We start from the raw sequence: 57,671 nt of genomic DNA, 5'->3' as shown, positions 1-57,671 counted from the left end.
TAAATAAAAAAAGAACTGTCCATTAGACAGTTCTCAGCTATTTATAATTTGAAAAAATCGAGCCAACCTTTATGTTTGAACCAAGAAATCATTGAAACGGCGATGATAAACATGACACCGAGTACAATGAAATAACCCCAGTGCCAATGTAGCTCAGGCATGTTATCGAAATTCATGCCATATACTCCTGCAACGAAAGTCAATGGAATGAAGATGGTCGATACAATTGTTAAAGTCATCATAATACTATTCATACGTACAGCATTCATTGACATATGACTATCACGCATGTCAGCTGTCAATTCTCGGTTAGATTCAATCATTTCTGTCAGTTTTACGAGATGGTCATGAATATCGCCAAAGTATGCACGCTCGGCTCCAATTAAACCGAGGCGGCCAGAGTTCATGATGCGATACAATAGGTCGCGCATTGGGAGTACGATACGACGAATGTGTAATAAGTCACTACGTAAATCAAATACATCGGACATCGCCTTTGCATTGCGCTGGTAATTTAATTGATCTTCAATTTCATTTAAGCGGTCTTCAATGTTATAAACCATAGGGAAGTAGCTATCAACGAGTTTATCGACTACTTGATACATGGCGTAATAAGAACCGCGCTCCCAATCACCAGGTTGGTTTAGTACACGTTTACGCGCTGTTTCAATCTCAGGAACAGGCGTCTTGTGATATGTCACGATAAAGTTGCTAGCGATAAAAATATTTACTTCTTCTGCTTCTAATTCAATAGAATTCATTTTATGTACGACAAGGAAGTGGCAGTCGTCATAATAGTCGATTTTCGGACGTTGTAAACGCATTAATGAGTCCTCGATTGCTAATGGGTGAAAGTGAAATACCGTATCTAAGTACGTATTTTCCGTAGGTGTTGGTTGATCAAAATCTACCCAATACCAGTCGAAGTCGAATGTATGCAACTCATCCAATGGAAAATCGGCCACTACGTTATTGTCTTTTGTAAAACCTAAAGTTCGAATCATCGTAACGCCTCTTTTTCTCCGTAGTTATTAATATTGTCCCATATCCATACCCTAATGTCGACAAACGTAAAAGAAAATTAATCAAAACAAAAAGCCATGAAAATACATGGCTTTAACGGTCACTTGATAACCAAACAGCAATTTTTTCACCGCTATTTCCGTTCGATATCGAGTGTATATTTTTATGGTCAACAGAGTCGCTTGAATCATACGAGCTCTTTAAAAGGCAGTAGGGCATAACGAGTAAAACAGCGAGGCATAAAATAGTAATTCCTGCTGTAAGCAATGCTTTCTTCAAAAGAAACATCCCTTTCATCATGTGATATTAGAAAGGACGTCGACTGCTAAAAAATGTTTCCAAACGGTTTATAGCTAGAATGAAACTATTTTATAGCTTATCCCGTAGAATAACTACCACATAATAGAAAGGACTATTCAAATGAACGATAAAAACGTTGAATCTACTAAATGGTTAAAAGTGATTGTGCATGCAAGTCCATTTTTCGCACCATACCTTATCCCAGTTTTATTTTATTTATTTGTTGATGATGCTTCAGTTAAAAAAATATCGATTCAAGCCTTGCTATTCCAAATCTTGATGGGCGTGTTAATTTTCATTTCAGCGATATTCAGTGCACTTTTAATCGGTCTGCCATTCTTAGTTGTCTTCGTAGCAATGACCGTAATCGTGCCAATTGTAGGTATCGTAAAAGCAATACAGGACGACAACTGGGAATACCCAATTATTAAAAAATTCTTTTAATCGTAAAACCATGCTGCGGCATGGTTTTTTTATATCGAAATGAGAGAATAGGTTTTACACATTTTATGAGCCAAATATTTGTAATCGAATTTTGAATTGAATATAATATAGTCAAAGATAGTCAAAGTCAGTAAGGCAAGCGAGGTGAGGACAGCAAATGAGAAATATTTCCGACATTATTGAAGGATATTTGAAGGAAGTTATTGAATTAGAAGGAAATGGCTTAATTGAAATTAAACGTAGTGAGATCGCTGATAAATTTCAATGTGTACCATCGCAAATTAACTATGTTATTAATACCAGATTTACTGAGGAACGTGGGTATCAGGTACAAAGTAAACGTGGAGGCGGAGGGTATATTCGTATCGTTCGCGTTCAAATAACTTCGAGTGCTGATTTGATTGATGAAACCATTCAACAACTAGGGATTTCTGCACCACAACAAGTTGCAGAAGATATCATTTTCCGTCTTATTAATGAAGAAGTTATTTCAAAAAGAGAAGCGAAAATGATGTTGGCGGCTGTCGATCGACAAATATTAGCGCTCAACTTGCCATTACGTGATGAAGTACGCGCACGAATCTTACGCGCGATGCTAACGACATTAAAATACGATATTCCTAAGAGATAAGAGGTGTGTGAAGTGATCTGCGAAAATTGTAAGCAAAGACCTGCAACAATAACCTTAACGCAAGTGAAAAATGGTCAGCAAATCACAAAACATTATTGCGAGATTTGTAGCCAACAATTACATCAGCATGATCATTCTCAGAATGAACATGTACCATTGCAACAGCTTTTTGCAGACTGGTTTGGTATTCCTACATGGTCAGCAAATGCACCGAAAAGCCAGCAACAGGAGGAGCATTTAATTTGTCCGAATTGTGGTATGACATACAAGCAATTTCTACATGATGGTAAATTCAATTGTCCAACATGTTACGATGCATTTCGCGATGAACTTCCACAAGTGATGAAGCGTCTTCATAATGGGGCAACACGACACGTTGGAAAAATGCCTGGTGCAGTCAATGCAACCTATAAATTAAAGCAAGAAATTGAAGGGTTGCGTAATGACATGAAGAAGGCTGTAGAAGAGGAGCGTTTTGAAGACGCTGCTACACTACGCGACCAGGCAAGAAAGCTTGAAAAAGAATTGCATGGCGGTGATTTGAATGGATAAAAAAGATACTTTTTTTAATGCGACTGATGTGAGATGGATGGCGGGCGATGTAGAACATGGCGATATTGTTATGAGTACCCGAATTCGTCTAGCTCGTAATTTGAAAGATTACCGCTTTCCCCGAGCTTTTTCAGAAGATGAAGCATTTAAATTGGATCAAACCATTTCAAATGTGTTGCTTGATGCAGAAACACTTGATCAGCACTTCACGCATATTGATATCGCAACGACGCCGATTCTTCAAAAGAAGGTGCTCGTCGAAAAACATTTAATTAGCCCACAGTTAGCGCATAAAGACCGTTCTGCATCTGTTGTTATTTCAGATGATGAATCAGTGAGTGTTATGATTAATGAAGAAGATCATTTGCGTATTCAATGTATTGAGCCGGGACTAGATTTAGAAAAAGCCTATTTCAATGCCGATACACTTGATCGTTATTTAGAAGAGTATGTCCCGTATGCATTTGATGAAGAGTTTGGTTACTTAACAAGCTGTCCAACAAATACAGGAACGGGTATGCGTGCTTCGGTTATGATGCATTTACCAGCGTTAACAATGACTGATCAAATGGAACAAATTATTAGTATGATGCCTCGGCTTGGTATGGTCGTTCGTGGGATTTATGGCGAAGGAACAGAAGCTGTAGGTAATTATTATCAAATCTCAAATCAAGTAACACTAGGTAAATCAGAAGAAGAGATTTTGACAGACTTACAATCATTAGCAGAACAAATCGTACAACGAGAAACAGAGTCTAGAAAAGCCCTATTAGATCATGCGGAGACCATTATGAATGACCGAGTAAATCGTTCATTAGGAACATTACATTATGCCCGTATTTTAACGTCTGATGAAGCGGCAAATTGTTTATCTAACGTGCGATTGGGTATAGATTTAGGACTAATTGAAAACATTCCTACAAAGGTTTTAAATAAATGTATGTTGGTTATTCAACCAGGTTTTTTACAACAATACGTTGGCACTACATTAAAGCCAAATGAAAGAGATGTTTATCGTGCCACATTATTACGAGAGATATTAAATAATGTGAGACAGCGTGAAAAAGGAGACGATTCATATGATGTTTAACCACTTTACTCAGCGAGCTCAAAAGGTTCTACAATTAGCACAAGAGGAAGCAATTCGCATGAAACATGATGCGATCGGCACAGAACATATTCTACTTGGCCTTATTCGTGAAGGCGGCGGCATTGCAGCAAAAGCATTAGAAGCAATTGAAGTGACGCCTGAAGTAATTGAAGAAGGTATTGAAAAACTTGTAGGTGTCGGTACTAAAGATGTGGGTCCAGTCGTTCACTATACGCCACGTGCGAAAAAAGTGATCGAATTATCCGTCGATGAATCGCGTAAATTAGGTCACACATATATCGGTACAGAGCATATTTTATTAGCACTAATTCGTGAAGGTGAAGGTGTTGCAGCACGCGTATTAAACAATGCGGGTGTTAGCTTAAATAAAGCCCGTCAACAAGTGCTACAACTACTTGGTAATCATGATACAAATGCAGGTAGTAATGCTTCAGCTGCACCGACAGCAAATACACCTACATTAGATAGCTTAGCGCGTGATTTAACTCAAATCGCACGTGAAGGTAGCTTAGATCCAGTGATTGGACGTAGTAAAGAAATTACGCGTGTCATTGAAGTGTTATCACGTCGTACAAAAAATAACCCTGTCTTGATTGGTGAACCAGGTGTTGGTAAAACAGCGATTGCTGAAGGACTAGCACAACAAATTATTCACAATGAAGTACCAGAAATTTTACGCGACAAACGTGTTATGACTCTAGATATGGGTACAGTTGTAGCGGGTACAAAATACCGTGGTGAGTTTGAGGACCGTTTGAAAAAAGTAATGGATGAAATTCGCCAAGCTGGCAATGTCATCTTATTTATTGATGAGTTACACACATTAATTGGCGCTGGTGGTGCAGAGGGTGCAATTGATGCATCGAATATTTTAAAACCATCATTAGCTCGTGGAGAACTACAATGTATCGGTGCCACAACACTTGATGAATACCGTAAATATATTGAAAAAGATGCAGCACTTGAACGTCGTTTCCAACCGATTCAAGTTGATGAGCCTACTCCCGAAGAAGCTGTATTAATTATCCGTGGTCTGCGCGATCGTTATGAAGCGCATCACCGTGTGAAAATTACCGATGAAGCAGTAGAAGCAGCAGTTCAATTAAGTAATCGCTACATTTCAGACCGCTTCCTTCCAGATAAAGCAATTGACTTAATGGATGAAGCCGGTTCAAAAGTACGCTTACGTTCGTATACAACACCGCCTAATTTAAAAGAACTTGAACAAAAATTAGAGAGTGTAAAAGCTGAGAAAAATGCAGCAGTTCAAAGCCAAGAGTTTGAAAAAGCGGCGAACCTACGTGACTCTGAGCAAAAATTAAAAGATGAGTTAGAAGCAACGAAAAAAGAATGGAAAGAAAAACAAGGTCGTTCTGAATCAGAAGTAACAGTGAATGACATCGCCGAAGTTGTTGCAATGTGGACAGGTATTCCAGTAGCGAAAATCGCTCAAGAAGAATCTGAGAAATTGTTGAACTTAGAAGAAGAATTACACAAACGTGTAGTAGGGCAAAGTGAAGCGGTAAAAGCAATTTCTCGTGCTATCCGTCGTGCCCGTGCTGGATTAAAAGATCCAAAACGTCCAATCGGTTCATTTATCTTCCTTGGTCCAACAGGTGTTGGTAAAACAGAGCTTGGTCGTGCACTAGCAGAAGTTATGTTTGGTGATGAAGATTCGATGATTCGTATCGATATGTCTGAGTACATGGAGAAACATTCGACTTCACGTCTTGTTGGTTCACCTCCAGGTTATGTAGGTTACGATGAAGGTGGTCAATTGACTGAAAAAGTTCGTCGTAAACCTTACTCAGTTGTGTTACTAGATGAAATTGAAAAAGCGCATCCAGATGTGTTCAACATCTTGTTACAAGTTTTAGATGATGGTCGCTTAACAGATTCAAAAGGTCGCGTTGTTGATTTCCGTAACACAGTTGTCATCATGACATCAAATATTGGTGCAGAAGCATTGAAATATCGTAAGTCAGTTGGCTTTGGTGCCCAAGAAACAGCGAAAACAGAAGAAACTGCAAAAGGCGTTATGTTAGAAGAGCTGAAAAAAGCATTCCGCCCAGAATTTCTAAATCGTATTGATGAAACAATTGTCTTCCATGCACTTAAGAAAGAAGAGCTTGCAGAAATTGTTGGGAAAATGGCTGAACAGCTTACAAAACGTCTTGCGGAGCAACATATTGAGCTTGAATTAACACCGGCTGCACTAGATAAAATTGCAGAGGAAGGCTATGACCCAGAATACGGGGCACGACCTATCCGAAGAGCACTACAAAAACATGTTGAAGACCGCTTGTCAGAAGAGATTTTGAAAGGTGAAGTATTAACAGGTCAAGTTGTTGTGTTCGATGTTGATGCAGACGGAAAATTTATCGTTTCAACAAAAGAACCAGCCCCAGTAACTACTGAGAAATAATAAATTTAAAAATGGGAACGTCTGTACTATTAAGGCGTTCCTTTTTTGTTTTATAATAAACGTATAATCGTTTTACGGGAGGGTATTATGGCAAAGAAGAAATCAAAATTTGTTTGTAATGAATGTGGCTATGAAACAGCTAAGTGGATGGGGCGTTGTCCAGGCTGTGGTCAGTGGAATACGATGGTAGAGGAAGTAGAAGTTGTTGCGAAAGGCCCGCGTGGAGCATTTAAGCATTCTGAAATTGTGTCAGCTAAAGCAACACCCATTATTTCAGTAGAAACACAGGAAGAGCAGCGTGTTCCAACAGAATTAACTGAGTTTAACCGTGTGTTAGGTGGCGGTATTGTACCAGGCTCTCTTATTTTAATTGGTGGGGACCCGGGCATCGGGAAATCTACATTACTGCTACAAGTATCGGCATTATTATCGAATAAAAATCATCGGGTGCTTTATGTGTCAGGTGAAGAATCGATTCGCCAAACAAAATTACGTGCAGAGCGTTTAGGTGTTCAGTCACCAGAACTTTATATTTATGCTGAAACAAATCTTGAAATGATTAGTGAGACAATCGAGCAGACACAACCGAAGTTTGTCATTATTGACTCTATTCAAACGGTACATCACCCAGAAGTGACGTCAGCACCAGGTAGTGTATCACAGGTTCGAGAATGTACAGGGGAATTAATGCGTATTGCAAAAACAAAAAATATTGCCATCTTCTTAGTGGGACATGTAACGAAAGAGGGACAAATCGCGGGTCCACGTATTTTAGAGCATATGGTTGATACCGTACTGTACTTTGAAGGAGAGCGTCATCATAACCATCGTATTTTACGTAGCCAAAAAAACCGCTTCGGCTCAACGAATGAGATCGCGATTTTTGAAATGGTTCATGGAGGGCTAAAAGAAGTCTTAAATCCATCTGAAATGTTCCTTGAAGAACGTTCGCAAGGAGCACCGGGGTCAACAATTGTTGCATCGATGGAAGGAACTCGCCCAATTCTTGTAGAAATTCAAGCGCTTGTATCACCATCAAGTTTTAATTATCCAAAACGTATGGCGACAGGGTTAGATCAAAACCGTGTGTCATTATTAATGGCTGTTCTAGAAAAAAGGATGGGGTTTATGTTACAGGCACAAGATGCATTTATTAAAGTGGCTGGTGGTGTGAAGTTAGATGAGCCAGCTATTGATTTAGCTGTACTTGTTAGTATTGTTTCAAGTTTTAAAGATTTATCAGCTAATCCAACCGATTGTTTTGCAGGTGAAGTAGGGTTAACAGGTGAGGTACGTCGTGTTACACGTATCGAACAGCGTGTGAATGAAGCTGCTAAACTAGGGTTTAAACGTATCTTTATCCCAACTTCAAATATCGGAGGCTGGGATTTTCCAGCAGGAATCGAAGTCATTGGTGTTGAGCGTGTTGACCAAGCTTTAAAACAAGCATTCCGTGAACTGTAGTGCTAATTATTTCATTCTCGTTACAACAGGGCTGAATGAAGCGTAATTTAGGAATAATCTGTATAATAGTCAATTAAAGGGGAGGTGCATGTATGTTAAAACGAATTATTCAAGTCGTATTCCTGTTGATTGGAGGAACACTAGGGTTAGTCCTGTTACCGCCTTTATACAAGCTCATTCATTTATCCAATAATCCATGGATTAATAACCCGTATGTTTCTGTTTTAATAGGTGCGATTATTTTGTTTATTGTATCGTTCTTTATTGCAGACTATTTTGTAAAGTTTATTCGTTGGCTTGAGGAGAAATTATTAAAGGAGCCTAGTGGTGATTTACTATTTGGTACACTAGGTTTAATTATTGGGTTAATCGTTGCGTATCTTGTTGGTTTTGCGCTAGACAGCATTCGTATTCCAATAGTAACAACAGTATTACCGATTCTTTTATCAATTGTGCTCGGCTATTTAGGGTTTCAGGTTGGTTTTAAACGCCGTGAAGAATTAATGAGTGTATTTACATCACGTTCATCGAAGAAAAAAAGCGAGGATAGCAAAGAGGAATCTCTAGTATCGCCAGCCTCTTACAAATTATTAGATACAAGTGTCATTATTGATGGTCGTATCGCTGATATTTGTCGTACAGGCTTTGTTGAGGGGACACTTGTTATTCCACAGTTTGTCCTAACCGAGCTACAGCATATAGCAGATTCTTCGGATACTTTAAAGCGAACAAAGGGACGTCGAGGTCTTGATATTTTAAAATCACTTCAAGACGATCCGTTAACGACAGTTTTGTTAACAGAAGTGGATTTTGACGATGTACCAGAAGTGGATTTAAAATTAGTACGCCTTGCGAAGAAAATGGGTGGCGCGCAAATTGTGACAAATGATTTTAATTTGAATAAAGTATGTGAACTCCACAATGTTCAAGTATTAAATATTAACGAGTTAGCAAATGCTGTGAAACCAGTTGTTATTCCTGGCGAAGAAATGCATGTCGTCGTCATCAAAGAAGGGAAAGAACATCATCAAGGTGTTGCTTACCTAGATGATGGTACGATGATTGTCGTCGAGGATGGGAAATCGTATATCGGGGATGCGATTACTGTTATTGTAACAAGTGTGCTTCAAACATCTGCTGGTCGTATGATTTTTGCAAAACCGAAAAAATAATTGACAATGGTTGAAGCTATGCGCTTCAGCCATTTTTTTAATACAATAAAGCTAATGGAACGGTGAGGGAGTGTAATAAATGGTATATGATGTTATTTTACCGGCAGCTGGTAGTGGTAAACGAATGGGTGCTGGAAAAAACAAATTATTTCTGGAGTTGAAAGAAAAACCTATTTTAATTCATACATTAGAGGTATTTGAGAAAGATGAATGGTGTCGCGGTATCTATTTAGCAGTGAAAGATAGCGAGCGCGAGTTTATTCAAAATTTACTTAAGCACTACCACATTACAAAAGTAAAAGCGATGCCAACCGGAGGAGCTGAGCGCCAATATAGTGTGCAGTCATGTATGAAAGCTATCGGAAATGGTGACATCGTACTTGTTCATGATGCGGCACGTCCATTTATTTTAGAACCAACTATTCATAAATTGGTAGAAGCGGCACAACAAAAAGGTGCAGCAATCGCAGGTGTACGTGCAAAGGATACAATGAAACGTGTTGAAGAGGGGATTATTCAAGAAACAGTCGACCGTTCGACATTGTGGATGATTCAAACACCACAAGCATTTCGTTTTGAATTATTACAATACGCAGAAAATCATGCTGAGCAAGATGGATTTTTAGGAACAGATGAATCAATGCTTGTTGAGCGTGAGGGCGAATTTGTATATATGGTTGAGAGTAGCTATGAAAATGTTAAAATAACAACAAAAGAAGATTTGGTTTTTGGTGAAGCAATCTTAAACCAACGTATTGGAGGATAATTATATGTTTCGTGTAGGACAAGGTTTTGATGTACATGAGTTTGCAGAAGGACGCCCATTAATCATTGGCGGTATTGAGGTGCCAAGTGACAAAGGTTTACTAGGTCATTCAGATGCAGATGTATTATTACACACAGTAACAGATGCAGCATTAGGTGCGATTGGTGAGGGGGATATTGGTCATCATTTCCCTGATACAGATCCAGAATGGGAAGGTGCAGATTCTGCAAAACTCCTGTCATTCATTTGGGATAAGGTTGAAGCAAAAGGATATACGCTAGGAAATGTTGATTGCACGATTATGGCACAAGCACCAAAAATGGCCCCATATATTGAGCAAATGCGCAATCGTATCGCAGAACTTTTACATGCAGAGCCTTCACAAGTAAATGTAAAAGCGACAACTACAGAGAAATTAGGCTTTGTAGGACGTAAAGAAGGAATCGCTGCAATGGCAACAATTCTTCTAATTAAAAAGTAAGGCCGCTTTAAATTTCATATCACGAGTGGTAAAATTAAAAAAGTTGAATTTTTTCTCGACAAAATAGGAGGATTTTAATCATGACTAAAAAAGTTCGTGTACGTTATGCCCCAAGTCCAACTGGACATTTACACATTGGTGGCGCTCGTACAGCACTATTCAATTACTTATACGCAAAACATTACGACGGAGATTTTATCTTCCGTATTGAAGATACAGATATCGCTCGTAACATTGAAGGTGGCGAAGAATCACAACTTCATAACTTAGCTTGGATGGGGATTGAGCCTGTTGAATCACCTGCAATCGGTGGTCCATACGCTCCTTACCGTCAAATGGAACGTTTAGACACATACAAAGATGCTGCTCAAAAATTAATCGATATGGGCATGGCTTACAAATGTTTCTGTACTTCAGAAGAATTAGAAGCAGAACGCGAAGCGCAACGTGAAGCAGGCGTAGCGGCGCCAATGTACAAAGGTACTTGCCGTCATTTAACTGCTGAACAAGTTGCAGAAAAAGAAGCAGCAGGCGCACCTTACACAATCCGCTTCAAAGTTCCTGAAAACGAAACATATGTAGTAGATGATTTAATTCGTGGTGAAGTTACGTTCGAATCTAAAGATATTGGTGACTGGGTAATCGTTAAAGCAAACGGCATCCCAACTTACAACTTCGCGGTAGTATTAGATGACCACCTAATGGAAATGTCACACGTATTCCGTGGTGAAGAACATTTATCTAACACTCCAAAACAATTAATGGTATATAAAGCATTTGGCTGGGAAGCTCCTCGCTTCGGTCATATGACTCTAATCATTAACGAAAATCACAAAAAATTATCAAAACGTGATGAATCAATTATCCAATTTATCTCTCAATATAAAGACCTTGGTTACTTACCAGCTGCAATGATTAACTTCCTTGCGTTACTTGGATGGTCTCCAGAAGGCGAAGAAGAAATTTTCTCTATGGACGAATTAATCGAGCAATTTGATGAAAAACGTTTAACAAAATCTCCTTCTATGTATGACATGACAAAATTAAAATGGATGAATAACCAATACATGAAAAAATTAACTCATGAAGAAGTTGTGGCACTTTGCCTTCCATTCTTACAAAAAGCAGGTCGTGTTGCTGAAAATCCAACAGCTGAAGAAGCTGAATGGGCAGATAAATTAATCGGTCTTTACCATGAACAAATGAGCTTCGGTGCTGAAATCGTTGAGCTTTCTGAAATGTTCTTCCAAGATCACGTTGAATTAAACGACGAAGAAAAAGAAGTATTAGCTGGCGAACAAGTTCCTGAAGTGCTTGCAACATTTAAAAAGAATCTTCTTGAATTAGAAGAATTTGAAGCTCCAGCAATTAAAAAAGCGATCAAAGCTGTTCAAAAAGAAACAGGTCATAAAGGTAAAAACCTATTCATGCCAATCCGCGTAGCAACTACTGGCGAAATGCACGGTCCAGAACTTGCAGATGCAATTGAAATCTTAGGTAAAGATACAGTTGTAAAACGTTTAGACGCACAACTAGGCTAATCGTTTTAAATAAAAAGAAGGGATGTCGTATTAGACGACTCCCTCTTTTTTTGTTTTAGTTTTCAAAATTGAGGTTTCATTGTACAATAAATCTATCCAGTTCAAAACGTTGAAGAGGAAAAGTATGCGTTGTATGCTCTAAAGAGAGAGTCACCACTGGCTGAGAGTGACTTGAGTTGAGACATCGCAGAAATGCACCTCTGAGTGTTATGTTGAAATGTTAGTAGGCATGACCGGTTCGTCACCGTTAATAGACTACGAGTGGGAAAGTTTTTTCCAATCAGAGTGGAACCGCGCATACAGCGTCTCTGTCTATTTAGTAGATAGGGACGCTTTTTTTCGTGATTATGTTTTAATCGTAAGGGAATGAGAACAATACGATTATCGCTGGATCAACGTATAGAAACGATGTTTATTTAAAGGAGAGATGATCGCTCATGGCTATTCAAATTTTTAACTCATTAACTCGTGAAAAAGAAAACTTTGTGCCGATTGAAGAAGGAAAGGTACGCATGTATGTCTGCGGACCAACTGTTTATAACTACATTCACATTGGGAATGCACGTCCGGTAATCGTTTACGATACAGTACGTCGCTATTTAACTTACCGTGGATTTAAGGTTGATTATGTATCTAACTTCACAGATGTAGATGATAAAATTATTAAAGCAGCAAATGAACTAGGTGAGGAAGTACCGGAACTAACAGAACGTTTTATTAATGCGTACTTTGAAGACATTACAGCGTTAGGTTGCCAAAAAGCTGATTCGCATCCTCGTGTTACAGAACATATGGATGCTATTATTAACTTTATTGCTGTACTAGTAGAAAAAGGCTTTGCTTATGAATCACAAGGTGATGTCTATTACCGTACACGTAAATTTAAAGGCTACGGTAAATTATCTCATCAATCAGTAGATGATTTAAAAATTGGTGCTCGTATTGAAACAGGTGAGAAAAAAGAAGATGCACTTGATTTCGCATTATGGAAAGCTGCAAAACCAGGCGAGATTTTCTGGGAAAGCCCATGGGGAGAAGGTCGCCCGGGGTGGCATATTGAATGTTCTGTTATGGTTCATGAACATTTTGGTGATACAATCGATATTCATGCGGGTGGACAAGATTTAACTTTCCCACATCATGAAAATGAAATTGCGCAATCAGAAGCATATACAGAGAAACAATTTGCAAACTATTGGATGCATAATGGTTATATTAATATCGATAATGAAAAAATGTCAAAATCACTTGGTAACTTCATTCTTGTACATGATATTATTCAACAAATCGATCCACAAGTGTTACGTTTCTTCATGCTTTCTGTTCATTATCGTCACCCAATCAACTTTGCACAAGATTTAGTAGAAGCTGCACAAAATGGACTGGATCGTCTACGGACATCTCGTAAAAATTTAGTGCACCGTTTAGAAAGCACAGCAAATTTAGCAGAGAAAAATGAAGCGATATTTGAAACAATTGAGGCGGAACGTCAAAACTTTACATCAGCAATGGATGATGATTTTAATACAGCCAATGCTATCGCAACATTATTTGCATTATCAACAGCCGCAAATAAATATTTAAACGAAGATAATACAAACGAAGAAACGCTTAAAGCTTTAATCGATGTATTAGATGAGTTAGCAGGCGTATTGGGTATTATTTTAAATGTTAAAGAAGAATTATTAGACGAAGAAATTGATGCATTGATTGCGGAACGTCAACAAGCACGTAAAGATCGCAATTTCGCACGTTCTGATGAAATTCGTGACCAATTAAAAGATATGAATATTATCTTAGAAGATACACGCCAAGGCGTAAGATGGAAACGAGGTTAAGAGAAGTGGGAGAACTTCGAGATGCAGATGTTAAACAAATAAATGCACTAGCTTTAGCTTATATGGGAGATGCGGTTTTAGAAATCGCTATTCGTGAGCACTTATTACGCTCAGGTCGTGTGAAGCCAAAAGTGTTGCACCGTGAAGCAACGCATTATGTTTCTGCAAAAGCACAAGCAATGGTCGTTCTTAAAATGAAGGCTGAAAACTATTTTACGGAAGAGGAGCTTGCGGTGCTACGCCGTGGCCGCAATGCAAAATCTGGTTCCGTGCCAAAAAATACAGATGTACAAACTTACAACTATAGCTCCGCTTTTGAAGCAGTTATTGGTTATTTATATTTACTAGGTCAACAAGAACGCGTAGACAGTATTATTCAGTATGCAATCGACACAGTCGAAGAAAAAAATGAGGTGTCAAAATAATGAAATATGAACGAGATTATAAAAATGGCCGCAAACAGGACCGCGACGGACGTAGATATGACCGTGACCGCAGTCCTGCGCGTGAACAAAAAACAGAAAATGTACTAGAAGTAGAACAAGAAGTAGATCATTCAAAAGAAATGATTGCGGGTAAAAACCCCGTCTTGGAAGCACTTCGTTCAACACGCGATATCAATAAAATTTGGATTGCTGAAGGCGTTAAAAAGAACGGTATTAAAGAACTTTTAGATATGGCGAGTGAACGTCGTATTGTTGTTCAATTCGTACCGAAGCAAAAAATTGATAACTTATCTTCCGAAAATCATCAAGGTGTTGTTGCGTCAGTTGCAGCATATAACTATGCAGAATTAGATGATATATTCAAAATTGCTGAAGAGCGTGGCGAAGACCCGTTCATCATGATTTTAGATGAATTAGAAGACCCACATAACTTAGGTTCAATTATGCGTACAGCTGATGCAGTTGGAGCACACGGTATTATTATTCCGAGACGTCGTTCTGTATCATTAACTGCTGTTGTTGCAAAATCTTCAACAGGTGCAATTGAATACATTCCAACGGTACGTGTTAATAACTTATCGCAAACAGTTGATGAGTTAAAAGAACGAGGCGTTTGGATTGCGGGTACAGATGCGAAAGGTTCACAAGATTACCGTCGCATGGATGCTACATTACCATTAGCTGTTATTATTGGCAGTGAAGGTAAAGGTATGAGCCGCATTCTAAAAGAAAAATGTGATTTCCTTTATAATTTACCGATGGTTGGCCATGTTACATCTTTAAATGCATCTGTAGCGGCATCGCTTTTGATGTATGAAGTGTACCGTAAACGTCACGAACTATAAGTGAGGGATGCTTATGAAGGACATTTTGATCGTAGATGGCTATAACATGATCGGTGACTGGGGCGAATTGAAACAGTTAAAAGATAAGCATCAACTAATTGACGCACGCGATCGATTAATTGAGCTATTAGCTGAATATCAAGCGTATTCACAATATAAGATTATTGTTGTGTTTGATGCGTATCAAGTCCCAGGCGTTGCTACAAAAGAAAAACAACATGATGTAGAAATCATTTATACGCGTGTAAAAGAAACAGCAGATGAGTGTATTGAAGCGTTGACGATGGATAAAATCCAAAAATATGGTCGCTTAACACGCATTACTGTTGCAACTTCAGATATGGCAGAGCAAAGTGTTATTTTTGGGAATGGGGCACTACGCATGCCGGCTTCTGAATTGTTTACAGCAGTTCGGGAATCACAGCGGCAAATTACGCAAACAGTTAATAAAGACTATGCGCGTCAACGAAAGTTTTCAAATCGAGTTCAATTAGATGCTGAAACACAAAGTAAGCTAGAAAATATGCGTCGTGGCTTGAAATAGACGGACATTAATAGTTGGGGTGATTTTGTGATAACAAGTAAATTGCAGCACCAGTATAGTAGTATGACCGATGAAGAACTCGTTAGATTCACTAGGCAAGGCGATAGTGAAGCACTTGATTTTTTGATTACAAAATATAAGCCGCTCGTAAGAATTAAAGTGAAATCTTATTTTTTAATTGGCGCAGATAAAGAAGATATCATTCAAGAAGGAATGATTGGTTTATTTAAAGCTGTGCGTGACTTTAGTGATGTGCACCAAGCATCATTTAAAGCATTTGCAGAACTATGTATTACACGTCAAATTATTACAGCAATTAAAACAGCTACTCGACAAAAACATATTCCGTTAAATTCGTATGTATCACTTGATAAACCTGTAGGGGATGAAGATCAAGCAAGTACATTAATGGATTTATTACAAACAGATGCCAGTGAAGACCCAGCAAATTTTGTTGTACATCGAGAACAATTTTTAGATATGGAATCGCGTATCAACGAGTTATTAAGTCCTTTTGAACAAAAAGTCCTAGCGCTTTATATTGATGGATGTAGTTACCAAGAAATTTCTGAACAATTAAAGCGCCATGTGAAGTCAATTGACAACGCCTTACAACGAATTAAACGTAAACTTGAGCAACAATTGACTGCAAACTGACACAATGTGCTTTATTGACAGCTTATGGTATTAGATGATAGTCTGTATAAGGACAAATGCCTGAAAGGTGATTTTTATTATGGCAAACAAAGTTGTGCTATGCTGCGAAAAATGCGGCGCTCGTAATTATAATTTACCTGCCCCAAAGGATAGCTCAAAAAGAATGGAATTAAAGAAATATTGTTCGAACTGTAATGAACATACATTACACAAACAAACAAGATAAATTTCGTTAATCATAAAAGATTTTTATTTTTATTCGGAGGTTAGGTTGGATGGGAAAGCTTAAAAAATTTTTCAGCAATGTTTTTTCTGAAATGCGTAAAACTAGCTGGCCTAAACGTAAAGAGCTTAGCAAATACACACTAGTTGTACTTTCTACATTACTCTTTATGGCAGTGTTCTTTATGCTAGTCGATTTAGGAATATCAAAATTATTCCGCATGTACTTGGATTTATAAGCGAAAAAATGTTAATATTTTTGAAGGAGCCCGTAAAAGCGGGTTTTTTCATTTGCCTTTAAAAAAAGGAGGGAAAGGACAATTTAGTCCTGTTAATTATGGAAAAAAATTGGTATGTCGTTCATACTTACTCTGGTTATGAGAACAAAGTAAAGTTAAACCTAGAAAAACGTATTGAAACGATGGGTATGCAAGATAAAATTTTCCGTGTCATCGTTCCTGAAGAAGAAGAAACAGAAGTAAAAGATGGCCGTAAAAAAACATATATGCGTAAAACATTCCCTGGTTATGTATTAGTTGAACTAATCATGACAGATGATGCTTGGTACGTTGTACGTAATACACCAGGTGTTACAGGTTTCATTGGCTCTTCAGGTGGTGGGGTTAAACCAACTCCATTATTACCTGAAGAAGTAGAACATATTTTAACTAAAATGGCTGAAAGCGAGAAAAGTGTTGATCTTGATTTCGCTGTAGGTGATCTTGTTGAAGTATTAGAAGGACCATTCGCTCATTTCCAAGGGAAGGTAGAAGAAATCCTTGCTACTGAAGAAAAAATTAAAGTTACAGTAGATATGTTCGGACGCGAAACAACAATGGAATTAGCTTTCGATCAAGTACTAAAAGTTTAATTTGGTTTAATTATGCTTGCCTTGCATAATTAAAAGTGTTATTATTTTTTAGGTCAGACTATGACTAAGTTATAGTCGACTAACAGTAATTTTTAATGTTATCGGAAATAAGCCGACAGACAGATATTTGAGTGGGAGGGGCAACCCAATTACCACATCACGGACTTAAGGAGGTGTGTCTCGTGGCTAAAAAAGTTGTTAAAGTTGTAAAACTTCAAATTCAAGCTGGTAAAGCAAACCCAGCGCCACCAGTAGGTCCTGCATTAGGTCAAGCAGGTGTTAACATCATGGGATTCTGTAAAGAATTCAATGCTCGTACACAAGACCAAGCAGGTTTAATCATTCCAGTTGAGATTTCTGTATTTGAAGATCGTTCATTCACTTTCATTACAAAAACTCCACCAGCTGCAGTATTACTTAAAGTAGCAGCAGGTATTAAATCTGGTTCTGGTGAACCAAACAAGAAAAAAGTAGCTACAGTGAAACGTGACCAAGTTCGCGAAATCGCTGAAACTAAAATGCCAGACTTAAACGCAGGTTCTGTAGAAGCTGCTATGTTAATGGTAGAAGGTACTGCACGTAGCATGGGTATTGTCGTAGAAGACTAATACTCATTACTTGATAAAAGTATTGTTTTTGGAGGTTGCGAATGTTTCTTATAGCGATATTTGAAACACCCGCAACCTTTATTCGTGGGAGGGAAATCCCGCTATAACCACAATCAAGGAGGAAATTCAAAATGGCTAAACAAGGTAAAAAATTACAAGATGCCGCTAAATTAGTAGACAAAACTAAAGTTTATTCTGTAGCTGAAGCTGCTGAATTAGCTAAAAATACAAGCAAAGTAAACTTCGACGCAACTGTAGAAGTAGCTTTCAACCTAAACATCGATACTCGTAAAAACGACCAACAAATCCGTGGCGCAATCGTGCTTCCAAACGGTACTGGTAAAACTCAAAAAGTTTTAGTATTCGCTAAAGGTGAAAAACTTAAAGAAGCTCAAGCTGCTGGTGCAGACTACGCAGGTGATGCTGAATACATCCAAAAAATTAAAGATGGCTGGTTCGATTTCGACGTTATCGTTGCTACACCAGATATGATGGGTCAAGTTGGTCAACTTGGTCGTGTATTAGGTCCTAAAGGTTTAATGCCAAACCCTAAAACTGGTACAGTTACTTTCGATGTAACTAAAGCAGTTAACGAAATCAAAGCTGGTAAAGTTGAGTACCGTGCTGATAAAGCTGGTATCGTACACGCACCAGTAGGTAAAGCATCATTTGAAGCTGACAAATTAGCTGAAAACATCCAAACATTAGTTGATGTTATCGTTAAAGCTAAACCAGCTACTGCAAAAGGTGTTTACTTAAAATCAGTACACGTTACAACTACTATGGGACCATCAATTAAACTTGATACTCTAGCACTTGTAAAATAATTTAATGATTGACAAACTAAAACTCATCTGATAAGATGAGTTTTGTTGTGAATTATCCATTTGTACCAAAGACAGTAGGGGCGGCTTAGTACCGCTTAATTATCCTGCCGAGGGCAAAGGAATCATTCTCTATTTAGATGATGAATTTCTGCCTCTTGTCTGTCATTGATAAGGGGCTTTTCTTTTGTCGGTATAAATGACTCATTCTTATAGGAGGTGTCAATAATGGGCAAAGCAGTAGAAGCAAAACAAACTGTTGTTCAAGAAATCGCTGACAAGTTCAAAGCTGCAGCGTCAGTAGTAGTAGTAGACTACCGCGGCTTAACAGTTCAACAAGTAACTGAATTACGTAAACAATTACGTGAAGCTGGCGTTGAATTCAAAGTGTACAAAAATACTTTAGTTCGTCGTGCTGCTGAAGAAGTTGGTCACACTGAGATTAATGATGTACTTACTGGTCCAAACGCAATCGCATTCTCTAACGAAGATGTAGTTGCTCCAGCTCGTATTATCAATAACTTCGCTAAAGAAAACGAAGCTTTAGAAATTAAAGCAGGTTTAATCGAAGGCAACTTCGCAACTTTAGAAGAAGTAAAAGCACTAGCAGAACTTCCATCACGCGAAGGTTTACTATCAATGCTTTTATCAGTTCTACAAGCACCAATGCGCAACTTCGCGCTTGCAACAAAAGCTGTTGCAGAACAAAAAGAAGAACAAGGCGCTTAATCGCATCTTAATCTTCACCGCATCTTAAGATGCACAAAAATAAAAAATTAGATTCCATAATAGGAGGAACTCATAATGAACCAAGAACAAATCTTAGCTGCAATCAAAGAGATGACAGTTTTAGAATTAAATGATTTAGTAAAAGCAATCGAAGAAGAATTCGGCGTAACTGCTGCTGCTCCTGTAGCTGCAGCTGGTGCTGTTGCAGGCGCTGCTGAAGAAAAAACAGAATTTGACGTAGTATTAACATCTGCTGGCGATTCTAAAATCAAAGTAATCAAAGTGGTACGTGAAATCACTGGCTTAGGTCTTAAAGAAGCTAAAGAAGTAGTAGATAACGCTCCTAAAGCTCTTAAAGAAGGCGTAGCTGCAGCTGAAGCTGAAGAAATCAAAGCTAAACTTGAAGAAGTTGGCGCATCTGTAGAAGTTAAATAATTTCTGCTAACCTATTGGAAAAGCTCGTCAATTTTGACGAGCTTTTTCTTCATTTTACGTGATGGAGGGCATGCTAATGTCAGATCATTATTATTCAAAAAACCCTGAGGTTGAGAGTAAGCCACGTAGATGGGATTTTAGACTTCGAGGATTTTCCTTTACGTTTGAAACCGACGCAGGCGTTTTTAGTAAAAGCGAAGTAGATTTTGGCTCCCGTGTCTTAATCGATTGTTTTGAACTGCCGTCAGTTGAAGGAAATATTTTGGATGTGGGCTGTGGATATGGTCCAATTGGCTTATCAATCGCAAAAAGTTACCCCGAGCGTATTGTTCACATGATGGATGTAAATGATCGTGCATTAAACTTGGCTATTAAAAATGCTGAGCTTAACGGGGTTCAAAATGTACGAATTTATGAGAGTGATGCACTTTCATCTGTTGATACAGATCAAGTCGCTGCTGTTCTGACAAATCCTCCTATTCGTGCTGGTAAGCAAACAATCTTCCGCATTTATGATCAGGCTTATGAAGTCTTATCAGAAGACGGAGAGCTGTGGATTGTTATTCAAAAGAAACAGGGAGCACCATCTACAGTAGATCATTTACAAACACAGTTTAAGGACGTCACAGTCGTGCATAAAGAGAAAGGTTATTGGATTATTAGAGCTATAAAATAATTCATGCTATTTTCTGAAAAATAATTGTCAATATTTATAGATTGACTTGACAAAAACGCTGTGATATTATAAGAAAATGCAAAAATATTAATTTGAAGCCGTCTGCCTATTTGATGAAAATGTCAAGAGCTTTCGGTTTAAAATTATGTTTGAATAATCGAAAATGAGAATTATTGCTCGTTTTCTTTTTTGTCTTGTGAAAAATTGCAATTTCACAAGACCTAATATCGCTTTATTGAGGGGTGAATGAGTTGACAGGTCAACTAGTTCAGTACGGACAACACCGCCAGCGTAGAAGCTTCGCGCGTATTAAAGAGGTGCTAGAACTTCCGAATCTTATCGAGATTCAAACCGCTTCTAACGAGTGGTTTTTAGAGGAAGGCTTACGTGAAATGTTCCACGACATTTCACCGATTGAAGACTTCACAGGAAATCTTTCACTAGAATTCGTCGACTACAGTCTTGGAGAACCAAAATATGATGTCGATGAATGTAAACAACGTGACGTTACTTACGCAGCACCATTACGCGTAAAAGTACGTCTTCATAATAAGGAAACTGAAGAAGTAAAAGAACAAGAAGTCTTCATGGGTGATTTCCCACTCATGACAGAAACAGGTACTTTTGTTATCAACGGCGCAGAACGCGTTATCGTTTCCCAATTAGTTCGATCACCAAGTGTATACTATCACGATAAAACAGATAAAAATGGTAAAAAAGGCTTTGGCGCAACAGTTATTCCAAACCGCGGCGCATGGTTAGAATATGAAACAGACGCAAAAGACGTTGTCTACGTTCGTATCGACCGTACACGTAAATTACCTGCAACGGTATTATTACGTGCATTAGGGTTTGCATCTGACCAAGAAATTATCGAACTTGTCGGTGATAATGAATATTTACGTAATACTTTAGAAAAAGATAACACTGATAGCACTGAAAAAGCGTTATTAGAAATCTATGAACGTCTACGTCCGGGTGAACCACCTACAGTAGAGTCAGCTAAAAACTTACTATATTCTCGTTTCTTCGACCCAAAACGCTACGATTTAGCAGCTGTAGGTCGTTATAAAATGAATAAAAAACTTCATATCAAGAATCGCTTATTCAATCAAACATTGGCTGAAACGCTAGTAGATCCAAATACTGGAGAAATCTTAGCGGAAAGCGGAACTGTGATTGACCGTCGTGTATTAGACCGCATTACACCATTCTTAGAAGAAGGCGTAAACTTTAAAACACTTTCAAAAGTGGGCGGTATTATCGAAGGTGACATTCTTGTACAAGAAGTAAAAATCTTTGCACCAAATGATGAGTCTCAAAAAGAAATCAAAGTAATCAGTAACGCTTACATCGATGATGAAGTAAAACATCTTACTCCAGCAGATGTTGTAGCATCTGTTTCTTATTTCTTTAACTTATTACATGGTGTGGGCGATACTGATGACATCGACCACTTAGGTAACCGTCGTCTACGTTCAGTAGGTGAATTACTACAAAATCAATTCCGTATCGGTTTATCTCGTATGGAACGTGTTGTACGTGAACGTATGTCAATCAATGATACTGCTGCAATTGTTCCACAACAATTAATCAATATCCGTCCAGTAATTGCATCTATTAAAGAATTCTTTGGTAGTTCTCAATTATCACAATTTATGGACCAAACAAACCCTCTTGCAGAATTAACGCACAAACGTCGTCTTTCTGCATTAGGACCTGGTGGTTTAACACGTGAACGTGCTGGTTTCGAAGTACGTGATGTTCACTACTCTCACTATGGCCGTATGTGTCCAATCGAAACTCCAGAGGGTCCAAACATTGGTTTAATCAACTCTCTATCATCATATGCAAAAGTAAATAAATTTGGTTTCATTGAAACACCATATCGTCGTGTTGACCCTGAAACTGGTAAAATTACTGAACATATCGATTATCTAACAGCAGACGAAGAAGATAACTATGTTGTTGCTCAAGCAAACTCACCATTGAATGCAGATGGTACGTTTACTGAAGAAGAAGTAGTGGGTCGTTTCCGTGGCGATAACTCAGTGTTCAAACGTGACACTGTTGATTACATGGACGTATCTCCTAAACAAGTAGTATCTGCTGCGACAGCATGTATCCCATTCTTAGAAAACGATGACTCAAACCGTGCTCTTATGGGTGCCAACATGCAACGTCAAGCTGTTCCACTTCTTAACCCAGAAGCTCCTTTCGTAGGTACTGGTATGGAACATGTCAACGCTCGTGACTCTGGTGCTGCAATCGTAGCTAAATACCATGGTATCGTTGAGCATGTTGAAGCTCGTTACATTTCAGTTCGTACTATTGAAGAGGTAGATGGTAAAGAAGTAAAAGGTGATTTAGTTCGTTATAAATTACAAAAATTCACTCGTTCTAACCACGGGACATCAATTAACCAACGCCCATTAGTTAAAGAAGGTGACCGCGTGAAACCTCGTGATATCCTTGCTGACGGTCCGTCAATGGAAAATGGTGAACTTGCACTTGGCCGTAACGTAGTCGTGGCATTCATGACTTGGAATGGTTATAACTATGAAGATGCCGTAATCATGAACGAACGTTTAGTTAAAAATGATGTATACACTTCTGTTCATATTGAAGAATATGAATCAGAAGCTCGTGATACAAAACTTGGACCTGAAGAAATCACTCGCGATATTCCTAACGTTGGTGAAGAAGCACTTCGCAACTTAGACGAACGTGGTATTATCCGTATTGGTGCAGAAGTAAATGATGGTGATATCTTAGTAGGTAAAGTCACTCCTAAAGGTGTAACAGAGCTTACTGCAGAAGAACGTCTATTACATGCAATCTTCGGTGAAAAAGCGCGTGAAGTACGCGATACATCATTACGTGTTCCTCACGGTTCTGGTGGTATTGTACTTGACGTTAAAGTATTCCATCGCGAAGATGGCGACGAATTATCTCCTGGCGTAAACCAAATGGTACGCGTTTATATCGTTCAAAAACGTAAAATCCGTGTTGGGGATAAAATGGCCGGACGTCATGGTAACAAAGGGGTTATCTCTCGTATCTTACCAGAAGAGGATATGCCATTCTTACCAGACGGTACTCCAGTCGACATCATGCTTAACCCATTAGGTGTACCATCTCGTATGAATATCGGTCAAGTACTTGAATTACACTTAGGTATGGCCGCTCGTTACTTAGGCGTGCACATGGCTACACCTGTATTCGATGGTGCTTCAGATGAAGACGTATGGCGTACAATGGAAGAAGCAGGCATGAACCGTGATGGTAAAACAACACTTTATGATGGCCGTTCAGGTGAAGCATTCGATAACCGCGTATCAGTAGGGGTTATGTACATGATCAAACTTGCGCACATGGTTGATGATAAACTTCACGCTCGTTCAACTGGTCCTTACTCACTTGTTACACAACAACCATTGGGTGGTAAAGCTCAATTTGGTGGTCAACGTTTCGGTGAAATGGAAGTTTGGGCTCTTGAAGCATATGGTGCAGCGCACACACTTCAAGAAATCTTAACAGTTAAATCTGATGACGTTGTGGGCCGTGTGAAAACATACGAAGCAATCGTTAAAGGTGAACCTGTTCCAGAACCAGGCGTACCAGAATCATTCAAAGTATTAATTAAAGAACTTCAATCATTAGGTTTAGACGTGAAAATGTTAAACATTAATGATGAAGAAGTAGAACTACGCGATGACGAAGATGATGATGTTCCATCAGCAGACGCGTTAAACATCGCTTCTAAAAAAGAAGAAACTGACGAAGTATCTTCTGAAAATTAAGTTGTAATTTTTTTGGGACATGGACAGGACCTCTTATGGGCTTGTCCTAATTCCCTTTTATTTGCTAATAATCAATCGTCGAGCTAATTATTTATAAGTCGAAAAGACTTCATTAATAGAGGGAGGTAGGCTCCTTGATAGACGTTAATAATTTTGAATACATGAAAATTGGTCTTGCTTCACCAGATAAAATCCGTTCGTGGTCATATGGTGAGGTTAAAAAACCAGAAACTATCAACTACCGTACATTAAAACCAGAGAAAGATGGTTTATTCTGTGAACGCATCTTTGGTCCAACAAAAGACTGGGAGTGTCACTGTGGTAAATACAAACGCGTACGTTATAAAGGTGTAGTTTGTGACCGCTGTGGCGTTGAAGTAACACGTGCAAAAGTACGTCGTGAACGTATGGGACATATTGAGCTAGCTGCTCCTGTTTCTCACATTTGGTACTTCAAAGGTATTCCAAGCCGTATGGGACTTATCTTAGATATGTCTCCACGCGCACTTGAAGAAGTAATTTACTTCGCTTCTTACGTTGTAATTGAATCAGGCGATACTCCTTTAGAAAAGAAACAACTTCTTTCTGAAAAAGAATATCGTGCTTACCGTGAAAAATTCGGTAAAACATTCAAAGCATCTATGGGTGCAGAAGCAATCAAAGATTTATTGAAAGAAATCGATTTAGATAAAGAATCAATTGAACTTAAAGAAGAGCTTAAAACTGCACAAGGTCAACGCCGTACACGTGCAATTAAGCGTTTAGAAGTTGTTGAATCGTTCCACCACTCAGGCAACCGTCCTGAATGGATGATCTTAGATGTACTTCCTGTAATTCCACCAGAATTACGTCCAATGGTACAACTAGATGGTGGTCGTTTCGCAACATCTGATTTAAATGATTTATATCGTCGTGTTATCAACCGTAACAACCGTTTAAAACGTTTATTAGACCTTGGTGCTCCTGGCATCATCGTTCAAAATGAAAAACGTATGTTACAAGAAGCAGTTGATGCATTAATCGATAATGGTCGTCGTGGCCGTCCTGTTACAGGTCCGGGTAATCGTCCATTAAAATCTCTTTCTCATATGTTAAAAGGTAAACAAGGTCGTTTCCGTCAAAACTTACTTGGTAAACGTGTCGATTACTCTGGTCGTTCTGTAATCGTCGTTGGTCCATCTTTAAAAATGTTCCAATGTGGTCTACCAAAAGGTATGGCAATCGAACTATTCAAACCTTTCTTAATGAAAGAATTAGTTGAACGCGGTTTAGCTCATAATATTAAATCAGCTAAACGTAAAATTGAACGTCAACACGAAGAAGTATGGGATGTTTTAGAAGACATCATGCGCGAGCATCCAGTATTACTGAACCGTGCACCAACACTTCACCGTCTTGGTATCCAAGCGTTCGAGCCTACACTTATCGAAGGTAAAGCAATTCGCTTACACCCATTAGTATGTACTGCATACAATGCCGATTTCGATGGTGACCAAATGGCCGTCCACGTTCCTCTTTCTGCAGAAGCACAAGCTGAAGCACGTCTATTAATGCTTGCAGCGCAAAATATCTTAAACCCTAAAGATGGTAAACCAGTTGTTACACCATCTCAAGATATGGTATTAGGTAACTATTACCTAACTCTTGAGCGTAAAGGCGCTGTAGGTGAAGGTACTGTGTTCTCAGATCCTGAAGAATTAAATGTTGCTTACGCGAATAACGAAGTGCATTTACACACTCGTATTGCTATTCGTGCAGCCTCTTTAAATAACAACACATTCACTGAAGAACAAAATAAAAAATTGTTAGTTACTTCTGTTGGTAAAGTATTGTTTAACGAAATCTTATATGCTGATTTCCCATACATTAACGAGCCAACTATCGATAATTTACAAGTAGGTACATCAGATAAATTCTTCGTTTCAACTAATACAAATATTAAAGAATATTTAGCAGAGCAAGAGCCTTCTAAACCATTCACTAAAAAATATCTTGGTAATGTTATCGCAGAAGTATTTGATCGCTACCATATCACAGAAACTTCTAAAATGCTTGATGAATTGAAAAACCTTGGTTTCAAATATTCAACTAAAGCTGGTATCTCAATTGGTATCTCAGATATCATCGTATTGCCAGATAAACAAGAAATTTTACATGAAGCTCAAATTAAAGTAGATAAAGTACAAAAACAATTCCGTCGTGGTTTAATCACTGAAGAAGAACGTTACGATCGTGTAATTTCATTCTGGAGTGACGCGAAGGATGTTATCCAATCTAAACTGATGAAATCTCTTCCAGCGACTAACCCAATCTTCATGATGAGTGACTCTGGTGCGCGTGGTAACGCTTCTAACTTCACTCAACTTGCTGGTATGCGTGGTCTGATGGCCAACCCAGCTGGTCGTATCATCGAATTACCAATTAAATCTTCATTCCGTGAAGGCTTAACGGTATTAGAGTACTTTATCTCTACCCATGGTGCTCGTAAAGGTCTTGCCGATACAGCACTTAAAACAGCCGATTCAGGTTACCTTACTCGTCGTCTTGTTGATGTTGCACAAGATGTCATCATCCGCGAAGACGATTGTGGTACTGATAAAGGTCTTGAAATTTCAGCTCTTAAAGAAGGCAACGAATTAATCGAAGCCCTTGAAGAACGTGTTCTTGGTCGTTACGCTAAGAAAACTATTCGTCATCCTGAAACAAACGAAATTATCGTTAGTCCAAACGAATTAATCACAGCTGAATTAGCTCGTAAAATCTCAGAAGCAAATATCGAAACAGTTACAATTCGTTCTGCGTTTACATGTAATACTAAACATGGCGTATGTAAAAAATGTTACGGTATGAACTTAGCTACAGGTGACGAAGTTGAAGTGGGTGAAGCAGTTGGTATCATCGCTGCTCAATCTATCGGGGAACCAGGTACTCAGTTAACAATGCGTACTTTCCATACAGGTGGGGTTGCCGGTGCCGATATCACTCAAGGTTTACCTCGTATCCAAGAGATTTTCGAATCTCGTAATCCTAAAGGTCAAGCGCTTATTACAGAAATTTCAGGTACAATTGTTGAAATTGAAGAAATTCGCGAAGGTCTTAAAGAAATTACGGTTCAAAGCCCAATCGAATCTCGTAAATATACAGCTCCATACAATGCACGTCTAAAAGTCCAAGAGGGCGATCAAGTTTCTCATGGTCAATCATTAACTGAAGGTTCAATTGATCCAAAACAATTAATCAAAGTTACTGACGTGTCTACTGTAGAAGAGTATCTATTAAAAGAAGTTCAAAAAGTATACCGTATGCAAGGTGTAGAAATCGGTGATAAACACATCGAGGTTATGGTACGTCAAATGTTACGTAAGGTTCGTATTATCGAAGCTGGTGATACTGACTTACTACCAGGCTCATTAGTGGATATTCACCAATTCACTGCAGCAAACAGCAGTATCTTAATGTCAGGTAACAAAGCGCCAGCTACATGTCGTCCAGTTATCCTTGGTATTACAAAAGCTTCTCTTGAAACTGAATCATTCTTATCTGCAGCTTCATTCCAAGAAACAACTCGTGTGTTAACGGATGCAGCTATCAAAGGTAAACGTGATGAATTACTTGGTCTTAAAGAAAACGTTATTCTTGGTAAACTTGTGCCAGCTGGTACAGGTATGCAACGTTACCGTCAAATCGAAATTGCCGGTGCTGGTGCAGCTACAGAAACAACAACTTCAGCCGAATAATAGATTTTATATTAAATCCCAACGAATTTTCGTTGGGATTTTTTATATTTAGTTGACAACAAACTTCTGAGATGATAATATATTTTAGGTTGATAGTTCATTGTCTATCATTTCATGGGCTTAATGTCTAAGGGAAAAATTAAAACAATGCACGTTAATTACAAACAGTAACGACAAGCATTGCTGGTCGTGGAACAAAACGTTGTTACTCTAAGATGTAACAGGTGAATAAACCACGCATGCGGTGCGACGGCACAAATTTTGGTGTTCCCGTTGCATTAAATAACCAGGCAGACTCTTGGTAGAGATAATGACGTTGATGTAAAACGCCAACATAACTTGAAGTACTGCTTTAGTAGTTTTTACGCTGATCACGTAAAGACTTTTGTTTTTAACTCAAAATGAACCACCTGGATGTGTGGATTTAAAGAAAGCAATGAGAGGAGGACATATCGATGCCTACAATTAACCAATTAGTACGTAAGCCTCGTCAATCCAAAAGTAAGAAATCTAATTCACCAGCTTTAAACAAAGGCTATAACAGCTTTGCAAAAAGCTTAACTGATGTTAACTCACCACAAAAACGTGGTGTTTGTACTCGTGTTGGTACAATGACACCTAAAAAACCTAACTCAGCGTTACGTAAATACGCTCGTGTACGTTTAACTAACCAAATCGAAGTTAACGCTTATATTCCTGGTGAAGGCCATAACTTACAAGAACACAGTGTTGTTCTTATCCGTGGCGGACGTGTAAAAGATTTACCAGGGGTACGTTATCACGTAGTTCGTGGTGCTCTTGATACTGCAGCTGTACAAGGACGTATGCAATCACGTTCATTATACGGTGCTAAAAAACCAAAAGAAAAAAAATAATGTAATCTAATAAGTAGCTATACTTGAAAGGAGGAAAACACATGCCTCGTAAAGGTCCTGTTTCCAAACGTGACGTGTTACCAGATCCACTTTATAATTCAAAACTTGTAACTCGTTTAGTCAACAAATTAATGGTAGATGGTAAAAAAGGTACTTCTCAAAAAATCTTATACGGAGCTTTCGATTTAGTTAAAGAACGTTCTGGTAAAGATGCAGTAGAAGTATTCGAAGCTGCATTAGAAAACGTAATGCCAGTTCTTGAAGTACGTGCTCGCCGTGTCGGTGGTGCTAACTATCAAGTACCAGTAGAAGTTCGTCCAGAACGTCGTACTACTTTAGGTCTTCGTTACCTAGTAAACTACTCTCGTCTTCGCGGCGAAAAAACTATGGAAGAACGTCTTGCTAACGAAATTTTAGACGCTTCTAACAACACTGGTGCGTCAGTTAAAAAACGTGAAGATATGCATAAAATGGCTGAAGCCAACAAAGCATTCGCTCACTACCGCTGGTAAGATTTATCCTAAAATATACATCCATTATGGAAGGAGAAATTCCGCATGACTAGAGAATTCTCACTTGAGAACACTCGTAATATCGGAATCATGGCTCACATTGATGCTGGTAAAACAACAACAACTGAGCGTATCCTTTATTACACTGGTAAGATTCACAAAATCGGTGAAACTCACGAAGGCGCTTCTCAAATGGACTGGATGGAGCAAGAGCAAGAACGTGGTATTACTATCACTTCTGCTGCTACAACAGCCCAATGGAAAGGCAACCGTGTAAACATCATTGATACACCAGGACACGTAGACTTCACTGTAGAAGTTGAACGTTCTCTTCGTGTACTTGATGGTGCTGTTACTGTACTTGATGCTCAATCAGGTGTAGAACCACAAACTGAAACAGTATGGCGTCAAGCTACAACTTACGGCGTACCACGTATCGTATTCATTAACAAAATGGATAAAATCGGTGCGAACTTCTTATACTCTGTAGGAACTTTACATGAACGTTTAGAAGCAAACGCTCACCCAATTCAATTACCAATCGGTGCTGAAGATGAGTTCCACGCTATCATTGACTTAGTAGAAATGAACGCTACTTTCTACAAAGAAGGCGATGACGGTTCAAACGCAGAAGTTAAAGAAATTCCTGCTGAATACAAAGAACAAGCAGACGAATACCGCGAAAAACTTGTGGAAGCAGTTGCTGAATTAGATGAAGATCTAATGGAAAAATACTTCGCTGGTGAAGAAATCACTAAAGAAGAATTAAAAGCTGCTATCCGTAAAGCTACTTTATCAGTAGAATTCTACCCAGTAGTATGTGGTACTGCGTTCAAAAACAAAGGTGTTCAATTAATGCTTGATGCAGTAGTTGATTACCTACCAGCTCCAACAGATGTTGAATCTATTAAAGGTACATCTGTTGATGGCGACGAAGAAATCGTACGTCACTCTTCTGATGATGAACCATTTGCTGCACTTGCGTTCAAAGTTATGACTGACCCTTATGTTGGTAAATTAACTTTCTTCCGTGTGTACTCTGGTGTTCTTCAATCAGGTTCTTACGTACAAAACTCTTCTAAAGGCAAACGTGAACGTGTAGGTCGTATCCTACAAATGCACGCTAACAGCCGTGAAGAAATCTCTGAAGTTTACGCTGGCGACATTGCTGCTGCAGTAGGTCTTAAAGCTACAACTACTGGTGATACTCTTTGTGCAGAAGATAGCTTAGTTATCCTTGAATCAATGGAATTCCCAGAACCAGTTATTTCTCTATCTGTTGAGCCTAAATCAAAAGCTGACCAAGATAAAATGGGTCAAGCACTACAAAAACTTCAAGAAGAAGATCCAACTTTCCGCGCTCACACTGACGTTGAAACTGGTGAAACTATCATCTCAGGTATGGGTGAACTTCACTTAGATATCTTAGTTGACCGTATGAAACGTGAATTCCACGTTGAAGCTAACGTAGGTGCTCCTCAAGTATCTTATCGTGAAACTTTCCGCCAAGCGGCTAAAGTTCAAGGTAAATTCGCTCGCCAATCTGGTGGTCGTGGTCAATATGGTGACGTTCATATCGAATTCGAACCAAACGAAGAAGGAAAAGGCTTTGAGTTCGTTAACGCTATCGTTGGTGGTGTAGTTCCTCGTGAATACATCCCAGCTGTAGAAGCAGGACTTAAAGATTCATTAGCAAACGGTGTATTAGCAGGATTCCCTCTAATCGACGTTAAAGCTACATTAGTCGATGGTTCTTACCACGATGTCGATTCAAATGAAATGGCGTTTAAAGTAGCTGCATCTCTAGCAGTGAAAAAAGCTGCTCAAGCTTGTAACCCAGTTCTTTTAGAACCAGTTATGAAAGTAGAAGTAGTAATGCCAGAAGAATATCTTGGTGATATCATGGGTAACATCACTGCTCGTCGTGGACGTGTAGAAGGTATGGAAGCTCGCGGTAACGCTCAAGTTGTTCGTGCAATGGTTCCACTTGCTGAAATGTTTGGGTATGCAACAACTTTACGTTCATCTACTCAAGGTCGCGGTACATTCTCAATGGTGTTTGATCACTATGAAGAAGTTCCAAAATCAGTTTCAGAAGAAATCATCAAAAAACACCAAGGTTAATTTTAAATTGAATAATTTTTAATTGAAATTTCTTGGTATATCAAGTATAAATAACATGTAAGCTACATCTTAGCAGGAGAACAGGGCCCGTTCTTCTAAAAGATGTATCTATAAATCTTATTACTAATAAAACTTTTAAAACCCTAGGAGGCACATTTAAAATGGCTAAAGAAAAATTCGACCGTTCTAAAACGCATGCTAACATTGGTACAATCGGACACGTTGACCATGGTAAAACAACTTTAACTGCTGCAATCGCTACAGTTCTTGCTAAAAAACAAGGCGGGGAAGCTAAATCATACGCTGATATCGATAACGCTCCAGAAGAAAAAGAACGCGGTATCACTATCAACACTTCTCACATCGAATATGAAACTGACACTCGTCACTACGCTCACGTTGACTGCCCAGGACACGCCGATTACGTTAAAAACATGATCACTGGTGCTGCACAAATGGATGGCGCGATCTTAGTAGTATCTGCTGCTGATGGTCCAATGCCACAAACTCGTGAACACATCCTTTTATCTCGTAACGTAGGTGTACCTTACATCGTAGTATTCTTAAACAAATGCGATATGGTAGACGACGAAGAATTACTTGAATTAGTTGAAATGGAAGTACGTGACCTATTATCAGAATACGGCTTCCCTGGCGATGATGTTCCTGTAATCAAAGGTTCTGCTCTTAAAGCTTTAGAAGGCGAAGAAAAATGGGAAAATGCAATCGTTGAATTAATGGACGCTGTAGATTCTTACATTCCAACTCCAGAACGTCAAACTGACAAACCATTCATGATGCCAGTAGAGGATGTATTCTCTATCACTGGTCGTGGTACAGTAGCAACTGGCCGTGTTGAACGTGGTCAAGTTAAAGTCGGCGATGTTGTTGATATCGTTGGTATTACTGAAGAAACTGCTCAAACAACTGTAACAGGTGTTGAAATGTTCCGTAAATTATTAGATTACGCTGAAGCTGGCGATAACATCGGTGCTTTATTACGTGGTGTTGCTCGTGAAGATATCCAACGTGGTCAAGTACTTGCTAAACCAGGTACAATCACACCTCACACTAAATTCTCTGCTGAAGTTTACGTGTTATCAAAAGAAGAGGGTGGCCGTCATACTCCATTCTTCTCTAACTACCGTCCACAATTCTACTTCCGTACTACTGACGTAACTGGTGTAATCACGTTACCAGAAGGTACTGAAATGGTAATGCCTGGCGATAACACTAAAATGAACATCGAACTTATCCACCCAATCGCTATTGAAGACGGTACTCGTTTCTCAATCCGTGAAGGCGGCCGTACAGTTGGTTCAGGTGTTGTTTCTAACATCGAAAAAGCTTAATTCTTTCTTTAACTAGATTGATTTAATAAGCTTTCTTATAAAAAGCGTATGTAGCATTTGCTGCATATGCTTTTTTTTTTACAGAAAATTGACATGAAATCTTACGTTCATTATAATGGCGAATGAGTCAAAAAATTAGAAAGTAGGTGACATTGATGAACGCAGTCATTGTTGCTGTATTGGTTATGCTAATATTAAGTGTTCTTCGCATTAATGTGGTTTTCTCATTAGCGATTGGGGCACTTATTGGTGGCTTAACTTCAGGAATGTCATTAAGTAAAACATTAGAGGCATTTATAGGTGGTTTAGGCGATGGGGCAGAGGTAGCATTAAGTTATGCGATGCTTGGTGGTCTAGCTGTTGCAATTTCAAAAACCGGGATATCTGAATTGCTAGTATCAGCAATTTTAAAAGTAGTGAAACGAAGTGGAGATTCACAAAAATCAGCTCTAGTAAAGGCGCTTATCTTTATTGTTTTATTATTAATGGCTGTATCCTCACAAAATATCATTCCTATTCATATTGCATTTATTCCTTTGTTAATTCCCCCAATTATTAAAATTTTAAATATGTTGGAAATTGATCGTCGTTTGATTGCTTGTATTTTAGCATTTGGTTTAATTACACCATATATGAGTTTGCCATTTGGTTTTGGGCTTGTTTATCAAGGGATTGTAGCAGATAATATTTCATCAGCAGGATTAGATATTTCTCGCACTGATGTTTATGGACCGATGTTAATTCCAGCAATCGGCATGTTAATTGGATTGATCATTGCGTTTTTTGCGTTTCGTAAACCGCGTAAATATCGAGAAATTAATGTAGAAAGTGAACTTATCGTTAAAGTAAGTAGAAAAAATATTATTTCAACAGTTATTGCATTAGTTGCAACAGTGTTAGTACAAATTCCGGCATTAGTACCATTAGAGACAGGTCAAATGTTTTTAGGCGCATTAACTGGTGTATTGATTTTATATATTACTGGTGCTATTCGTTGGAAAGAAGCCGATAGTATTTTAACAGATGGCATGCGTTTAATGGCTTTTATCGGAATGGTCATGGTTGCATCAAGTGGTTTTGCAGCAGTTGTTACAGCTACAGGAGATGTCGACGGTTTAGTATCTGCTGCGGAAACAATGCTTGGTGATAATAAAGCTTTAGCTGTTTTACTAATGTTACTAATTGGATTTTTCATCGATATGGGAATTGGTTCTTCATTTGCGACTATTCCAATTATTGCATCTATTTTTGTACCAATAGCAGAAAGCTTTGGTTTAAGTGCTGCAGCAATTATTACATTGATAGGTACGGCAGGAGCATTAGGTGATGCTGGATCTCCAGCTTCTGATTCAACGTTGGGCCCCACAGCTGGATTAAATGTTGATGGTCAGCATGATCATATTCGCGATACCTGTATTCCGACTTTATTCATTTTCAATATTCCACTATTAATTTCTGGCTGGGTAGCAATTATGTTCTTTTCATAGGAACTATATTATATATAGAAGGAAAACCATTTTTTTGTGCTTGAATTGACAGAAAAATGGTTTTTCTTAATTTCGAAGGGTAAAAGGTTGCCTTCTACGCTAATTTTTTATATACTAGAAAACGTTAAAAAAGCAGACGTAAATTCAAATTCAAGAAAAGAACCACATAGAATAGCGTAAATAATTTTTTTAAAGAAAGTTATTGCGTTCGATACGTAGATTATGTATAATATAAATGTTGGTCTTTGACTGCGATGAAACGGGAGGTTACCGACACACCCGGCCGCATTGCCATGGCGCGTGGTTGGAAAATTTCCGTGGAGAATTGTCTAGGAAATAGGCGAAAAGGGAGGGAAAATAATGGCAAAACAAAAGATTCGTATTCGTTTAAAAGCATATGATCACAGAATTTTAGATCAATCTGCTGAAAAAATCGTTGAAACTGCAAAACGTTCAGGTGCTGGTGTATCAGGTCCGATTCCACTACCAACTGAAAGAACAGTTTACACAATCTTACGTGCGGTTCATAAATATAAAGACTCACGTGAGCAATTCGAAATGCGTACGCATAAACGTCTAATCGATATCGTTAACCCAACACCACAAACTGTTGACGCGTTAATGAAATTAGATTTACCATCAGGCGTTGATATCGAAATCAAACTATAATGCATGGTAAAAAATAAAATTAATTTTAAATATCTTCAGGAGGTGTGACACATGACCAAAGGAATCTTAGGTAGAAAAATCGGTATGACGCAAGTCTTCGCTGAGAACGGTGATTTAATCCCTGTAACTGTAATCGAAGCTACTCCAAACGTAGTTCTTCAAAAGAAAACAGTTGATACAGATGGTTACGAAGCTATCCAAATCGGTTTCGAAGATAAACGAGAAAAATTATCTAACAAACCTGAACAAGGACACGTAGCTAAAGCAAACACTGCTCCTAAGCGCTTCATTCGCGAAATTCGCAATGCTGACTTAGCTGAGTACGAGATTGGTCAAGAAGTCAAAGTTGAAATTTTCGCAGAAGGCGATGTAGTAGATGTAACAGGTGTTACTAAAGGTAAAGGTTTCCAAGGTGTTATTAAACGTCATGGTCAATCACGTGGTCCTATGGCCCACGGTTCTCGTTACCACCGTCGCCCTGGTTCAATGGGTCCAGTTGCTCCAAACCGCGTATTCAAACAAAAGAATTTACCTGGTCAAATGGGTGGCAACGTTGTAACTATCCAAAACTTAGAAATCGTAAAAGTTGATGCAGAACGCAACTTATTACTAGTTAAAGGTAATGTTCCTGGTTCTAAAAAAGCGTTAATCACAGTTAAATCTGGTATTAAAGCTAACTAATTTTCCGAAGAAAGGAGGAAACAGGAATGACAAAAGTAAATGTACTTAGTCAAACAGGTTCTTCTGTAGGTGAAATCGAATTAAACGATGCTATCTTCGGAATCGAACCAAACGAATCTGTACTTTTCGACGCAGTAATCGCTCAACGCGCTTCTCTACGTCAAGGTACACACAAAACTAAAGGTCGCTCAGAAGTTTCTGGTGGTGGTCGTAAACCATGGCGTCAAAAAGGTACTGGCCGTGCCCGTCAAGGTTCTATCCGTTCTCCACAATGGCGCGGTGGTGGTATCGTATTCGGTCCAACACCACGTAGCTATGCATACAAACTTCCTAAAAAAGTTCGTCGCTTAGCACTTAAATCAGCTCTTTCTAACAAAGTTGCTGAAACAAACTTCGTAGTTGTTGATGCTCTAACTCTAGATGCACCAAAAACTAAAGATTTCGTGAAAGTTCTTGCTGATTTATCAGTAGCAACTAAATCACTTATCGTTACTGCTGACGTGAATGAAAACGTAGCATTATCTGCTCGTAACATCCCAGGCGTAACTGTTCTAACAGCTGAAGGTATCAACGTTTTAGATCTAGTATCTGCAAACAAAGTTGTTATCACTAAAGATGCTGTAGCTAAAATTGAGGAGGTGCTTGGTTAATGGAAGCACGTGAAGTACTAAAACGTCCTGTCATCACTGAGCGCTCTTCAGAACAAATGGCAGAACAAAAATACACATTTGAAGTTGACACTCGTGCCAACAAAACAGAAGTTAAAGACGCTGTTGAATCTATCTTTGGTGTTAAAGTTGAGAAAGTCAACATCATGAACTACAAAGGTAAAAAGAAACGCGTTGGCCGTTATACTGGCTTAACTAACAAACGTCGCAAAGCTATCGTAACTTTAGCTGAAGGCGAAATTGAATTATTCGAAATGTAATATAGATTGCATTCTTAATTAATAAAGGAGGGAATACACATGGCGATTAAAAAGTACAAACCAACCACAAATGGCCGTCGTAACATGACGTCATCTGACTTTGCTGAAATCACAACTAATAAACCAGAAAAATCTTTATTAGCTGCTAAAAAACGCAAAGCTGGTCGTAACAACCAGGGTAAAATCACTGTTCGTCATAATGGTGGTGGCCACAAGAAACAATACCGTATCATCGATTTCAAACGTAATAAAGATGGTATCGTAGGTAAAGTAGCTACTATCGAATACGATCCTAACCGATCTGCAAACATCGCATTAATTAACTATGCTGATGGTGAAAAACGCTACATCCTAGCTCCGAAAGGTCTAGTAGTTGGCATGACTATCGTATCTGGTGAAGATGCGGATATTAAAGTTGGTAACACATTACCACTTGCTAACATTCCAATGGGTACTACAATCCATAACATCGAGTTAAAACCTGGTAAAGGTGGACAACTTGTACGTTCTGCAGGTACTTCTGCTCAAGTACTTGGTAAAGAAGATAAATACGTAATCGTACGCTTACAATCTGGTGAAGTACGTATGGTCTTAGCAGCTTGCCGTGCAACAATCGGTGAAGTTGGTAACGAACAACACGAACTTATCAAAATTGGTAAAGCGGGTCGTAAACGCTGGATGGGTAAACGTCCAACAGTTCGTGGTTCTGTAATGAACCCTAACGATCACCCACACGGTGGTGGTGAAGGTAAAGCTCCAGTTGGTCGTAAATCACCAATGACTCCATGGGGTAAACCAGCTCTTGGTTACAAAACTCGTAACAAAAAAGCAAAATCTAATAAATTTATTATTCGTTCTCGTAAAAAATAATGTGATTAAGCTACGATTCATTCGAATCGTAGTTGAATCATGGAGGGAGGTTCCGAAATGGCTCGTAGCTTGAAAAAAGGACCATTCATTGATGACCACCTTATGAAAAAGGTTGAAGCATCAAACAATTCTGAAAAGAAACAAGTTATTAAAACTTGGTCTCGTCGCTCTACAATCTTCCCGAACTTCATCGGCGAAACAATCGCTGTGTATGACGGACGTAAACACGTTCCTGTATACGTAACTGAAGATATGGTAGGACACAAGTTAGGTGAGTTCGCTCCAACACGTACATTCAAAGGTCACGGCGGAGACGATAAATCAACTAAAGTACGCTAATTAAGAGAGGAGGTAAACACTAATGCAACAAGAAGCTAAAGCTATCGCTCGCACAGTTCGCATTGCTCCTCGTAAAGTACGTCTAGTAGTAGACTTAATCCGAGGTAAAGAAGTCGGTGAAGCCATCGCTATTTTAAAACACACACCTAAAGCTGCATCTCCAGTAGTAGAGAAAGTTTTAAACTCAGCAATCGCTAACGCAGAGCACAACTATGATTTAGATGTAAACAACCTAGTTGTTTCTAAAGTATTTGTTGACGAAGGTGCAACATTAAAACGCTTCCGTCCACGCGCACAAGGACGTGCTAGCGCAATTAACAAACGTACAAGCCACATTACAATCGTGGTATCTGAGAAGAAGGAGGGATAATACGTGGGTCAAAAAGTACATCCAATTGGTTTACGTGTAGGTGTCATTCGTGATTGGGAATCTCGTTGGTACGCTGAAAAAGATTACGCAACATTACTTCACGAAGATATCAAAGTACGTAAATTCATCGAAGAAACTTTAAAAGAAGCTTCAGTTTCTAAAGTAGAAATTGAACGCGCTGCAAATCGTATTAACATTACGATTAGTACAGCTAAACCAGGTATGGTAATTGGTAAAGGCGGACAAGAAGTGGAAGCACTTCGTAAAGCTCTTAACAACATGACTGGCAAACGCGTACACATCAACATTGTTGAAATCAAACGTGCAGATCTTGATGCTCGCTTAGTAGCAGAAAATATCGCTCGTCAATTAGAAAACCGTGTATCATTCCGTCGTGCACAAAAACAAACTATTCAACGCACTATGCGTGCAGGTGCTAAAGGTATCAAAACTCAAGTATCTGGTCGTTTAGGTGGCGCTGATATCGCTCGTGCGGAACATTATAGTGAAGGTACTGTTCCACTTCATACTCTTCGCGCTGACATTGATTATGCTCACGCTGAAGCTGACACTACTTATGGTAAACTAGGTGTTAAAGTATGGATCTACCGTGGTGAAGTCCTTCCTACTAAAAAGAACTCTGTGGAAGGAGGCAAATAATTATGTTATTGCCAAAACGCGTTAAATACCGTCGTGTACACCGTGGCAAAATGCGTGGTCAATCAAAAGGCGGCACAACAGTAACATTCGGTGAATTCGGTTTACAAGCTCAAACAGCAAGCTGGATTACTAACCGTCAAATTGAGGCTGCACGTATTGCTATGACTCGTTATACAAAACGTGGCGGTAAAGTATGGATTAACATTTTCCCACACAAACCTTACACTAAAAAGCCTCTAGAAGTACGTATGGGTTCTGGTAAAGGTGCTCCTGAAGGTTGGGTAGCAGTTGTAAAACCAGGTCGTGTAATGTTCGAAATCGGTGGAGTTACTGAAGAAGTAGCCCGCGAAGCACTACGTTTAGCAGCTCACAAATTACCAGTAAAATGTAAGATTGTTAAACGTGAAGAAATTGGTGGTGAATCTAATGAAGGCTAATGAAATCCGTGAACTTGCAACTGTTGAAATTGAAGACAAAGTAAAATCACTGAAAGAAGAGCTTTTCAACCTTCGCTTCCAATTAGCGACTGGTCAATTAGAAAACACAGCTCGTATTCGTGAAGTTCGTAAAGCTATCGCGCGTATGAAAACTGTTATTCGTGAAAGAGAAATCAGTGCAGATTAAACTGATAAAGGAGGTTTGCAAGCATGACTGAGCGTAATCAACGCAAAGTTTACACAGGCCGCGTAGTTTCTGACAAAATGGACAAAACTATTACAGTAGTTGTTGAAACATACAAGAAACACTCACTTTACGGTAAACGTGTAAAATACTCTAAAAAGTTCAAAGCGCATGATGAAAACAACACAGCAAAAGTTGGAGACATCGTACGTATTATGGAAACTCGTCCGCTATCAGCTACTAAACGTTTCCGTTTAGTTGAAGTTGTAGAAGAAGCGGTTATTATCTAATAAATTTCGGTATTTATTCAGTAAAGATCCGAAGGGAGGTAACCTAAGTGATTCAACAAGAAAGTCGTTTAAAAGTTGCCGACAACTCAGGTGCTAAAGAAGTATTAACTATCAAAGTACTAGGTGGTTCTGGCCGTAAAACTGCTAACATCGGTGATGTTATTGTTTGTACAGTTAAGAAAGCAACACCAGGTGGCGTTGTCAAGAAAGGCGAAGTAGTAAAAGCTGTTATCGTACGTACTAAATCAGGCGTGCGTCGTAAAGACGGTACTTACATCAAATTTGACGAAAACGCATGTGTAATCATCCGTGATGATAAATCACCACGCGGAACTCGTATTTTCGGACCTGTTGCACGTGAATTACGTGATGACAACTTCATGAAAATCGTTTCATTAGCTCCGGAAGTTCTTTAATTTCAAGGAAGTGCCAACAAGGAGGTGCGACATAATGCACGTTAAAAAAGGCGATAAAGTAATGGTTATCTCAGGTAAAGATAAAGGCAAAACAGGTGTTATCTTATCTGCGTTCCCTAAAAAAGATCGCGTGTTAGTTGAAGGTGTTAACATCGTTAAAAAACACGTGAAACCAAACCAACTTAATCCACAAGGTGGTATCGTTTCTCAAGAAGCAGCGATCCACGTATCGAACGTAATGCTAATCGACCCTAAATCTGGCGAGCCGACTCGCGTAGGTTTCAAAGTTGAAGATGGCAAAAAAGTTCGTGTAGCAAAAAAATCAGGTAATGTGATCGACTAATTTTTAATAATAGAAGGGAGGTACACACATGAGCCGCCTAAAAGAAAAATATACAAATGAAGTATCATCTGCTCTAATGAGCAAGTTTGAATACACTTCTACTATGCAAGTACCTAAAGTAGAAAAAATCGTAATCAACATGGGTGTTGGTGACGCTGTTCAAAACTCTAAAGTACTAGATGCAGCAGTTGAAGAATTAACACTAATCGCTGGTCAAAAACCAGTTATTACTAAAGCTAAGAAATCTATCGCTGGTTTCCGTCTTCGTGAAGGTATGCCAATCGGTACTAAAGTTACACTTCGTGGTGACCGTATGTACGATTTCCTAGACAAATTAATCTCTATTTCGCTTCCACGTGTACGTGACTTCCGCGGTGTTTCTAAAAAAGCATTCGACGGTCGCGGTAACTACACTCTAGGTGTTAAAGAACAATTAATTTTCCCAGAAATCGATTTCGATAAAGTTTCTAAAGTACGCGGTATGGATATCGTTATCGTAACTACTGCGAACTCTGACGAAGAAGCTCGCGAGTTGTTAACTCAATTCGGTATGCCATTCCAAAAATAAGATAGGAGGGCTAGAACGTGGCTAAAAAATCAATGGTTGTTAAACAACAACGTGCTAAAAAATTTAATGTTCAAGAATACACACGTTGCGAACGCTGTGGTCGTCCGCACTCTGTATACCGTAAATTTAAACTTTGCCGTATTTGTTTCCGTGAACTTGCTTACAAGGGACAAATTCCTGGCGTGAAAAAAGCCAGCTGGTAATCCCCTAAATTGGGAAGGAGGTAAAATGTAATGACTATGACAGATCCAATTGCAGATATGCTTACTCGCATCCGTAATGCGAACATGGTACGTCACGAAAAATTAGAGCTTCCAGCTTCTAACATCAAAAAAGAAATCGCTGAGATTCTTAAACGTGAAGGTTTCGTACGTGACGTTGAGTATATCGAAGATGATAAACAAGGTATTATCCGTATTTTCTTAAAATATGGTCAAAATAACGAACGTGTTATCACAGGTTTAAAACGTATCTCTAAACCAGGTCTACGTGTTTATGCTAAAACTGAAGAAGTGCCAAAAGTTCTTAACGGCTTAGGTATTGCTCTAGTTTCAACATCACAAGGCTTAGTTACAGATAAAGAAGCTCGCGCTAAAAAAGTTGGCGGCGAAGTTCTAGCTTACGTTTGGTAATTAGCAACAAAAGAATGGAGGTGCAATAAGAAATGTCTCGTATTGGTAAAAAAATCATCGAGGTGCCTGCAGGAGTTACAGTTACAGTGGATGCTGAAAACGTAGCAACTGTTAAAGGTCCGAAAGGCGAATTAGTTCGTGCTTTCCACAAAGATATGAAAATCGAGCAAGAAGGTAACGTAATTACTGTAGTACGTCCTTCTGACTCAAAAGAACACCGTACAAATCATGGTACAACTCGTGCTCTTTTAGCTAACATGGTAACTGGCGTATCTGCTGGTTTCGAGAAAGCTTTAGAACTTGTCGGTGTAGGTTACCGTGCTCAATTGCAAGGTAAAAAATTAGTTCTTAACGTTGGTTACTCTCACCCAGTAGAATTTACTCCTGGTGAAGGTATCGAAATCGAAGTACCTGCTAACACAAAAGTTATCGTTAAAGGTATTTCTAAAGAACAAGTTGGTGCTCTAGCATCTAACATCCGTGACGTACGTCCTCCAGAACCTTACAAAGGTAAAGGGATTCGTTATGAAGGCGAATACGTTCGTCGTAAAGAAGGTAAAACAGGTAAATAATGCTGCATAAGCATTAGAAAGGAGTGACCTTTAGTGATTACGAAACAAGATAAAAATCAAGTTCGTAAAAAACGTCATGCTCGCGTACGTGCTAAAGTTTCTGGTACAACTCAACGTCCACGTTTAAACGTTTACCGTTCAAACAAACACATTTACGCTCAACTTATTGACGATATTCAAGGTGTTACACTAGTATCTGCTTCAACTATGGAAACTGGTTTTGAAGGTACTACAAGCAACACTGAAGCTGCTACAAAAGTTGGCGAAGCTATCGCTAAAAAAGCTGCTGACAAAAACATCAAAGCGGTTGTATTCGACCGTGGCGGTTACTTATATCACGGACGCGTACAAGCTTTAGCTGAAGCTGCACGTGAAAATGGTTTAGAATTTTAATAAGAAGGAGGTTCACATTCAATGGGTCACATTATTGACGCAAACAGTCTTGAACTTGAAGAACGCGTAGTTACTATTAACCGCGTTGCTAAAGTTGTTAAAGGTGGACGTCGTTTCCGCTTTACTGCATTAGTTGTTGTCGGAGATCGCAATGGCCATGTAGGTTTTGGTACAGGTAAAGCACAAGAAGTACCTGATGCTATTCGCAAAGCTGTAGAAGATGCGAAGAAAAACTTAATCGAAGTTCCACGTGTAGGTGGTACAACTCCTCACTTAGTGATGGGTAAATTCGGTGCAGGTAACATCATGATTAAACCTGCTTCTCCTGGTACAGGAGTTATCGCTGGTGGTCCAGTACGTGCCGTACTAGAACTTGCTGGTATTACAGATATCTTATCTAAATCTTTAGGATCTAACACACCAATCAATATGGTTCGTGCTACAATCCAAGGTTTATCTGAACTAAAACAAGCTGAAGAAGTTGCAAAACTTCGTGGTAAATCAGTAGAAGAACTTTTAGGTTAAGGGAGGGAAATTGACAATGGCAAACAAATTAGCGATTACCCTTACTAAAAGCCCAATCGGTTCTAAACCAGGCCAAAAGAAAACTCTTGAAGCTCTAGGTTTACGTAAAATGCAACAAACTGTTGAACATGCTGACAACGTCGCTGTTCGCGGTCAAATTGCAAAAGTAGCACACTTAGTAACTGTTACTGAAAATTAATCTTTTATCTTACAATAAGGAGGTGCCTCTAATGAAACTTCATGAATTACAACCAGCTGCTGGTTCACGTAAAGTACGTAACCGCGTAGGTCGTGGTATCGCAACAGGTAACGGTAAAACTTCTGGTCGCGGTCACAAAGGTCAAAAAGCCCGTTCAGGCGGTGGCGTACGCCCTGGCTTCGAAGGTGGTCAAAATCCATTATTCCGTCGTTTACCAAAACGCGGTTTCACAAACATTAACCGTAAAGAATTCGCTATCGTGAATCTTGACGCTTTAAATCGTTTTGAAGATGGCACAGAAGTAACACCAGCTTTACTTGTTGAAACTGGCGTTGTGAGCAATGAAAAATCAGGTATTAAAGTTTTAGGTAACGGTTCTGTTACAACTAAACTTACTGTGAAAGCTCACAAATTCTCTGCTTCTGCTAAAGAAGCTATTGAAGCTGCTGGCGGAAACATTGAGGTGATCTAATGTTTCAGACTATCGCTAACCTATTCCGCGTTAGAGATATCCGAAATAAGATCATTTTCACACTTTTGATGTTGGTGATTTTCCGTATAGGAACATTTATCCCGGTACCAAATGTGGATGCAGATGTATTAAAGCAAACCGATGAACAAAGTTTAGTCGGTTTCCTTAATATGTTTGGTGGGGGAGCTCTCCAGAACTTCTCTATTTTCGCGATGGGAATTATGCCTTATATTACGGCATCAATCATCGTTCAACTGTTACAAATGGATGTTGTGAAAAAGTTCACTGAGTGGTCAAAACAAGGTGAAGTTGGGCGTAAGAAAAGTGCTCGATTTACACGATACTTTGCAATTGTCCTAGCATTCATTCAATCTATCGCTATGTCATATGGTTTCAACCGTATGTATAGCGGTATGTTGATTAGTGAAGAAGGTTTTTTAACTTATCTTACAATTGCCATTGTGTTAACTGCTGGAACAGCATTTCTATTGTGGTTAGGCGAACAGATTACTGAAAAAGGTGTGGGAAATGGTATTTCCATTATCATCTTCGCGGGGATCGTTGCAGCATTACCAAATACAGTTAATCAAATCTATGCTCAAGAATTTGAAAATGCTGGGGATCAATTGTTCCTTAACATTGTCAAATTTGCGCTTATTGCTTTAGTTGTTTTAGCTATTGTTGTTGGAGTTATCTACTTCGAACGTGCAAGTCGTAAAATTCCAATTCAATACTCTAAAGGTTCTGGTGGCAATATTCGTGGGGCGCAAAAATCCCACCTACCACTTAAAGTTAATGCAGCTGGGGTTATCCCAGTAATCTTCGCTGTTGCATTTATCGTAACACCTAGAACAATTGCATCTTTCTTTGGTGATGGTGAGGTTGCTACTTTCATTCAGAACACTTTTGATTATTCAAAACCTGTTGGTATGATAATCTACGTTGCATTGATTATTGCATTCGCATATTTCTATGCATTCGTTCAAGTGAATCCTGAGAAGGTAGCAGATAACTTGAAGAATCAAGGCGCTTATATTCCAGGGATTCGTCCAGGGAAGAATACAGAGTCGTATCTTACAAGTGTGTTATATCGCTTAACGTTTGTAGGGTCAATTTACTTATCAATTGTTGCTGTGTTACCGATTTTATTCGTTAACATTGGGGGTCTTCCACAATCAGCACAAATTGGTGGTACAAGTTTAATCATCGTTGTGGGCGTAGCTCTTCAAACAATGACTCAACTTGAATCACAATTAACTAAACGACACTATAAAGGTTTTATGAAATAACTTTGGTTGGCTTGGGGGCATTTTCGGATGTTCCTGATACAACCATAAATTATATATTGGAGGATTTACCGTATGAATATCGTTTTAATGGGTCTTCCTGGTGCCGGTAAAGGTACTCAAGCAGACAAAATTATTGAAAAGTACGACATTCCTCATATCTCTACAGGCGATATGTTCCGTGCCGCTATGAAAAATGGCACAGAACTTGGCTTAGAAGCGAAATCTTACATCGATAAAGGTGCTCTTGTACCTGATGAAGTGACGATTGGTATCGTTCGTGAACGCTTAGCTGAACCTGACTGCAATCAAGGATTCCTACTAGATGGTTTCCCACGTACAATTGAACAAGCTGAAGCTTTAGATCAAATCTTAGCAGATCTTGGACGCAAAGTTGAAGACGTGATTAACATTAAGGTAGACCAAGATGAATTGGTTAAACGCTTAACAGGTCGTCGTATTTGTAAAGTATGTGGCTCGTCTTATCACTTAGTTTTCAACCCACCAAAAGTTGAAGGCGTATGTGACAAAGATGGAGGAGAACTTTATCAACGCGCAGACGATAATCTAGAAACGGTTTCTAATCGTCTAGAAGTAAACATCAAACAATCTCAACCATTGCTTGATTTTTATAACAAAAAACAAATTTTAACAGATATTGACGGTCAGAAAGATATCAATGATGTCTTTGCTGATGTTGACGCTCTTTTAAAGAGCAGCCGCAACTAATACCCGAGTCTCGGGCGCAGGAAACTCTGCCTCGGCAAGGAAACGTGCTGCGGTAGCAAAACGGAATTTAAATTTCGAGAGCTGCAAAAGCATATTGTGCCCGGTCTATGCACTGATGAATTATTGTATCGTTCGAAGGATTCCCTTTGTCCTTGATGCAATATTAATTCTGAAGGGGTATAATGGGTTTCGTGTAAAGTATCTGTAGATTACAGGTATGCACAGATCTCATCCAAGGATATACATTCCAAGTGATCGCGTTGACATTATGGATACTGATTCTGGGATTTTTTCCAGGGATGTGAGATCGAACCCAGACGTCTTTCGAACATCTCTCATATAATCCAAACATATGTTAGACGAGTATTTCACAAGAACACTTGGCTGAATTCGTTTGAATTTAACGATGAGAACCTGCATTGCATATAGAAGGGAGACAGGCTCGATGGCGAAAGACGATGTAATTGAAATCGAAGGCACAGTTCTTGAAACTTTGCCAAACGCGATGTTTAAGGTAGAATTAGAAAATGGACATACAGTTCTTGCTCACGTGAGTGGCAAAATCCGTATGCACTTTATCCGCATTCTTCCTGGAGATAAAGTAACAATTGAATTATCTCCATATGACTTAACTCGCGGTCGTATCACATACCGTTTTAAATAATCTTTTGCACTCCGGACCACTAAGGAGGTTAGGTAAGATGAAAGTAAGACCATCTGTGAAACCAATCTGCGAAAAATGTAAAGTTATTCGCCGACGTGGTAAAGTAATGGTAATCTGTGAAAATCCTAAACACAAACAAAAACAAGGATAATAATAAAGGAGGTGCACATCGTACATGGCACGTATTGCTGGTGTTGATATTCCACGCGAAAAACGCGTTGTAATTTCATTAACTTACATCTACGGTATCGGTAACGCTACAGCTAAACAAGTATTAGCTGGTGCTGGCGTTGACGAAAACATCCGTGTTAAAGATCTAACTGAAGATCAATTAAACAAAATCCGTGAACAATTAGACACATATAAAGTAGAGGGTGACTTACGTCGCGAAATCTCTCTTAATATCAAACGTCTAATGGAAATCGGTTCATTACGTGGTATCCGCCACCGTCGCGGTTTACCTGTTCGTGGTCAACATACGAAGAACAATGCTCGTACTCGTAAAGGTCCTCGTAAAACTGTAGCGAACAAGAAAAAATAATTAAGTAAAGGAGGTCACGCATAACAATGGCACGTAAACAACAATCTCGTAAACGTCGTGTGAAAAAGAATATCGAAGCTGGTATTGCTCACATCCGTTCTACTTTCAACAACACAATTGTTACTATTACAGATGTACAAGGTAACGCAATTTCATGGTCATCAGCTGGTGCTCTAGGTTTCCGTGGTTCACGTAAATCTACTCCATTCGCTTCTCAAATGGCTTCAGAAGCTGCTGCTAAAACTGCAATGGAACATGGTTTAAAAACTCTTGAAGTAACTGTTAAAGGTCCTGGTGCTGGCCGTGAAGCTGCAATCCGTGCACTTCAATCAGCTGGTTTAGAAGTTACAGCTATCAGAGACGTAACTCCAGTACCTCATAACGGTTGCCGCCCACCAAAACGTCGTCGTGTATAATTAATAGTTGCAACTTAATCTAGAATTAAGTTAAACTATCATATGCACTAACTTTGTATTAGGACAATCTTATTTGATTGACATTCGATTTTAACAAACAAATGATGGATTGATACCATACATTCGATGTTTTATTAAGGAGGGTAAATTGAATGATCGAAATTGAAAAACCAAAGATTGAAACCGTTGAGATCAGTGATGATTTAAAATACGGCAAGTTTGTTGTGGAGCCACTTGAACGTGGTTATGGAACTACTTTGGGAAATTCACTACGTCGTATCCTTCTGTCTTCTTTACCAGGAGCTGCTGTTACATCAATTCAAATTGACGGCGTACTACACGAATTCTCTACTATTGAGGGTGTCGTAGAAGATGTTGCTTCAATTATTTTGAATCTTAAAAAGCTAGCTTTAAAAATTTACTCTGATGAAGAAAAAGTCATTGAAATTGATTTCAAAGGCTCAGGAGTGATTACTGCCGCTGATATTACTCACGACAGTGACGTAGAAATTTTAAACCCAGATCTATACATTGCAACTGTTGCTAATAATGGTCATCTTCGCATGCGTATGTATGCACAACGTGGACGTGGATACACTCCAGCTGATCAAAACAAACGCGAGGATCTTCCTATCGGCGTTATCCCGATCGACTCTATTTACACTCCAGTATCACGCGTCAACTTCACAGTGGAAAATACTCGTGTTGGTCAATCGACTGACTTCGACAAACTTTCACTTGATGTATGGACAGATGGCAGCATCGGTCCTAAAGAGGCGATTTCGCTCGGAGCAAAAATTTTAACCGAGCACTTAAACATCTTCGTTGGTTTAACTGATGAAGCGCAAACTGCTGAAATCATGGTTGAAAAAGAAGAAGACCAAAAAGAAAAAGTTCTTGAGATGACTATCGAGGAATTAGATCTTTCTGTTCGTTCTTACAACTGTCTGAAACGCGCTGGCATTAATACTGTTCTTGAACTTGCTAACAAGTCTGAAGACGATATGATGAAAGTACGTAACTTAGGACGTAAATCATTAGAAGAAGTAAAAGCGAAGTTAGAAGAGCTTGGTTTAGGGTTACGTGAAGAAGACTAAGCATAACTTTTAAATAATATAAATTTTACGATCAGTAATTGAACAAAGGAGGGAAATATCCATGGGTTACAGAAAACTTGGCCGTACAAGTTCTCAACGTAAAGCGATGCTTCGCGATTTAGCAACAGACTTAATCGTTAACGAACGCATCCAAACAACAGAAACTCGTGCAAAAGAATTACGTTCAGTAGTTGAAAAAATGATTACTCTAGGTAAACGCGGTGACTTACACGCTCGTCGTCAAGCTGCAGCATTTATCCGTCGTGAGTTAGCTACTACAACTGACGCTGAAGGTAACGAACAAACTGTTTTCGCACTTCAAAAGTTATTTGATGATGTAGCTCCACGCTACGCTGACCGTCAAGGCGGTTATACTCGCATTATGAAAGTTGGTCCACGTCGTGGTGACGGTGCACCAGTAGTTGTGATTGAATTAGTTTAATCTTAACTAATGCGGTGGAGGGTGTACTGTTCGCATCAAATGAACTTTGCACCCTCTTTTTTTAAAAACCAAAATGATTTATACGACAATATAAAAAGCTGAGTGTTATGATGAGCAGTTGAGGCTGTCTCGTTTAGCTCTACGCACCCCATCCACTTATAGGTCTGAGCAACCTATAAGGAGACTTTCGATTTTTGCGCGTTTCTCTGGATGGGGTGCGCGCTTTTTTTATTTATTTTAAAATATGACACCTAAACGACTTTGTCTCTTGTGGCAAAGTCGTTTCTTTTTGTATAGAATAGCTATAAATAGTGAGCTCAGTTAGAATGTAGAGTAGAGAATTGTCGAGCAAGAGAGGAGTTTCAACATGGATGAAATACTATCACTAAAAAATATTGCATTTACATACACACCTGATCAGCCAGAAGTGAAAAATGCAGTAGAAGATGTTTCCTTTACAGTTTATGAAGGGGAATGGATTGCTATTGTTGGGCATAATGGTTCTGGAAAGTCCACGTTAGCACGTATTATTAATGGGTTATTATTTCCACAACAAGGAAGCGTTAGTGTACTAGGCCAACCGATGAATGAAGAGAATCTTTGGGATATTCGTTCAAAAATGGGGATGGTGTTCCAAAATCCCGATAATCAATTTGTTGGTGCAACGGTACAAGATGATGTGGCATTTGCTTTAGAAAATAATGGCGTACCGCATAAAGAAATGGTGAAACGTGTACACGAAGCATTAGCTCAAGTGAAAATGGAGGATTTTTTAGATAATGAGCCACAACATTTATCCGGCGGTCAAAAGCAACGTGTCGCAATTGCAGGTGCCTTGGCATTACGTCCACGTATTTTAATTTTAGATGAAGCAACATCGATGTTGGATCCGCAAGGGCGCGCAGAAGTTTTAAATACTGTTCATAAGCTACGTGAAGAAACTGGATTAACAGTATTATCAATTACACACGACTTGGAAGAAGCAATGCTTGCAGATCGTTTACTGTTCATGAATGGTGGTCGAAAGTTTGCGGAGGGAACACCACAGCAAATTTTTGATTTAGGAGATGAACTTGTTAAATTAGGATTAGATTTACCATTTCCAATTAAAATGGTTAAGCTATTACAGCAACAGGGAGTCACACTTGAAGGTGGCTATATGACAGAAGAAGAGTTGGTGAATGATATATGGATATCGAACTTCAAAAAGTAAGTTATAGCTATGGTGTGGGCACTCCTTTTGAAAAGCGTGCGTTATTTGATGTTGATTTATTAATCCCTAGTGGAAGTTATCAAGCGATTATTGGTCATACAGGTTCGGGAAAATCAACCATTCTACAGCATTTAAATGCATTGTTGAAGCCTACTGAAGGTACAGTACGAATTGGTAGTGCAATTATTGAATATAAAAAGAAACCAAAAGATTTACGTCCCGTTCGTCAAAAAGTTGGGATTGTGTTTCAATTTCCTGAGCATCAATTGTTTGAAGAAACGGTGCTAAAGGATATTATGTTTGGCCCAATGAATTTTGGTGTTGATGAAAAAGAAGCTGAGGAACGAGCACGTAAAATGTCCAAGCTTGTTGGATTACCAGAAGAAGTGCTTGAAAAATCACCATTCGATCTATCAGGTGGTCAAATGCGTCGTGTGGCGATTGCAGGTGTACTTGCAATGAAACCAGATGTCATTGTACTGGATGAGCCAACTGCTGGTCTTGATCCACGTGGGCGAAAAGAAATCATGGAATTGTTTTATAAATTGTATAAAGAACAAAACTTAACAATGATTCTCGTAACACATAGCATGGAAGATGCAGCACGTTATGCAGACCACATTGCCATTATGTATAATGGGCGCTGTGTATTAACAGGAAAGCCACTCGAAATTTTTAGTGATGCAACAAAACTTGCTGAGTTTCGTTTGGAGGTACCACATATTATTCGTTTTCAGAAGCGTTTAGAGGCACGTTTAGGCTTTTCTCTTCCGAAGCTTTGTCTAACAGAGGAAGAACTCGCAGAAACGCTTGCAAAGGCTGTTAAGGAGCGTGAGCAATAATGGGTAAAATGATTTTTGGACGCTTCTTACCAGGAGATTCAATTGTGCACAAAATGGATCCACGTGCGAAGTTATTATTTGTTTTTATTTTTATTGTTGCCGTATTCTTAGCAAATAATGTGTGGTCATATGCGGTACTATTAGCATTTACATTTCTTGTGATGACTATATCGAAAATTAAATTACGTTACTTAATCAACGGCTTAAAGCCCGTCATGATACTACTTGTATTTACATTGTTTATTCATGTCTTCTTCACAAAAGGTGGCGCCGTTTTAGTGGATTGGAAATTTATTGAGATTCATGAAGAAGGGCTACGACAAGGGATATTTATTTCAATTCGTTTCCTTGTATTAGTGTTTATGACATCTATTTTAACGTTAACAACATCACCGATTGCCATTACAGATGGTATGGAAATGTTATTAAATCCGTTTAAAAAAATAAAATTACCTGTGCATGAGCTGGCGTTGATGATGTCGATTGCGCTACGCTTTATTCCAACACTAATGGATGAAACCGATAAAATCATGAAGGCTCAGATGGCACGTGGATCGGATATGACTTCTGGACCGATTAAAGACCGTATTAAAGCGGTGGTGCCTTTACTTGTTCCACTCTTTGTTAGTGCCTTTAAGCGTGCAGAAGATTTAGCAACAGCTATGGAAGTACGAGGATATCGCGGGGGCGACGGTCGTACGCGTTATCGTCAGTTGAAATGGAATCTTCGAGATACATTAGCACTTGTCGTATTAGTGCTAGTAATAGGATTACTCGTATTTTTACGCAATTAGGAGGGCAATATGCGACGTTTGAAAGCAACGATTTCATATGATGGTACAAATTTTGCTGGGTATCAAGTACAACCAAATCAGCGTACTGTGCAAGAAGAAATCGAAAAAGTATTAACAAGAATGCATAAAAGTAAAGAAACGATTCATGTGACGGCAAGTGGGCGTACAGATGCACGCGTACATGCGTTAGGTCAGGTGCTACATTTTGATACGACGTTAACGATTCCTGTAGATCGTTACGTAACAGCACTAAATGTTCAACTACCACATGATATTCGTTTTCTAAAAATAGAAGAGGTTGCTGAAGACTTCCACGCACGTTATAGCGTACATGGAAAGCAATATCGTTATATTTGGTCGTGTGAAAAAATTTTAAATCCATTCCGTCGATATTACACGACAGCAACGAATGGTCATAAACCAGATATCGCAAGGATGAAAGAAGCTGCTCAGTATATTATTGGCACACATGATTTTTCTTGCTTCTGTGCTGCCAACACGGGAGTGAAGGATAAAGTTCGTACAGTAGAGGCATTAGACTTTGAATGGCACGGTGAAGAGTTACACATGATTATTCGAGGAAATGGATTCTTGTATAATATGGTGAGAATTATTGCCGGAACTTTGTGGGAAGTAGGAATTTCTAAGCGAGAACCAGCAGAAATTGAACAAATTGTGGCATCGATGAATCGGAAGACCGCTGGTAAAACCGCGGCGCCACAAGGTTTATACCTAGAAAAAGTACATTATCCAAATTAGAACAACATCGCCTAGTGTTTTTTTGAAAATGCTTGACTTAAGTTGCTCAGTGTTATAAGATGATGTATGGTATTTTCATTACCCCACAAGATAAGCCCCGAATCTTTTCTTATGAGGATAAAGAAAACAATTGGAACAGATTTTATAGAATTAGAATTAATATTGAAATTGTAGGAGGATACTAACAATGATGCGTACAACATTCATGGCAAAAGGCCACGAAGTAGAACGTAAATGGTATGTTGTTGACGCTGAAGGCCAAACTCTTGGTCGCTTAGCTTCAGAAGTAGCAGCTATTTTACGTGGTAAAAATAAACCAACATTCACACCTAACGTTGACACAGGTGATCATGTAATCATCATCAACGCTGAAAAAATCCAATTAACAGGTAACAAATTACAAGGTAAAATTTATTACCGTCACACTCAATACTCAGGCGGTTTAAAACAACGTACTGCAGGCGAAATGAAAGAAAAATACCCTGTACAAATGCTTGAATTAGCTGTAAAAGGCATGCTTCCTAAAAACTCTTTAGGTCGTCAAACTTTCACAAAATTACACGTATATGCTGGCGCTGAACACCCACACGCTGCACAACAACCAGAAGCTTATACGCTTCGCGGATAATTATTAGAGGAGGACAATATCTTGGCACAAGTTCAATATATCGGCACAGGCCGTCGTAAAAGCTCTACTGCCCGCGTACGTTTAGTACCAGGCGAAGGCAAAATCGTAATCAACAATCGCGCAGTTGAAAACTACGTACCATTCGAAACTTTACGCGAAATTATCAAACAACCATTAGTAGCAACTGAAACTCTTGGAAGCTATGACATTTTTGTAAATGTTAACGGTGGTGGTTTCACAGGTCAAGCTGGCGCTATCCGCCACGGTATCGCTCGTGCGTTACTAACAGTTGACCCTGATTTCCGTCCAGCACTTAAATCTGCAGGTTTACTTACTCGTGACCCTCGTATGAAAGAACGTAAAAAACCAGGTCTACGCGGCGCTCGTCGTGCACCTCAGTTCTCAAAACGTTAATCTTTCGTTTACAGAATACAAAAGCCACTCTCTTATGGGAGTGGTTTTTCTTATTTCTTTTAATGTTAATTATTTACTTTTATCTCAAAATTAGTTATGATTTGATAAACATATTTTAAATTTGATTATTGGAGGATTACTTATGGTTGTAAAATTTGATATTGGTTCGACAGCAACATTTTCAAAGACAATTAGTGAATTTGATGTTTATCAATTCGCAGGTATTTCAGGGGATTTAAACCCGATACATATTAATAAAATTGCCGGTGAAGCATCAATCTTTAAAGACCGCGTTGCACATGGGATGCTCGTGTCTTCGTTAATTTCAACAACAATCGGTATGAAACTTCCTGGTGAAGGTACAATTTATCTAGGTCAAAATTTAAAATTTACACGCCCAGTTTATATTGGCGACACCGTAACAGCTAAGGTTGAAGTTGCGGAATTCATTAAAAAAGATATTGTAAAACTACTAACAACAGTAACAAATCAGCATGGTAAAACAGTTGTTGAAGGCGATGCTGTTGTGAAAGTTCCAATTGAAGAATAAAAAAACGGAATCGCTTAGTGCGATTCCGTTTTTTTATGGCGTTTTAAAACTTTTTCTACACGCAATTCTATTTTTTGTAATAGTAAGGTAAATGGTTTTCCTGCTAATAAGATCGCAACGAGCGCAAAAACTCCTAAATAAATCCATAGCCATGCATGCGGGAAAATGCCTTTTAAAAAATCATTTACATGATAGTGATGATAAAGAAATAGTAGCGGCCTGTGGAAAAAGTAAATAGCAAGTGAGCGTTCGCCGATTACAGTAAACCAAGTATGCTTTTGAGTCATCAATGAGAGAATAGCGATAGACATATAAGTCGTTACGACCATCGTTAACAAACGCATAATTGCACCTGATCCAGAAATATCGAGACCCATACGAATCTGGGTATATGCATTTCGACCACTTAATAAATTACGCATATCATATAATGTATCGATATTTAAATAAATTGTGATAGCGATTAATACAAGAGAAAGAGCTGATACGATTTTTAATTTTGGAGATTGTAGAAAGTCTGCTAAATCATTTGGTTTTATATAATAACCGATAATGAAAAACGGAAAGAATGAAATGATTCTTGAACCTACTAGTACATCGCCAATATTTGTATAGCCAATTGCCAATGCTAAAACGATGCTTGAGGGAATGACAATGGAAGCCTTTAAATTCCGTAAAAGGCGTCCTAAGCATAACCAAACGGCCATTGCGAACATGAACCATGGTACGCTATTTTCTACAAATGGATTAAATACATAATTTTCTCGACCTAACCAATAATGAATTAATAAGTAAAAAATAATTTCCATTATAAAATAGAGAATAAGGAAATTTGCTATTTTTTCAATACGGAAGGGATCTTTTAAAATAATCGATTTACTGAATAGCCCTGCTAAGAAAATAAATAGTGGCATGTGGAATAAATAAATGTAGAAAAAGAAAATACGCATTGATTCAAAGTAGTCTGTATAATAATCTGCTGCGTGACCTAATACGACAAGTATAATGAGAAGCGCCTTTACATTGTCGAAAACAAAAATGCGTTGTTTAGAAGTATTCATAAAAAACCTTTCTTTATATGAGATATGTACACTACATAATATAGCGCTAAAAGAGTCTCTGTGAAATTACATTTATGTAAAATTCGAATGGCTGGTACGTAACAACCTCGTGACAAAGTATGAAGGGTTTTTTCGGCAATTATGTTATACTTGATTCGATATAAACAAGATTATGAGGAGTGTTAGATTGTGATTAATGAACAACAAGTCCGTGAATTACTTGGTGGTTTTACAGATCCCATTTTACATAAAACATTAGCTGAAACAAATGGGGTACTTGAAGTAAGCATTAAAGAAGAAAAAGAACATGTTAGTGTGAAGGTTGCGATTGCGAAATTAGGTACACCTGAACAATTAACTTTCCAAATGGATATTGTAAATGAATTAAAAGAAGCGGGTTTCAAAACAGTAGGTATCCGTTTTGCAGAATTAGATGCGTCTGTATTAGAACAATTCCGTGGAACAGCAACGCGTTCAGAGGCGCAAGACTTATTATCTCCAATAAATAAAACGCAATTTATCTCAATTGCTTCTGGTAAAGGTGGAGTGGGTAAATCAACTGTATCTGTTAACCTTGCTGTAGCATTAGCGCGATTAGGTAAAAAAGTTGGTCTAATTGATGCGGATATTTATGGATTTAGTGTTCCTGATATGATGGGCGTGCAAGATATGCCTCGCGTAGAAAATGACCGCATTTTCCCGGTAGAGCGTTTTGGCGTAAAAATGATTTCAATGGGATTCTTTGTTGAAAACAATGCACCAGTCGTATGGCGCGGGCCAATGTTAGGTAAAGTATTAGATCAGTTCTTCCGTGATGTAGAGTGGGGCGATTTAGATTACTTACTATTAGACTTACCTCCAGGTACAGGTGATGTGGCACTTGATATTCACCAAATGCTACCTGAATCATATGAAATTGTTGTAACAACACCACATCCAACAGCAGCATTCGTTGCAGCACGTGCGGGTGCAATGGCAATTAAAACACAACATCATATTTTAGGTGTAGTTGAAAACATGTCATGGTTCCAATCAGAAGTATCGGGTGAAAAAGAATACGTATTTGGTAAAGGTGGCGGTACTAAGCTAGCTTCTGAATTACGTACACAATTACTTGGTCAAATTCCACTAGGTCAACCAGATATTATTGAAGCAGATTTTGCACCATCTGTTTATGCTAGAAATCATTCGACAGGTCAACTTTATTTAGAAATGGCTCAAAATGTTATTGATCAATTAGCAAAAGAAGAAAAATAAATCGTTTATAACAGTATGAAGAAATCCGAAACCGTATATGGTTTCGGATTTTTATTTGAATAAAAGATTGGAAAATGATGTTTGAAATAGCACAAAAAAGATTTTATTAGTATAAGGGGGTTTGCTGAAAATTATTTTAATAAAAAGGTTGACCGTTTTTAAAAAGAAGCGTATAGTTAGTTTTGTTGTTAAAACAACTTATTTGAAACAAAATAAAAAATGCTTGCATTTAATAAGTTTTGTTGATATAATAATTAAGTCGTCAAAACAATGGCGAAAGTAAAATTTAAATCTTTCAAAAAAAGTTGTTGACACAAACAACTTGAAGTGATAAGATATAAGAGTTGCTGAATAAGCGACTTAAAATGAACCTTGAAAACTGAACAAGCAAGATGTAATCACAATAAATTCGGTTCAATTGAATCGAAAAAAATGTTATCAAGCAAGATAACGCTAGCAAAGCAAATGAGCTTTCAAACACTTTTTATGGAGAGTTTGATCCTGGCTCAGGACGAACGCTGGCGGCGTGCCTAATACATGCAAGTCGAGCGAATGATGAGAAGCTTGCTTCTCTGATTTAGCGGCGGACGGGTGAGTAACACGTGGGCAACCTGCCCTGTAGACTGGGATAACTTCGGGAAACCGGAGCTAATACCGGATAATTCTTTTAGCCTCATGGCTTTAAGCTAAAAGGCGCTTCGGCGTCACTACAGGATGGGCCCGCGGTGCATTAGCTAGTTGGTGGGGTAACGGCCTACCAAGGCAACGATGCATAGCCGACCTGAGAGGGTGATCGGCCACATTGGGACTGAGACACGGCCCAAACTCCTACGGGAGGCAGCAGTAGGGAATCTTCCACAATGGACGAAAGTCTGATGGAGCAACGCCGCGTGAGTGATGAAGGTTTTCGGATCGTAAAACTCTGTTGTAAGGGA

General features: G+C 38.7%; 69 protein-coding genes, 1 rRNA gene and 2 other annotated features. Of the genes, 68 read left to right on the top strand and 2 right to left on the bottom strand.

Annotated features, from left to right (window positions below; genetic code table 11):
• Nucleotides 1–41: 41 nt before the first annotated feature.
• A complete protein-coding gene (corA, locus tag QI30_RS18210) occupies nt 42–1,004 on the bottom strand; it encodes a magnesium/cobalt transporter CorA (RefSeq protein WP_126991998.1) in 963 nt (320 codons plus the stop codon).
• A gap of 439 nt (nt 1,005–1,443) precedes the next feature.
• Between corA and QI30_RS18205 the strand changes: the two genes are divergently transcribed.
• The 66 genes from QI30_RS18205 to QI30_RS17875 all read left to right on the top strand — a co-directional run bounded on the left by QI30_RS18205 (nt 1,444) and on the right by QI30_RS17875 (nt 54,418).
• Entirely contained in the window at nt 1,444–1,767 is a 324-nt protein-coding gene (locus QI30_RS18205; protein WP_126991997.1) for a DUF4870 domain-containing protein, read from the top strand.
• Between the two features lie 157 nt (nt 1,768–1,924).
• Nucleotides 1,925–2,398 carry a CtsR family transcriptional regulator gene (locus QI30_RS18200; RefSeq protein WP_126991996.1) on the top strand — a complete coding sequence of 158 codons (474 nt, stop codon included), beginning with the start codon at nt 1,925–1,927 and terminating at the stop codon, nt 2,396–2,398.
• Nucleotides 2,399–2,410: 12 nt separating this feature from the next.
• Nucleotides 2,411–2,950, top strand: a complete 540-nt coding sequence (locus tag QI30_RS18195; RefSeq protein ID WP_126991995.1) for a UvrB/UvrC motif-containing protein — start codon at nt 2,411–2,413, stop codon at nt 2,948–2,950.
• Entirely contained in the window at nt 2,943–4,040 is a 1,098-nt protein-coding gene (locus tag QI30_RS18190) for a protein arginine kinase (protein WP_126991994.1), read from the top strand. Before QI30_RS18195 ends, QI30_RS18190 begins: the two co-directional genes overlap by 8 nt.
• The gene (locus QI30_RS18185) at nt 4,030–6,486 is read left to right on the top strand and encodes an ATP-dependent Clp protease ATP-binding subunit (protein ID WP_126991993.1); all 2,457 of its coding nucleotides are present in this window, start codon (nt 4,030–4,032) and stop codon (nt 6,484–6,486) included. Before QI30_RS18190 ends, QI30_RS18185 begins: the two co-directional genes overlap by 11 nt.
• A gap of 87 nt (nt 6,487–6,573) precedes the next feature.
• Nucleotides 6,574–7,950 carry a DNA repair protein RadA gene (gene radA / locus QI30_RS18180; protein WP_126991992.1) on the top strand — a complete coding sequence of 459 codons (1,377 nt, stop codon included), beginning with the start codon at nt 6,574–6,576 and terminating at the stop codon, nt 7,948–7,950.
• A 92-nt stretch (nt 7,951–8,042) separates the two neighbouring features.
• On the top strand, nt 8,043–9,122 hold the full coding sequence (locus QI30_RS18175) for a PIN/TRAM domain-containing protein (protein WP_126991991.1): 1,080 nt from the start codon (nt 8,043–8,045) through the stop codon (nt 9,120–9,122).
• 79 nt (nt 9,123–9,201) lie between these two features.
• Nucleotides 9,202–9,888: a 2-C-methyl-D-erythritol 4-phosphate cytidylyltransferase gene (gene ispD / locus QI30_RS18170; RefSeq protein ID WP_126991990.1), complete on the top strand. Its 687-nt coding sequence runs from the start codon at nt 9,202–9,204 to the stop codon at nt 9,886–9,888.
• Between the two features lie 4 nt (nt 9,889–9,892).
• Nucleotides 9,893–10,369 carry a 2-C-methyl-D-erythritol 2,4-cyclodiphosphate synthase gene (gene ispF / locus QI30_RS18165; protein WP_126991989.1) on the top strand — a complete coding sequence of 159 codons (477 nt, stop codon included), beginning with the start codon at nt 9,893–9,895 and terminating at the stop codon, nt 10,367–10,369.
• Between the two features lie 80 nt (nt 10,370–10,449).
• Nucleotides 10,450–11,910 carry a glutamate--tRNA ligase gene (gene gltX / locus QI30_RS18160; RefSeq protein ID WP_126991988.1) on the top strand — a complete coding sequence of 487 codons (1,461 nt, stop codon included), beginning with the start codon at nt 10,450–10,452 and terminating at the stop codon, nt 11,908–11,910.
• A gap of 100 nt (nt 11,911–12,010) precedes the next feature.
• Nucleotides 12,011–12,223 (top strand) — a binding site (T-box leader).
• A gap of 124 nt (nt 12,224–12,347) precedes the next feature.
• Nucleotides 12,348–13,748 carry a cysteine--tRNA ligase gene (gene cysS / locus QI30_RS18155; protein WP_126991987.1) on the top strand — a complete coding sequence of 467 codons (1,401 nt, stop codon included), beginning with the start codon at nt 12,348–12,350 and terminating at the stop codon, nt 13,746–13,748.
• Nucleotides 13,749–13,753: 5 nt separating this feature from the next.
• Nucleotides 13,754–14,173 carry a Mini-ribonuclease 3 gene (locus QI30_RS18150; RefSeq protein WP_126991986.1) on the top strand — a complete coding sequence of 140 codons (420 nt, stop codon included), beginning with the start codon at nt 13,754–13,756 and terminating at the stop codon, nt 14,171–14,173.
• A gap of 140 nt (nt 14,174–14,313) precedes the next feature.
• Complete coding sequence (gene rlmB / locus QI30_RS18145; protein WP_233600633.1) at nt 14,314–15,039, top strand: 23S rRNA (guanosine(2251)-2'-O)-methyltransferase RlmB; 726 nt, start codon at nt 14,314–14,316, stop codon at nt 15,037–15,039.
• 13 nt (nt 15,040–15,052) lie between these two features.
• Complete coding sequence (locus QI30_RS18140; RefSeq protein WP_126991984.1) at nt 15,053–15,583, top strand: NYN domain-containing protein; 531 nt, start codon at nt 15,053–15,055, stop codon at nt 15,581–15,583.
• A 63-nt stretch (nt 15,584–15,646) separates the two neighbouring features.
• Nucleotides 15,647–16,240, top strand: a complete 594-nt coding sequence (gene sigH / locus QI30_RS18135; protein ID WP_233600632.1) for an RNA polymerase sporulation sigma factor SigH — start codon at nt 15,647–15,649, stop codon at nt 16,238–16,240.
• Nucleotides 16,241–16,319: 79 nt separating this feature from the next.
• Entirely contained in the window at nt 16,320–16,466 is a 147-nt protein-coding gene (gene rpmG / locus QI30_RS18130) for a 50S ribosomal protein L33 (RefSeq protein WP_010290442.1), read from the top strand.
• Between the two features lie 49 nt (nt 16,467–16,515).
• Nucleotides 16,516–16,701, top strand: a complete 186-nt coding sequence (gene secE, locus QI30_RS18125; protein ID WP_126991983.1) for a preprotein translocase subunit SecE — start codon at nt 16,516–16,518, stop codon at nt 16,699–16,701.
• A 98-nt stretch (nt 16,702–16,799) separates the two neighbouring features.
• Nucleotides 16,800–17,333, top strand: coding sequence for a transcription termination/antitermination protein NusG (gene nusG / locus QI30_RS18120; RefSeq protein WP_126991982.1), 534 nt, complete (start codon nt 16,800–16,802; stop codon nt 17,331–17,333).
• Between the two features lie 182 nt (nt 17,334–17,515).
• Nucleotides 17,516–17,941 (top strand): 50S ribosomal protein L11, encoded by a 426-nt coding sequence (gene rplK / locus QI30_RS18115; RefSeq protein ID WP_139995853.1) that lies wholly within the window; start codon nt 17,516–17,518, stop codon nt 17,939–17,941.
• A gap of 131 nt (nt 17,942–18,072) precedes the next feature.
• Complete coding sequence (gene rplA / locus QI30_RS18110) at nt 18,073–18,768, top strand: 50S ribosomal protein L1 (protein ID WP_126991980.1); 696 nt, start codon at nt 18,073–18,075, stop codon at nt 18,766–18,768.
• 47 nt (nt 18,769–18,815) lie between these two features.
• Nucleotides 18,816–18,960 (top strand) — a sequence feature (ribosomal protein L10 leader region).
• 33 nt (nt 18,961–18,993) lie between these two features.
• Nucleotides 18,994–19,494, top strand: a complete 501-nt coding sequence (gene rplJ, locus QI30_RS18105) for a 50S ribosomal protein L10 (RefSeq protein ID WP_126991979.1) — start codon at nt 18,994–18,996, stop codon at nt 19,492–19,494.
• A gap of 75 nt (nt 19,495–19,569) precedes the next feature.
• Nucleotides 19,570–19,929 carry a 50S ribosomal protein L7/L12 gene (gene rplL / locus QI30_RS18100; RefSeq protein WP_126991978.1) on the top strand — a complete coding sequence of 120 codons (360 nt, stop codon included), beginning with the start codon at nt 19,570–19,572 and terminating at the stop codon, nt 19,927–19,929.
• Between the two features lie 76 nt (nt 19,930–20,005).
• Nucleotides 20,006–20,605, top strand: coding sequence for a class I SAM-dependent methyltransferase (locus QI30_RS18095; protein ID WP_126991977.1), 600 nt, complete (start codon nt 20,006–20,008; stop codon nt 20,603–20,605).
• A gap of 251 nt (nt 20,606–20,856) precedes the next feature.
• Nucleotides 20,857–24,408 carry a DNA-directed RNA polymerase subunit beta gene (gene rpoB / locus QI30_RS18090; protein WP_126991976.1) on the top strand — a complete coding sequence of 1,184 codons (3,552 nt, stop codon included), beginning with the start codon at nt 20,857–20,859 and terminating at the stop codon, nt 24,406–24,408.
• Nucleotides 24,409–24,542: 134 nt separating this feature from the next.
• Nucleotides 24,543–28,145 (top strand): DNA-directed RNA polymerase subunit beta', encoded by a 3,603-nt coding sequence (gene rpoC / locus QI30_RS18085; protein WP_126991975.1) that lies wholly within the window; start codon nt 24,543–24,545, stop codon nt 28,143–28,145.
• A gap of 455 nt (nt 28,146–28,600) precedes the next feature.
• The gene (gene rpsL, locus QI30_RS18080) at nt 28,601–29,020 is read left to right on the top strand and encodes a 30S ribosomal protein S12 (protein WP_010308011.1); all 420 of its coding nucleotides are present in this window, start codon (nt 28,601–28,603) and stop codon (nt 29,018–29,020) included.
• A gap of 41 nt (nt 29,021–29,061) precedes the next feature.
• Nucleotides 29,062–29,532: a 30S ribosomal protein S7 gene (rpsG, locus tag QI30_RS18075; protein ID WP_126991974.1), complete on the top strand. Its 471-nt coding sequence runs from the start codon at nt 29,062–29,064 to the stop codon at nt 29,530–29,532.
• 45 nt (nt 29,533–29,577) lie between these two features.
• Nucleotides 29,578–31,656 (top strand): elongation factor G, encoded by a 2,079-nt coding sequence (gene fusA / locus QI30_RS18070; RefSeq protein WP_126991973.1) that lies wholly within the window; start codon nt 29,578–29,580, stop codon nt 31,654–31,656.
• A gap of 161 nt (nt 31,657–31,817) precedes the next feature.
• Complete coding sequence (tuf, locus tag QI30_RS18065; RefSeq protein WP_126991972.1) at nt 31,818–33,008, top strand: elongation factor Tu; 1,191 nt, start codon at nt 31,818–31,820, stop codon at nt 33,006–33,008.
• Between the two features lie 155 nt (nt 33,009–33,163).
• Complete coding sequence (locus tag QI30_RS18060) at nt 33,164–34,495, top strand: Na+/H+ antiporter family protein (RefSeq protein ID WP_126991971.1); 1,332 nt, start codon at nt 33,164–33,166, stop codon at nt 34,493–34,495.
• A gap of 360 nt (nt 34,496–34,855) precedes the next feature.
• Complete coding sequence (gene rpsJ / locus QI30_RS18050) at nt 34,856–35,164, top strand: 30S ribosomal protein S10 (RefSeq protein ID WP_126991970.1); 309 nt, start codon at nt 34,856–34,858, stop codon at nt 35,162–35,164.
• Nucleotides 35,165–35,215: 51 nt separating this feature from the next.
• The gene (rplC, locus tag QI30_RS18045; RefSeq protein ID WP_126991969.1) at nt 35,216–35,845 is read left to right on the top strand and encodes a 50S ribosomal protein L3; all 630 of its coding nucleotides are present in this window, start codon (nt 35,216–35,218) and stop codon (nt 35,843–35,845) included.
• A gap of 26 nt (nt 35,846–35,871) precedes the next feature.
• Entirely contained in the window at nt 35,872–36,495 is a 624-nt protein-coding gene (gene rplD / locus QI30_RS18040) for a 50S ribosomal protein L4 (RefSeq protein ID WP_126991968.1), read from the top strand.
• Complete coding sequence (rplW, locus tag QI30_RS18035) at nt 36,495–36,773, top strand: 50S ribosomal protein L23 (RefSeq protein WP_126991967.1); 279 nt, start codon at nt 36,495–36,497, stop codon at nt 36,771–36,773. Before rplD ends, rplW begins: the two co-directional genes overlap by 1 nt.
• 39 nt (nt 36,774–36,812) lie before the next feature.
• Nucleotides 36,813–37,643 carry a 50S ribosomal protein L2 gene (gene rplB / locus QI30_RS18030; protein ID WP_126991966.1) on the top strand — a complete coding sequence of 277 codons (831 nt, stop codon included), beginning with the start codon at nt 36,813–36,815 and terminating at the stop codon, nt 37,641–37,643.
• Between the two features lie 57 nt (nt 37,644–37,700).
• Nucleotides 37,701–37,982: a 30S ribosomal protein S19 gene (gene rpsS, locus QI30_RS18025; RefSeq protein ID WP_029500593.1), complete on the top strand. Its 282-nt coding sequence runs from the start codon at nt 37,701–37,703 to the stop codon at nt 37,980–37,982.
• Between the two features lie 22 nt (nt 37,983–38,004).
• Nucleotides 38,005–38,352: a 50S ribosomal protein L22 gene (gene rplV, locus QI30_RS18020; protein WP_126991965.1), complete on the top strand. Its 348-nt coding sequence runs from the start codon at nt 38,005–38,007 to the stop codon at nt 38,350–38,352.
• A gap of 3 nt (nt 38,353–38,355) precedes the next feature.
• Entirely contained in the window at nt 38,356–39,012 is a 657-nt protein-coding gene (rpsC, locus tag QI30_RS18015; protein ID WP_126991964.1) for a 30S ribosomal protein S3, read from the top strand.
• A 2-nt stretch (nt 39,013–39,014) separates the two neighbouring features.
• Complete coding sequence (gene rplP / locus QI30_RS18010) at nt 39,015–39,449, top strand: 50S ribosomal protein L16 (protein ID WP_126991963.1); 435 nt, start codon at nt 39,015–39,017, stop codon at nt 39,447–39,449.
• Nucleotides 39,439–39,636, top strand: a complete 198-nt coding sequence (gene rpmC / locus QI30_RS18005) for a 50S ribosomal protein L29 (RefSeq protein ID WP_010290406.1) — start codon at nt 39,439–39,441, stop codon at nt 39,634–39,636. The genes rplP and rpmC overlap by 11 nt, the downstream gene beginning before the upstream one ends.
• A 23-nt stretch (nt 39,637–39,659) precedes the next feature.
• A complete protein-coding gene (rpsQ, locus tag QI30_RS18000; RefSeq protein ID WP_010290404.1) occupies nt 39,660–39,923 on the top strand; it encodes a 30S ribosomal protein S17 in 264 nt (87 codons plus the stop codon).
• A 47-nt stretch (nt 39,924–39,970) separates the two neighbouring features.
• A complete protein-coding gene (rplN, locus tag QI30_RS17995) occupies nt 39,971–40,339 on the top strand; it encodes a 50S ribosomal protein L14 (RefSeq protein WP_029500588.1) in 369 nt (122 codons plus the stop codon).
• Between the two features lie 34 nt (nt 40,340–40,373).
• Nucleotides 40,374–40,682 (top strand): 50S ribosomal protein L24, encoded by a 309-nt coding sequence (rplX, locus tag QI30_RS17990; RefSeq protein WP_126991962.1) that lies wholly within the window; start codon nt 40,374–40,376, stop codon nt 40,680–40,682.
• Between the two features lie 28 nt (nt 40,683–40,710).
• On the top strand, nt 40,711–41,250 hold the full coding sequence (gene rplE, locus QI30_RS17985) for a 50S ribosomal protein L5 (protein WP_126991961.1): 540 nt from the start codon (nt 40,711–40,713) through the stop codon (nt 41,248–41,250).
• Nucleotides 41,251–41,267: 17 nt separating this feature from the next.
• A complete protein-coding gene (locus tag QI30_RS17980) occupies nt 41,268–41,453 on the top strand; it encodes a type Z 30S ribosomal protein S14 (RefSeq protein ID WP_029500585.1) in 186 nt (61 codons plus the stop codon).
• Between the two features lie 30 nt (nt 41,454–41,483).
• A complete protein-coding gene (rpsH, locus tag QI30_RS17975) occupies nt 41,484–41,882 on the top strand; it encodes a 30S ribosomal protein S8 (RefSeq protein WP_029500584.1) in 399 nt (132 codons plus the stop codon).
• A 32-nt stretch (nt 41,883–41,914) separates the two neighbouring features.
• On the top strand, nt 41,915–42,454 hold the full coding sequence (gene rplF, locus QI30_RS17970; RefSeq protein WP_126991960.1) for a 50S ribosomal protein L6: 540 nt from the start codon (nt 41,915–41,917) through the stop codon (nt 42,452–42,454).
• A gap of 33 nt (nt 42,455–42,487) precedes the next feature.
• The gene (gene rplR / locus QI30_RS17965) at nt 42,488–42,847 is read left to right on the top strand and encodes a 50S ribosomal protein L18 (protein WP_126991959.1); all 360 of its coding nucleotides are present in this window, start codon (nt 42,488–42,490) and stop codon (nt 42,845–42,847) included.
• A gap of 21 nt (nt 42,848–42,868) precedes the next feature.
• Nucleotides 42,869–43,372 (top strand): 30S ribosomal protein S5, encoded by a 504-nt coding sequence (gene rpsE / locus QI30_RS17960; protein ID WP_126991958.1) that lies wholly within the window; start codon nt 42,869–42,871, stop codon nt 43,370–43,372.
• 16 nt (nt 43,373–43,388) lie between these two features.
• Nucleotides 43,389–43,571, top strand: a complete 183-nt coding sequence (gene rpmD, locus QI30_RS17955; protein WP_029500580.1) for a 50S ribosomal protein L30 — start codon at nt 43,389–43,391, stop codon at nt 43,569–43,571.
• 31 nt (nt 43,572–43,602) lie between these two features.
• Nucleotides 43,603–44,043 carry a 50S ribosomal protein L15 gene (gene rplO / locus QI30_RS17950; protein WP_126991957.1) on the top strand — a complete coding sequence of 147 codons (441 nt, stop codon included), beginning with the start codon at nt 43,603–43,605 and terminating at the stop codon, nt 44,041–44,043.
• On the top strand, nt 44,043–45,332 hold the full coding sequence (secY, locus tag QI30_RS17945; protein ID WP_126991956.1) for a preprotein translocase subunit SecY: 1,290 nt from the start codon (nt 44,043–44,045) through the stop codon (nt 45,330–45,332). Before rplO ends, secY begins: the two co-directional genes overlap by 1 nt.
• A gap of 72 nt (nt 45,333–45,404) precedes the next feature.
• Entirely contained in the window at nt 45,405–46,058 is a 654-nt protein-coding gene (locus QI30_RS17940; protein ID WP_126991955.1) for an adenylate kinase, read from the top strand.
• 445 nt (nt 46,059–46,503) lie between these two features.
• Nucleotides 46,504–46,722, top strand: coding sequence for a translation initiation factor IF-1 (infA, locus tag QI30_RS17935; protein ID WP_010290388.1), 219 nt, complete (start codon nt 46,504–46,506; stop codon nt 46,720–46,722).
• A 37-nt stretch (nt 46,723–46,759) separates the two neighbouring features.
• Entirely contained in the window at nt 46,760–46,873 is a 114-nt protein-coding gene (rpmJ, locus tag QI30_RS17930; protein ID WP_000868344.1) for a 50S ribosomal protein L36, read from the top strand.
• Between the two features lie 24 nt (nt 46,874–46,897).
• Nucleotides 46,898–47,263: a 30S ribosomal protein S13 gene (rpsM, locus tag QI30_RS17925; RefSeq protein ID WP_029500576.1), complete on the top strand. Its 366-nt coding sequence runs from the start codon at nt 46,898–46,900 to the stop codon at nt 47,261–47,263.
• A 26-nt stretch (nt 47,264–47,289) separates the two neighbouring features.
• Nucleotides 47,290–47,679 (top strand): 30S ribosomal protein S11, encoded by a 390-nt coding sequence (rpsK, locus tag QI30_RS17920; RefSeq protein ID WP_126991954.1) that lies wholly within the window; start codon nt 47,290–47,292, stop codon nt 47,677–47,679.
• A gap of 152 nt (nt 47,680–47,831) precedes the next feature.
• Nucleotides 47,832–48,776 (top strand): DNA-directed RNA polymerase subunit alpha, encoded by a 945-nt coding sequence (locus QI30_RS17915; protein ID WP_010290382.1) that lies wholly within the window; start codon nt 47,832–47,834, stop codon nt 48,774–48,776.
• A 61-nt stretch (nt 48,777–48,837) separates the two neighbouring features.
• The gene (gene rplQ, locus QI30_RS17910) at nt 48,838–49,218 is read left to right on the top strand and encodes a 50S ribosomal protein L17 (protein WP_010290381.1); all 381 of its coding nucleotides are present in this window, start codon (nt 48,838–48,840) and stop codon (nt 49,216–49,218) included.
• Nucleotides 49,219–49,585: 367 nt separating this feature from the next.
• Nucleotides 49,586–50,431 carry an energy-coupling factor ABC transporter ATP-binding protein gene (locus QI30_RS17905; RefSeq protein ID WP_126991953.1) on the top strand — a complete coding sequence of 282 codons (846 nt, stop codon included), beginning with the start codon at nt 49,586–49,588 and terminating at the stop codon, nt 50,429–50,431.
• Entirely contained in the window at nt 50,407–51,273 is an 867-nt protein-coding gene (locus QI30_RS17900; protein WP_126991952.1) for an energy-coupling factor ABC transporter ATP-binding protein, read from the top strand. Before QI30_RS17905 ends, QI30_RS17900 begins: the two co-directional genes overlap by 25 nt.
• Complete coding sequence (locus QI30_RS17895) at nt 51,270–52,067, top strand: energy-coupling factor transporter transmembrane component T family protein (RefSeq protein ID WP_126991951.1); 798 nt, start codon at nt 51,270–51,272, stop codon at nt 52,065–52,067. Before QI30_RS17900 ends, QI30_RS17895 begins: the two co-directional genes overlap by 4 nt.
• A gap of 9 nt (nt 52,068–52,076) precedes the next feature.
• On the top strand, nt 52,077–52,826 hold the full coding sequence (truA, locus tag QI30_RS17890) for a tRNA pseudouridine(38-40) synthase TruA (RefSeq protein WP_126991950.1): 750 nt from the start codon (nt 52,077–52,079) through the stop codon (nt 52,824–52,826).
• A gap of 190 nt (nt 52,827–53,016) precedes the next feature.
• Nucleotides 53,017–53,454 carry a 50S ribosomal protein L13 gene (gene rplM / locus QI30_RS17885; RefSeq protein WP_126992054.1) on the top strand — a complete coding sequence of 146 codons (438 nt, stop codon included), beginning with the start codon at nt 53,017–53,019 and terminating at the stop codon, nt 53,452–53,454.
• A gap of 21 nt (nt 53,455–53,475) precedes the next feature.
• The gene (gene rpsI, locus QI30_RS17880; RefSeq protein ID WP_126991949.1) at nt 53,476–53,868 is read left to right on the top strand and encodes a 30S ribosomal protein S9; all 393 of its coding nucleotides are present in this window, start codon (nt 53,476–53,478) and stop codon (nt 53,866–53,868) included.
• Between the two features lie 142 nt (nt 53,869–54,010).
• Nucleotides 54,011–54,418 carry a MaoC family dehydratase gene (locus QI30_RS17875; RefSeq protein ID WP_126991948.1) on the top strand — a complete coding sequence of 136 codons (408 nt, stop codon included), beginning with the start codon at nt 54,011–54,013 and terminating at the stop codon, nt 54,416–54,418.
• A 14-nt stretch (nt 54,419–54,432) separates the two neighbouring features.
• On the opposite strand, the gene QI30_RS17870 is transcribed toward QI30_RS17875, so the two are convergent.
• A complete protein-coding gene (locus QI30_RS17870; protein ID WP_126991947.1) occupies nt 54,433–55,479 on the bottom strand; it encodes an acyltransferase family protein in 1,047 nt (348 codons plus the stop codon).
• A gap of 189 nt (nt 55,480–55,668) precedes the next feature.
• Between QI30_RS17870 and QI30_RS17865 the strand changes: the two genes are divergently transcribed.
• Together QI30_RS17865 and QI30_RS17860 are read left to right on the top strand one after the other, a co-directional pair.
• Nucleotides 55,669–56,736, top strand: a complete 1,068-nt coding sequence (locus tag QI30_RS17865; protein ID WP_158621066.1) for an Mrp/NBP35 family ATP-binding protein — start codon at nt 55,669–55,671, stop codon at nt 56,734–56,736.
• Between the two features lie 483 nt (nt 56,737–57,219).
• Nucleotides 57,220–57,671: ribosomal RNA gene (locus QI30_RS17860) — 16S ribosomal RNA — on the top strand; the annotation flags it as partial.

It is taken from the genome of Candidatus Kurthia intestinigallinarum (assembly GCF_003991225.1).
Classification (GTDB): Bacteria; Bacillota; Bacilli; order Bacillales_A; family Planococcaceae; genus Kurthia; species Kurthia populi.
Note: the sequence above shows the minus strand (reverse complement) of the source record. Positions and strands in the feature narration are given on the sequence as shown.

Coding starts and splice junctions, on each gene's coding strand:
- ispF (WP_126991989.1), top strand. CDS start 9,893: ATGTTTCGTGTAGGACAAGGTTTTGATGTACATGAGTTTGCAGAAGGA.
- rpsE (WP_126991958.1), top strand. CDS start 42,869: ATGGGTCACATTATTGACGCAAACAGTCTTGAACTTGAAGAACGCGTA.
- rplW (WP_126991967.1), top strand. CDS start 36,495: ATGGAAGCACGTGAAGTACTAAAACGTCCTGTCATCACTGAGCGCTCT.
- rplL (WP_126991978.1), top strand. CDS start 19,570: ATGAACCAAGAACAAATCTTAGCTGCAATCAAAGAGATGACAGTTTTA.
- corA (WP_126991998.1), bottom strand. CDS start 1,004: ATGATTCGAACTTTAGGTTTTACAAAAGACAATAACGTAGTGGCCGAT.
- QI30_RS18140 (WP_126991984.1), top strand. CDS start 15,053: ATGAAGGACATTTTGATCGTAGATGGCTATAACATGATCGGTGACTGG.
- QI30_RS18175 (WP_126991991.1), top strand. CDS start 8,043: ATGTTAAAACGAATTATTCAAGTCGTATTCCTGTTGATTGGAGGAACA.
- rpsH (WP_029500584.1), top strand. CDS start 41,484: ATGACTATGACAGATCCAATTGCAGATATGCTTACTCGCATCCGTAAT.
- rpmG (WP_010290442.1), top strand. CDS start 16,320: ATGGCAAACAAAGTTGTGCTATGCTGCGAAAAATGCGGCGCTCGTAAT.
- QI30_RS18190 (WP_126991994.1), top strand. CDS start 2,943: ATGGATAAAAAAGATACTTTTTTTAATGCGACTGATGTGAGATGGATG.
- rpsJ (WP_126991970.1), top strand. CDS start 34,856: ATGGCAAAACAAAAGATTCGTATTCGTTTAAAAGCATATGATCACAGA.
- rplF (WP_126991960.1), top strand. CDS start 41,915: ATGTCTCGTATTGGTAAAAAAATCATCGAGGTGCCTGCAGGAGTTACA.
- rpsL (WP_010308011.1), top strand. CDS start 28,601: ATGCCTACAATTAACCAATTAGTACGTAAGCCTCGTCAATCCAAAAGT.
- rpsK (WP_126991954.1), top strand. CDS start 47,290: ATGGCACGTAAACAACAATCTCGTAAACGTCGTGTGAAAAAGAATATC.
- truA (WP_126991950.1), top strand. CDS start 52,077: ATGCGACGTTTGAAAGCAACGATTTCATATGATGGTACAAATTTTGCT.
- sigH (WP_233600632.1), top strand. CDS start 15,647: ATGACCGATGAAGAACTCGTTAGATTCACTAGGCAAGGCGATAGTGAA.
- rpmJ (WP_000868344.1), top strand. CDS start 46,760: ATGAAAGTAAGACCATCTGTGAAACCAATCTGCGAAAAATGTAAAGTT.
- QI30_RS17870 (WP_126991947.1), bottom strand. CDS start 55,479: ATGAATACTTCTAAACAACGCATTTTTGTTTTCGACAATGTAAAGGCG.
- cysS (WP_126991987.1), top strand. CDS start 12,348: ATGGCTATTCAAATTTTTAACTCATTAACTCGTGAAAAAGAAAACTTT.
- secE (WP_126991983.1), top strand. CDS start 16,516: ATGGGAAAGCTTAAAAAATTTTTCAGCAATGTTTTTTCTGAAATGCGT.
- QI30_RS18060 (WP_126991971.1), top strand. CDS start 33,164: ATGAACGCAGTCATTGTTGCTGTATTGGTTATGCTAATATTAAGTGTT.
- nusG (WP_126991982.1), top strand. CDS start 16,800: ATGGAAAAAAATTGGTATGTCGTTCATACTTACTCTGGTTATGAGAAC.
- radA (WP_126991992.1), top strand. CDS start 6,574: ATGGCAAAGAAGAAATCAAAATTTGTTTGTAATGAATGTGGCTATGAA.
- rplP (WP_126991963.1), top strand. CDS start 39,015: ATGTTATTGCCAAAACGCGTTAAATACCGTCGTGTACACCGTGGCAAA.
- QI30_RS18185 (WP_126991993.1), top strand. CDS start 4,030: ATGATGTTTAACCACTTTACTCAGCGAGCTCAAAAGGTTCTACAATTA.
- tuf (WP_126991972.1), top strand. CDS start 31,818: ATGGCTAAAGAAAAATTCGACCGTTCTAAAACGCATGCTAACATTGGT.
- gltX (WP_126991988.1), top strand. CDS start 10,450: ATGACTAAAAAAGTTCGTGTACGTTATGCCCCAAGTCCAACTGGACAT.
- rpsM (WP_029500576.1), top strand. CDS start 46,898: ATGGCACGTATTGCTGGTGTTGATATTCCACGCGAAAAACGCGTTGTA.
- rplB (WP_126991966.1), top strand. CDS start 36,813: ATGGCGATTAAAAAGTACAAACCAACCACAAATGGCCGTCGTAACATG.
- QI30_RS17900 (WP_126991952.1), top strand. CDS start 50,407: ATGGATATCGAACTTCAAAAAGTAAGTTATAGCTATGGTGTGGGCACT.
- rplA (WP_126991980.1), top strand. CDS start 18,073: ATGGCTAAACAAGGTAAAAAATTACAAGATGCCGCTAAATTAGTAGAC.
- rplC (WP_126991969.1), top strand. CDS start 35,216: ATGACCAAAGGAATCTTAGGTAGAAAAATCGGTATGACGCAAGTCTTC.
- rplM (WP_126992054.1), top strand. CDS start 53,017: ATGCGTACAACATTCATGGCAAAAGGCCACGAAGTAGAACGTAAATGG.
- rlmB (WP_233600633.1), top strand. CDS start 14,314: ATGATTGCGGGTAAAAACCCCGTCTTGGAAGCACTTCGTTCAACACGC.
- QI30_RS18205 (WP_126991997.1), top strand. CDS start 1,444: ATGAACGATAAAAACGTTGAATCTACTAAATGGTTAAAAGTGATTGTG.
- rpsG (WP_126991974.1), top strand. CDS start 29,062: ATGCCTCGTAAAGGTCCTGTTTCCAAACGTGACGTGTTACCAGATCCA.
- fusA (WP_126991973.1), top strand. CDS start 29,578: ATGACTAGAGAATTCTCACTTGAGAACACTCGTAATATCGGAATCATG.
- QI30_RS18200 (WP_126991996.1), top strand. CDS start 1,925: ATGAGAAATATTTCCGACATTATTGAAGGATATTTGAAGGAAGTTATT.
- secY (WP_126991956.1), top strand. CDS start 44,043: ATGTTTCAGACTATCGCTAACCTATTCCGCGTTAGAGATATCCGAAAT.
- rplJ (WP_126991979.1), top strand. CDS start 18,994: ATGGGCAAAGCAGTAGAAGCAAAACAAACTGTTGTTCAAGAAATCGCT.
- rplO (WP_126991957.1), top strand. CDS start 43,603: ATGAAACTTCATGAATTACAACCAGCTGCTGGTTCACGTAAAGTACGT.
- rplV (WP_126991965.1), top strand. CDS start 38,005: ATGCAACAAGAAGCTAAAGCTATCGCTCGCACAGTTCGCATTGCTCCT.
- ispD (WP_126991990.1), top strand. CDS start 9,202: ATGGTATATGATGTTATTTTACCGGCAGCTGGTAGTGGTAAACGAATG.
- QI30_RS17915 (WP_010290382.1), top strand. CDS start 47,832: ATGATCGAAATTGAAAAACCAAAGATTGAAACCGTTGAGATCAGTGAT.
- infA (WP_010290388.1), top strand. CDS start 46,504: ATGGCGAAAGACGATGTAATTGAAATCGAAGGCACAGTTCTTGAAACT.
- rpsQ (WP_010290404.1), top strand. CDS start 39,660: ATGACTGAGCGTAATCAACGCAAAGTTTACACAGGCCGCGTAGTTTCT.
- rplQ (WP_010290381.1), top strand. CDS start 48,838: ATGGGTTACAGAAAACTTGGCCGTACAAGTTCTCAACGTAAAGCGATG.
- rplD (WP_126991968.1), top strand. CDS start 35,872: ATGACAAAAGTAAATGTACTTAGTCAAACAGGTTCTTCTGTAGGTGAA.
- rplX (WP_126991962.1), top strand. CDS start 40,374: ATGCACGTTAAAAAAGGCGATAAAGTAATGGTTATCTCAGGTAAAGAT.
- rpmC (WP_010290406.1), top strand. CDS start 39,439: ATGAAGGCTAATGAAATCCGTGAACTTGCAACTGTTGAAATTGAAGAC.
- rpmD (WP_029500580.1), top strand. CDS start 43,389: ATGGCAAACAAATTAGCGATTACCCTTACTAAAAGCCCAATCGGTTCT.
- QI30_RS18095 (WP_126991977.1), top strand. CDS start 20,006: ATGTCAGATCATTATTATTCAAAAAACCCTGAGGTTGAGAGTAAGCCA.
- QI30_RS17875 (WP_126991948.1), top strand. CDS start 54,011: ATGGTTGTAAAATTTGATATTGGTTCGACAGCAACATTTTCAAAGACA.
- rplE (WP_126991961.1), top strand. CDS start 40,711: ATGAGCCGCCTAAAAGAAAAATATACAAATGAAGTATCATCTGCTCTA.
- QI30_RS17905 (WP_126991953.1), top strand. CDS start 49,586: ATGGATGAAATACTATCACTAAAAAATATTGCATTTACATACACACCT.
- QI30_RS17940 (WP_126991955.1), top strand. CDS start 45,405: ATGAATATCGTTTTAATGGGTCTTCCTGGTGCCGGTAAAGGTACTCAA.
- rpsS (WP_029500593.1), top strand. CDS start 37,701: ATGGCTCGTAGCTTGAAAAAAGGACCATTCATTGATGACCACCTTATG.